52 protein-coding genes, 8 tRNA genes, 2 pseudogenes and 1 riboswitch (1 of these 63 running past the window's edge) are annotated in these 53,990 nt (G+C 71.3%); of the genes and pseudogenes, 30 read left to right on the top strand and 32 right to left on the bottom strand.

What is annotated here, in order from left to right; translation table 11 throughout:
• Positions 1 to 100: 100 nt before the first annotated feature.
• The 8 genes from ACWGJ2_RS29625 to ACWGJ2_RS29660 form a co-directional block, all read right to left on the bottom strand.
• Positions 101 to 173, bottom strand: a tRNA-Gly gene (locus ACWGJ2_RS29625).
• A gap of 55 nt (positions 174 to 228) precedes the next feature.
• A complete protein-coding gene (locus ACWGJ2_RS29630) occupies positions 229 to 885 on the bottom strand; it encodes a response regulator transcription factor (protein ID WP_453349346.1) in 657 nt (218 codons plus the stop codon).
• The gene (locus ACWGJ2_RS29635) at positions 882 to 2,348 is read right to left on the bottom strand and encodes a sensor histidine kinase (protein ID WP_453349347.1); all 1,467 of its coding nucleotides are present in this window, start codon (positions 2,346 to 2,348) and stop codon (positions 882 to 884) included. The genes ACWGJ2_RS29630 and ACWGJ2_RS29635 overlap by 4 nt, the downstream gene beginning before the upstream one ends.
• A 44-nt stretch (positions 2,349 to 2,392) precedes the next feature.
• Complete coding sequence (locus ACWGJ2_RS29640) at positions 2,393 to 3,232, bottom strand: ABC transporter permease (protein ID WP_453349348.1); 840 nt, start codon at positions 3,230 to 3,232, stop codon at positions 2,393 to 2,395.
• A complete protein-coding gene (locus ACWGJ2_RS29645; RefSeq protein WP_453349349.1) occupies positions 3,229 to 4,218 on the bottom strand; it encodes an ABC transporter ATP-binding protein in 990 nt (329 codons plus the stop codon). Before ACWGJ2_RS29645 ends, ACWGJ2_RS29640 begins: the two co-directional genes overlap by 4 nt.
• Positions 4,219 to 4,373: 155 nt before the next feature.
• A tRNA-Gly gene (locus ACWGJ2_RS29650) sits at positions 4,374 to 4,446 on the bottom strand.
• Between the two features lie 77 nt (positions 4,447 to 4,523).
• A tRNA-Gly gene (locus tag ACWGJ2_RS29655) sits at positions 4,524 to 4,595 on the bottom strand.
• A 143-nt stretch (positions 4,596 to 4,738) separates the two neighbouring features.
• Positions 4,739 to 5,068 carry a histone-like nucleoid-structuring protein Lsr2 gene (locus ACWGJ2_RS29660; protein ID WP_453349350.1) on the bottom strand — a complete coding sequence of 110 codons (330 nt, stop codon included), beginning with the start codon at positions 5,066 to 5,068 and terminating at the stop codon, positions 4,739 to 4,741.
• 362 nt (positions 5,069 to 5,430) lie between these two features.
• Between ACWGJ2_RS29660 and purS the strand changes: the two genes are divergently transcribed.
• The 7 genes from purS (at position 5,431) to purM (ending at position 13,891) form a co-directional block, all read left to right on the top strand.
• A complete protein-coding gene (gene purS, locus ACWGJ2_RS29665; protein ID WP_453349351.1) occupies positions 5,431 to 5,733 on the top strand; it encodes a phosphoribosylformylglycinamidine synthase subunit PurS in 303 nt (100 codons plus the stop codon).
• On the top strand, positions 5,730 to 6,407 hold the full coding sequence (purQ, locus tag ACWGJ2_RS29670; protein ID WP_453349352.1) for a phosphoribosylformylglycinamidine synthase subunit PurQ: 678 nt from the start codon (positions 5,730 to 5,732) through the stop codon (positions 6,405 to 6,407). The genes purS and purQ overlap by 4 nt, the downstream gene beginning before the upstream one ends.
• Positions 6,407 to 8,668 (top strand): phosphoribosylformylglycinamidine synthase subunit PurL, encoded by a 2,262-nt coding sequence (purL, locus tag ACWGJ2_RS29675; protein ID WP_453349353.1) that lies wholly within the window; start codon positions 6,407 to 6,409, stop codon positions 8,666 to 8,668. Before purQ ends, purL begins: the two co-directional genes overlap by 1 nt.
• A gap of 185 nt (positions 8,669 to 8,853) precedes the next feature.
• Complete coding sequence (locus ACWGJ2_RS29680) at positions 8,854 to 9,864, top strand: LacI family DNA-binding transcriptional regulator (RefSeq protein ID WP_453349354.1); 1,011 nt, start codon at positions 8,854 to 8,856, stop codon at positions 9,862 to 9,864.
• Between the two features lie 119 nt (positions 9,865 to 9,983).
• A complete protein-coding gene (locus ACWGJ2_RS29685) occupies positions 9,984 to 10,808 on the top strand; it encodes a sterol carrier family protein (RefSeq protein WP_453349355.1) in 825 nt (274 codons plus the stop codon).
• A 276-nt stretch (positions 10,809 to 11,084) separates the two neighbouring features.
• The gene (gene purF, locus ACWGJ2_RS29690) at positions 11,085 to 12,647 is read left to right on the top strand and encodes an amidophosphoribosyltransferase (protein ID WP_453349356.1); all 1,563 of its coding nucleotides are present in this window, start codon (positions 11,085 to 11,087) and stop codon (positions 12,645 to 12,647) included.
• A gap of 149 nt (positions 12,648 to 12,796) precedes the next feature.
• Entirely contained in the window at positions 12,797 to 13,891 is a 1,095-nt protein-coding gene (purM, locus tag ACWGJ2_RS29695) for a phosphoribosylformylglycinamidine cyclo-ligase (RefSeq protein WP_453349357.1), read from the top strand.
• A gap of 89 nt (positions 13,892 to 13,980) precedes the next feature.
• On the opposite strand, the gene ACWGJ2_RS29700 is transcribed toward purM, so the two are convergent.
• Both ACWGJ2_RS29700 and ACWGJ2_RS29705 read right to left on the bottom strand, forming a co-directional pair.
• Complete coding sequence (locus tag ACWGJ2_RS29700; RefSeq protein WP_453349358.1) at positions 13,981 to 14,238, bottom strand: DUF3073 domain-containing protein; 258 nt, start codon at positions 14,236 to 14,238, stop codon at positions 13,981 to 13,983.
• A gap of 202 nt (positions 14,239 to 14,440) precedes the next feature.
• Positions 14,441 to 15,643: a Leu/Phe/Val dehydrogenase gene (locus ACWGJ2_RS29705; protein ID WP_453349359.1), complete on the bottom strand. Its 1,203-nt coding sequence runs from the start codon at positions 15,641 to 15,643 to the stop codon at positions 14,441 to 14,443.
• Between the two features lie 220 nt (positions 15,644 to 15,863).
• Between ACWGJ2_RS29705 and ACWGJ2_RS29710 the strand changes: the two genes are divergently transcribed.
• Positions 15,864 to 16,739 carry a hypothetical protein gene (locus ACWGJ2_RS29710; RefSeq protein WP_453349360.1) on the top strand — a complete coding sequence of 292 codons (876 nt, stop codon included), beginning with the start codon at positions 15,864 to 15,866 and terminating at the stop codon, positions 16,737 to 16,739.
• A gap of 478 nt (positions 16,740 to 17,217) precedes the next feature.
• Positions 17,218 to 17,424, top strand: a complete 207-nt coding sequence (gene bldC / locus ACWGJ2_RS29715; RefSeq protein WP_003949541.1) for a developmental transcriptional regulator BldC — start codon at positions 17,218 to 17,220, stop codon at positions 17,422 to 17,424.
• 476 nt (positions 17,425 to 17,900) lie between these two features.
• On the opposite strand, the gene ACWGJ2_RS29720 is transcribed toward bldC, so the two are convergent.
• The 3 genes from ACWGJ2_RS29720 to hrpA all read right to left on the bottom strand — a co-directional run bounded on the left by ACWGJ2_RS29720 (position 17,901) and on the right by hrpA (position 22,611).
• Entirely contained in the window at positions 17,901 to 18,110 is a 210-nt protein-coding gene (locus ACWGJ2_RS29720) for a DUF6274 family protein (RefSeq protein WP_453349361.1), read from the bottom strand.
• Positions 18,111 to 18,224: 114 nt separating this feature from the next.
• Positions 18,225 to 18,299 (bottom strand) — tRNA-Asp (locus ACWGJ2_RS29725).
• Positions 18,300 to 18,468: 169 nt separating this feature from the next.
• A complete protein-coding gene (hrpA, locus tag ACWGJ2_RS29730; RefSeq protein ID WP_453349362.1) occupies positions 18,469 to 22,611 on the bottom strand; it encodes an ATP-dependent RNA helicase HrpA in 4,143 nt (1,380 codons plus the stop codon).
• A gap of 251 nt (positions 22,612 to 22,862) precedes the next feature.
• On the opposite strand from hrpA, the gene ACWGJ2_RS29735 reads away from it, so the two are divergent.
• The 6 genes from ACWGJ2_RS29735 to ACWGJ2_RS29760 all read left to right on the top strand — a co-directional run bounded on the left by ACWGJ2_RS29735 (position 22,863) and on the right by ACWGJ2_RS29760 (position 27,485).
• Positions 22,863 to 23,318, top strand: coding sequence for a hypothetical protein (locus tag ACWGJ2_RS29735; protein ID WP_453349363.1), 456 nt, complete (start codon positions 22,863 to 22,865; stop codon positions 23,316 to 23,318).
• A 144-nt stretch (positions 23,319 to 23,462) separates the two neighbouring features.
• On the top strand, positions 23,463 to 24,359 hold the full coding sequence (locus ACWGJ2_RS29740; RefSeq protein WP_453349364.1) for a DsbA family protein: 897 nt from the start codon (positions 23,463 to 23,465) through the stop codon (positions 24,357 to 24,359).
• A complete protein-coding gene (locus ACWGJ2_RS29745; protein WP_453349365.1) occupies positions 24,356 to 25,201 on the top strand; it encodes a cytochrome c biogenesis CcdA family protein in 846 nt (281 codons plus the stop codon). Before ACWGJ2_RS29740 ends, ACWGJ2_RS29745 begins: the two co-directional genes overlap by 4 nt.
• Positions 25,202 to 25,274: 73 nt before the next feature.
• Complete coding sequence (locus ACWGJ2_RS29750) at positions 25,275 to 26,345, top strand: ABC transporter permease (RefSeq protein WP_453349366.1); 1,071 nt, start codon at positions 25,275 to 25,277, stop codon at positions 26,343 to 26,345.
• Positions 26,346 to 26,459: 114 nt separating this feature from the next.
• The gene (locus ACWGJ2_RS29755) at positions 26,460 to 26,921 is read left to right on the top strand and encodes a helix-turn-helix domain-containing protein (protein ID WP_453349367.1); all 462 of its coding nucleotides are present in this window, start codon (positions 26,460 to 26,462) and stop codon (positions 26,919 to 26,921) included.
• Positions 26,922 to 26,924: 3 nt separating this feature from the next.
• Positions 26,925 to 27,485 carry a PIN domain-containing protein gene (locus ACWGJ2_RS29760; RefSeq protein ID WP_453349368.1) on the top strand — a complete coding sequence of 187 codons (561 nt, stop codon included), beginning with the start codon at positions 26,925 to 26,927 and terminating at the stop codon, positions 27,483 to 27,485.
• A gap of 94 nt (positions 27,486 to 27,579) precedes the next feature.
• On the opposite strand, the gene ACWGJ2_RS29765 is transcribed toward ACWGJ2_RS29760, so the two are convergent.
• The 4 genes from ACWGJ2_RS29765 to ACWGJ2_RS29780 all read right to left on the bottom strand — a co-directional run bounded on the left by ACWGJ2_RS29765 (position 27,580) and on the right by ACWGJ2_RS29780 (position 29,690).
• Positions 27,580 to 27,653 (bottom strand) — tRNA-Phe (locus ACWGJ2_RS29765).
• 4 nt (positions 27,654 to 27,657) lie between these two features.
• A tRNA-Asp gene (locus ACWGJ2_RS29770) sits at positions 27,658 to 27,732 on the bottom strand.
• 38 nt (positions 27,733 to 27,770) lie between these two features.
• Positions 27,771 to 27,843 (bottom strand) — tRNA-Glu (locus ACWGJ2_RS29775).
• A gap of 92 nt (positions 27,844 to 27,935) precedes the next feature.
• Positions 27,936 to 29,690, bottom strand: coding sequence for a metallophosphoesterase family protein (locus ACWGJ2_RS29780; protein WP_453349369.1), 1,755 nt, complete (start codon positions 29,688 to 29,690; stop codon positions 27,936 to 27,938).
• 122 nt (positions 29,691 to 29,812) lie between these two features.
• Here ACWGJ2_RS29780 and ACWGJ2_RS29785 point away from each other — a divergent pair, with 122 nt between their 5' ends.
• From ACWGJ2_RS29785 to ACWGJ2_RS29810, 6 genes are all read left to right on the top strand, one after another.
• Positions 29,813 to 30,175, top strand: a complete 363-nt coding sequence (locus ACWGJ2_RS29785) for a metallopeptidase family protein (protein ID WP_453349409.1) — start codon at positions 29,813 to 29,815, stop codon at positions 30,173 to 30,175.
• A 116-nt stretch (positions 30,176 to 30,291) separates the two neighbouring features.
• Entirely contained in the window at positions 30,292 to 30,831 is a 540-nt protein-coding gene (gene crcB / locus ACWGJ2_RS29790) for a fluoride efflux transporter CrcB (protein WP_453349410.1), read from the top strand.
• Positions 30,828 to 31,202 carry a fluoride efflux transporter CrcB gene (gene crcB / locus ACWGJ2_RS29795; protein ID WP_453349370.1) on the top strand — a complete coding sequence of 125 codons (375 nt, stop codon included), beginning with the start codon at positions 30,828 to 30,830 and terminating at the stop codon, positions 31,200 to 31,202. Before crcB (ACWGJ2_RS29790) ends, crcB (ACWGJ2_RS29795) begins: the two co-directional genes overlap by 4 nt.
• A 58-nt stretch (positions 31,203 to 31,260) precedes the next feature.
• Positions 31,261 to 31,875 carry a hypothetical protein gene (locus ACWGJ2_RS29800; RefSeq protein ID WP_453349371.1) on the top strand — a complete coding sequence of 205 codons (615 nt, stop codon included), beginning with the start codon at positions 31,261 to 31,263 and terminating at the stop codon, positions 31,873 to 31,875.
• 271 nt (positions 31,876 to 32,146) lie between these two features.
• The gene (locus ACWGJ2_RS29805) at positions 32,147 to 34,042 is read left to right on the top strand and encodes a DEAD/DEAH box helicase (RefSeq protein WP_453349372.1); all 1,896 of its coding nucleotides are present in this window, start codon (positions 32,147 to 32,149) and stop codon (positions 34,040 to 34,042) included.
• Positions 34,043 to 34,105: 63 nt separating this feature from the next.
• Positions 34,106 to 34,178: transfer RNA gene (locus ACWGJ2_RS29810), tRNA-Lys, on the top strand.
• A 96-nt stretch (positions 34,179 to 34,274) separates the two neighbouring features.
• Here ACWGJ2_RS29810 and ACWGJ2_RS29815 read toward each other — a convergent pair.
• From ACWGJ2_RS29815 to ACWGJ2_RS29830, 4 genes are all read right to left on the bottom strand, one after another.
• Positions 34,275 to 34,691: a Dabb family protein gene (locus ACWGJ2_RS29815; RefSeq protein WP_453349373.1), complete on the bottom strand. Its 417-nt coding sequence runs from the start codon at positions 34,689 to 34,691 to the stop codon at positions 34,275 to 34,277.
• Positions 34,691 to 36,016 carry an MFS transporter gene (locus ACWGJ2_RS29820; protein WP_453349374.1) on the bottom strand — a complete coding sequence of 442 codons (1,326 nt, stop codon included), beginning with the start codon at positions 36,014 to 36,016 and terminating at the stop codon, positions 34,691 to 34,693. Before ACWGJ2_RS29820 ends, ACWGJ2_RS29815 begins: the two co-directional genes overlap by 1 nt.
• Before the next feature lie 113 nt (positions 36,017 to 36,129).
• Positions 36,130 to 36,699 carry a TetR/AcrR family transcriptional regulator gene (locus tag ACWGJ2_RS29825; RefSeq protein WP_453349375.1) on the bottom strand — a complete coding sequence of 190 codons (570 nt, stop codon included), beginning with the start codon at positions 36,697 to 36,699 and terminating at the stop codon, positions 36,130 to 36,132.
• Between the two features lie 70 nt (positions 36,700 to 36,769).
• Positions 36,770 to 37,660 (bottom strand): helix-turn-helix transcriptional regulator, encoded by an 891-nt coding sequence (locus ACWGJ2_RS29830; protein ID WP_453349376.1) that lies wholly within the window; start codon positions 37,658 to 37,660, stop codon positions 36,770 to 36,772.
• 129 nt (positions 37,661 to 37,789) lie between these two features.
• Between ACWGJ2_RS29830 and ACWGJ2_RS29835 the strand changes: the two are divergent.
• Positions 37,790 to 37,957, top strand: a pseudogene (locus ACWGJ2_RS29835) (aldehyde dehydrogenase family protein); the annotation flags it as partial.
• Positions 37,958 to 37,975: 18 nt separating this feature from the next.
• Here ACWGJ2_RS29835 and ACWGJ2_RS29840 read toward each other — a convergent pair.
• The 3 genes and pseudogenes from ACWGJ2_RS29840 to ACWGJ2_RS29850 all read right to left on the bottom strand — a co-directional run.
• Positions 37,976 to 38,383: pseudogene (locus ACWGJ2_RS29840) on the bottom strand (alpha/beta fold hydrolase); the annotation flags it as partial.
• Positions 38,383 to 38,769: a hypothetical protein gene (locus ACWGJ2_RS29845; protein WP_453349377.1), complete on the bottom strand. Its 387-nt coding sequence runs from the start codon at positions 38,767 to 38,769 to the stop codon at positions 38,383 to 38,385. The gene ACWGJ2_RS29845 and the pseudogene ACWGJ2_RS29840, both read right to left, overlap by 1 nt.
• On the bottom strand, positions 38,759 to 39,556 hold the full coding sequence (locus ACWGJ2_RS29850; RefSeq protein ID WP_453349378.1) for a Rid family hydrolase: 798 nt from the start codon (positions 39,554 to 39,556) through the stop codon (positions 38,759 to 38,761). The genes ACWGJ2_RS29845 and ACWGJ2_RS29850 overlap by 11 nt, the downstream gene beginning before the upstream one ends.
• A 110-nt stretch (positions 39,557 to 39,666) precedes the next feature.
• On the opposite strand from ACWGJ2_RS29850, the gene ACWGJ2_RS29855 reads away from it, so the two are divergent.
• Entirely contained in the window at positions 39,667 to 40,335 is a 669-nt protein-coding gene (locus tag ACWGJ2_RS29855) for a TetR/AcrR family transcriptional regulator (RefSeq protein WP_453349379.1), read from the top strand.
• Positions 40,336 to 40,417: 82 nt separating this feature from the next.
• On the opposite strand, the gene ACWGJ2_RS29860 is transcribed toward ACWGJ2_RS29855, so the two are convergent.
• Positions 40,418 to 41,050 carry an FMN-dependent NADH-azoreductase gene (locus ACWGJ2_RS29860; protein WP_453349380.1) on the bottom strand — a complete coding sequence of 211 codons (633 nt, stop codon included), beginning with the start codon at positions 41,048 to 41,050 and terminating at the stop codon, positions 40,418 to 40,420.
• 171 nt (positions 41,051 to 41,221) lie between these two features.
• Between ACWGJ2_RS29860 and ACWGJ2_RS29865 the strand changes: the two genes are divergently transcribed.
• Together ACWGJ2_RS29865 and ACWGJ2_RS29870 are read left to right on the top strand one after the other, a co-directional pair.
• Positions 41,222 to 41,830: a TetR/AcrR family transcriptional regulator gene (locus tag ACWGJ2_RS29865; protein WP_453349381.1), complete on the top strand. Its 609-nt coding sequence runs from the start codon at positions 41,222 to 41,224 to the stop codon at positions 41,828 to 41,830.
• 210 nt (positions 41,831 to 42,040) lie between these two features.
• Positions 42,041 to 42,397, top strand: coding sequence for a hypothetical protein (locus ACWGJ2_RS29870; protein ID WP_453349382.1), 357 nt, complete (start codon positions 42,041 to 42,043; stop codon positions 42,395 to 42,397).
• Between the two features lie 108 nt (positions 42,398 to 42,505).
• Here the strand turns inward: ACWGJ2_RS29870 and ACWGJ2_RS29875 are convergent, their stop codons facing one another.
• From ACWGJ2_RS29875 to ACWGJ2_RS29885, 3 genes are all read right to left on the bottom strand, one after another.
• Entirely contained in the window at positions 42,506 to 42,817 is a 312-nt protein-coding gene (locus ACWGJ2_RS29875) for an SCO5918 family protein (protein ID WP_453349383.1), read from the bottom strand.
• Positions 42,818 to 43,014: 197 nt separating this feature from the next.
• Entirely contained in the window at positions 43,015 to 44,547 is a 1,533-nt protein-coding gene (locus tag ACWGJ2_RS29880; RefSeq protein ID WP_453349384.1) for a DEAD/DEAH box helicase, read from the bottom strand.
• A gap of 247 nt (positions 44,548 to 44,794) precedes the next feature.
• A complete protein-coding gene (locus tag ACWGJ2_RS29885) occupies positions 44,795 to 44,998 on the bottom strand; it encodes a cold-shock protein (RefSeq protein ID WP_453349385.1) in 204 nt (67 codons plus the stop codon).
• Positions 44,999 to 45,378: 380 nt separating this feature from the next.
• Here ACWGJ2_RS29885 and ACWGJ2_RS29890 point away from each other — a divergent pair, with 380 nt between their 5' ends.
• Together ACWGJ2_RS29890 and ACWGJ2_RS29895 are read left to right on the top strand one after the other, a co-directional pair.
• Positions 45,379 to 45,870, top strand: a complete 492-nt coding sequence (locus tag ACWGJ2_RS29890) for a DUF3662 domain-containing protein (RefSeq protein WP_453349386.1) — start codon at positions 45,379 to 45,381, stop codon at positions 45,868 to 45,870.
• Positions 45,871 to 46,116: 246 nt separating this feature from the next.
• The gene (locus ACWGJ2_RS29895; RefSeq protein WP_453349387.1) at positions 46,117 to 46,455 is read left to right on the top strand and encodes a helix-turn-helix domain-containing protein; all 339 of its coding nucleotides are present in this window, start codon (positions 46,117 to 46,119) and stop codon (positions 46,453 to 46,455) included.
• Between the two features lie 27 nt (positions 46,456 to 46,482).
• Here ACWGJ2_RS29895 and ACWGJ2_RS29900 read toward each other — a convergent pair whose 3' ends face one another.
• Both ACWGJ2_RS29900 and ACWGJ2_RS29905 read right to left on the bottom strand, forming a co-directional pair.
• Positions 46,483 to 46,668, bottom strand: coding sequence for a hypothetical protein (locus ACWGJ2_RS29900; RefSeq protein ID WP_453349388.1), 186 nt, complete (start codon positions 46,666 to 46,668; stop codon positions 46,483 to 46,485).
• 180 nt (positions 46,669 to 46,848) lie between these two features.
• A complete protein-coding gene (locus tag ACWGJ2_RS29905; RefSeq protein WP_453349389.1) occupies positions 46,849 to 48,108 on the bottom strand; it encodes a PP2C family protein-serine/threonine phosphatase in 1,260 nt (419 codons plus the stop codon).
• 338 nt (positions 48,109 to 48,446) lie between these two features.
• Between ACWGJ2_RS29905 and ACWGJ2_RS29910 the strand changes: the two genes are divergently transcribed.
• The 3 genes from ACWGJ2_RS29910 (at position 48,447) to ACWGJ2_RS29920 (ending at position 52,924) form a co-directional block, all read left to right on the top strand.
• Positions 48,447 to 49,553, top strand: a complete 1,107-nt coding sequence (locus ACWGJ2_RS29910) for a PP2C family protein-serine/threonine phosphatase (protein ID WP_453349390.1) — start codon at positions 48,447 to 48,449, stop codon at positions 49,551 to 49,553.
• Positions 49,554 to 49,879: 326 nt separating this feature from the next.
• A riboswitch (cyclic di-AMP (ydaO/yuaA leader) is annotated at positions 49,880 to 50,107 on the top strand.
• Between the two features lie 361 nt (positions 50,108 to 50,468).
• A complete protein-coding gene (locus ACWGJ2_RS29915) occupies positions 50,469 to 51,497 on the top strand; it encodes a M23 family metallopeptidase (protein ID WP_453349411.1) in 1,029 nt (342 codons plus the stop codon).
• 470 nt (positions 51,498 to 51,967) lie between these two features.
• The gene (locus ACWGJ2_RS29920; protein WP_453349412.1) at positions 51,968 to 52,924 is read left to right on the top strand and encodes an aldo/keto reductase; all 957 of its coding nucleotides are present in this window, start codon (positions 51,968 to 51,970) and stop codon (positions 52,922 to 52,924) included.
• A gap of 22 nt (positions 52,925 to 52,946) precedes the next feature.
• Here the strand turns inward: ACWGJ2_RS29920 and ACWGJ2_RS29925 are convergent, their stop codons facing one another.
• Positions 52,947 to 53,381 (bottom strand): PPOX class F420-dependent oxidoreductase, encoded by a 435-nt coding sequence (locus ACWGJ2_RS29925; protein ID WP_453349391.1) that lies wholly within the window; start codon positions 53,379 to 53,381, stop codon positions 52,947 to 52,949.
• A 37-nt stretch (positions 53,382 to 53,418) separates the two neighbouring features.
• Positions 53,419 to 53,990, bottom strand: partial view of a hypothetical protein gene (locus ACWGJ2_RS29930; protein WP_453349392.1) — the 3' portion only. 262 nt of this gene lie beyond the right edge of the window; 572 of the gene's 834 nt are visible here — the last part of the coding sequence; its start codon lies beyond the right edge, outside the window; its stop codon occupies positions 53,419 to 53,421.

The raw sequence follows: 53,990 nt of genomic DNA on the forward strand, positions 1-53,990 counted from the left end.
AGCGTCAGATGGTTATAAGAGACAGACCGCGCACAGCGCGCAGCGCACGAGAGCGCACGGAAAAGGGCCCCGGTCCGAAGACCGGGGCCCTGATTCACCGAGCGGACGACGAGGCTCGAACTCGCGACCTCAACCTTGGCAAGGTTGCGCTCTACCAACTGAGCTACGTCCGCACATCCACACGTTTCCGAGCGGTGCGTGCACCAGTATAGCCGGACTCCCGGACGGTCAGAGCCAGCCTCGTCCGCGGGCGATACGGACGGCCGTGTGCCGGTTCTCCGCGCCCAGCTTGGCGGCAGCGGCGGAGAGATAGTTCCGTACGGTGCCCGCCGTCAGCGAGGCGCGCTCGGCGATCTCCGCGACGGGTGCGCCGTCGGCCGCCAGCTCCAGCAGTTCCGCCTCGCGGGCCGTCAGCGGGGAGTCGCCCGCGCTGATCGCGTCGGCCGCCAACTCGGGGTCCACATAGCGGTTTCCGCCGTGCACCGTGCGGATGATCTCCGCGAGCTGCTGCGCCGAGGCGGTCTTCGGTACAAACCCGCGCACCCCGGCGGCCAGCGCGCGCTTCAGATGCCCCGGCCTGCCGTGACTCGTCACGATCATGGACCGGCATCCCGGCAGCAGATCGCGGAGCTGTGTGGCGACCTTCACACCGTCGGCGCCCGGCATCTGGAGGTCCAGTACGGCCACGTCGGGCCGGTGCGCCCGCGCCATGGCGACGGCCTCGGGGCCCGAGGCGGCCTCCGCGACGATCTCCAGATCGTCCTCCAGCGCGAGCAGCGCGGCCAGCGCCCCGCGGATCAAGTGCTCGTCGTCGGCGAGCAGTACGCGGACGACGGTGCGCGCCGCGGGCTCCTCCGCCTCCCCGGTACCTGTGTGCTCGGTCACTGTCCTCCTCCGACGGCTCCGCCGCGCACGGGCCGCTGCTCCTCTTGCTGCTCCGTGCCTTCGCCTTCCACGGTGCCGTTCTGGTCCACGGTGCCGATTCCGTCCATGGCGCCGTTCCCGTTCCCGGCGACGGGCTCGTCCACCGGGACCTCGGCGGTCAGCCGGAACGTGCCCGCGCCGGTGCCGCCCCCCTGAGTCTCCACCGTCAGCGTGCCGCCGAGCACGGCGAGGCGTTCGCGCAGCCCGGCCAGCCCATGGCCGCCGGAGTCGCCGGGGGCGCCGGAGCCGCGCGGGAACCCGGGGCGCGGGGTCTCCTTGACCCCGTCGTTCTCCATCACGAGCACCACTCGCGACCCACCCCCGGGCCCCTCCTCGACCCCGACCCGCACCGCGCACCGCGTCGCGTCCGCGTGCCGCAGCACGTTCGTCGCGCCCTCGCGGACCACCCAGCCCAGCGCCGCCTGCACCGGTATGGGCAGCCCGGCCACCACCCCCGTCTCCTCGACCCGGCAGTCGGTGCCCGCGGCCCGCAGGATGCTCCGTGCCCCGGCGAGTTCGGTGGCCAGGCCCGCCTCCCGGTAGCCGCGCACCACGTCGCGTACCTCCGTGTGGGACTCCCGGGCCAGCCGCTGGACCTCGTTCATCTGGTCGACGGCCGCGGGCGAACCGCGCTGCGCGAGCTGCACCGCCAGCTCGCTCTTGAGCGCGATGGCCGAGAGGTTGCGCCCCATCACGTCGTGCAGGTCCCGCCCGAAGCGCAGCCGCTCCTCGGCCACGGCCAGCCTCGCCTGTACGTCGCGGGCCTCGTCCAGCTCCCGCATCACCGCGAGGTACCAGGCGGAGCAGCGCCCCGTGAACACTCCGGTCAGCGCTCCGATGGTCAGCATGACCACAGTGGCCACCAGGAGCGGCGCCTCAGCCCCCGCCATCGCGAGTGCGACGGTGGCGACCACGGTGAACACCCCGAAGACGAGCGTGGAGACCCGCTTGCGCGCCGCCATCCCCAGCGTCATCGACAGCGGGGCCAGCGCCGAGAACAGGGCCAGGCCCGCGCTCGACGGGTCCCGCACCGCGTCCAGCTTCGTCAGCGCCGTCACCAGCCCGAGGATCGCCGTCAGCAGCACGCCCAGCGCCGTCAGATGGAAGCGCGGAAGGGCCGTCCCGGCCGCCCCCGCCCCTGCCGCCCCCGCCGACGTCCCGGCACCGGCGTAACGCTCGATGCACGGCCGCATGAGCCGGGTCGACACGACGCACTGGACCAGGCCCAGCCCGAAGACGCTCCAGGCCAGCGCCTTCGGCAGGGAATCCGGCGCCGTCCGTGTGACGAGCTGGGTACCGCAGCCGATGAGCATGAACCACGGATAGCCGACGAGCAGCCACCGCGTCGTGACCTCGACCTGCTCGTGTCTGCTGCGCCGCCGCCAGGCGCGGCGCCCGCGCCCGGCGGGTCCCCAGTCACGCATGCCCCGCACTCCTCACGTCTCCGGTGCCGAACCAGCCCGTACCGTCACCGGCGCGGCTCCCAGCGGAACCACCGTCGCACAGCGAACCCCGCCAGCGCGGTCCACACCACGGCGACCCCCACGGAGCGCAGCATTCCGGCTCCGTCCAGGCCTCCCGACCAGCCCTCGCGCACCAGCTCCATCAGCGGCGAGACGGGCAGGTAGGCGCACACGTCGGCCACCGTGTCGGGCAGGACGCTCAGCGGCACCAGGACCCCGGAGGCGGCGAAGGAGACCAGCAGCAGCGGCATCGCCGAGAGCTGCGCCGACTCCGTCGTCCGCGTGATGACCGTGGTCGCCGCCGCCATGGCCACCATCATGGCCATGCCCAGCAGCACCCCGAGGGCGACGGCGAGCGGGTTCTCCGGCGCCTTCATCCCCAGCACGGCCGCACCGCCCGCGAGCAGGAGCACGCACTGCGTCGCGCCGATCAGCACCATGGGCAGCGCGGCCCCGGCGAGTATCTCCCCGTCCCGCAGCTCGCCGGTGCGCAGTCGCTTGAGCACCAGTTCCTCGCGCCGCGTCACGAAGCTGCCGACGAGGGTGGAGTAGACGGCGAAGAGCAGCACGTAGCCGATCCCCGCCGGCAGGAGCACCGTTCCCGCCGAGAGCCCGGTGCCGCCCAGGTCCATGCCGTCCACCGTCGGCTTCATCGCGAAGGTGATCAGTACGGGCAGCGCCAAGGCCGTGAACAGCGCCGACTTGTTGCGTACGAGCAGGGTCAGCTCCGCCCTGGCCAGCGCCCTCATACGCGCGACGGTGCCGCCGCCCGCGCCACGCCTCGTGGGCCTCGTCGGCCGCGTCCGTTCCGTCGGACCCGTCGGCCTCGCGTCCACCGTGCTCATACCGTCCCCACCTTGTTCTCGTCCCGGTCCATGTCCTCGTGCGCCGCGTCCGCGGGCGCCCCCGAACCGCCGTCCGCGCTGCCCGTGTCCTCCGTCTCGCGCGCGATCTCCAGGAACGCCTCCTCCAGCGAGGCGGCCCGCGCCTGGAGCCCTTCCAGCGCGACGGCCTGCTCGCGCGCCCAGAGCAGCAGCGTGGTCAGCGCCCCCTGGAGGTCACGGGTACGGATCTCCACGCGCTGCCCGTCGACCGCCGCCGGTACGGACAGGGGCAGCCGCTCGTGGCCGACGCCCCGGGGGAGGGTGAAGCGGATCGTGGACGGGCGGGCCGCCACGACCTGTTCGGGTGTGCCCGAGGTCACGATCCGCCCCGCCCGCATGATCGCGAGGCGGTCGGCGAGCTGCTCGGCCTCCTCCAGATAGTGGGTGGTCAGCAGCACGGTCGTCCCCTCATCCCGCAGCGTGCGCACCAGTTCCCAGGTGGCACGGCGGCCCTCCGGATCCATGCCGGTCGTCGGCTCGTCGAGGAAGAGCACCTCGGGCCTGCCCATGAGCGCCAGCGCCAGGTCGAGCCGCCGCCGTTCACCGCCCGAGAGCTGCTTGACGCGGACGTCGGCCCGCCGTCCCGACAGCCCGACCCGCTCCAGCACCTCGCCGACGGGCAGCGCCTCCGTCGTGCACCCCGCCCACATCCGCGCCGTCTCGGCCGCCGTCAGCTCGGAGGGGAAGCCGCCCTCCTGGAGCATCACGCCCGTGCGGGGCCGCACCACGGCGCGGTCGGCCAGCGGGTCGAACCCCAGCACCCGCACCGTCCCCGCGCTCGGCCGTGCCAGCCCCTCCAGCAGCTCGACGGTGGAGGTCTTGCCCGCGCCGTTGGTGCCCAGCAGGGCGAAGATCTCCCCTTCCCGTACGGAGAAGGAGACATCGCGCACCGCCTCGAAGCCCTGCGCGTAGCGCCGTTTCAGTCCCTCGGTCTCGATCGCGTCCATGGCTCAAGGCTCGCGTGCCGGGGAGAGAAGGGGCGGTGCGAGCTGTCACGAGTCCGGATGACGAATGTCATGGGCCGGTGATGTCATAGGCCCCCGGCTTCTCCGGCTTCACGCAAATAGGGCCCCGGTCCGAAGACCGGGGCCCTATTTCACTGAGCGGACGACGAGGCTCGAACTCGCGACCTCAACCTTGGCAAGGTTGCGCTCTACCAACTGAGCTACGTCCGCACGCATCCACCCAGCTTTCACTGAGCGGCGCGACCAATACTGTACCTGATCGTTTCGGATCGGAGGTCCAGCGTGAGAGCGGGTGACAGGAATCGCACACTGCGCCTCCCTCTTGGAAAGAGGGCGCTCTACTACTGAGCTACACCCGCGCGCTCCGGGGTTCAGGCCGTTTCCGGCCCGCCCTGCGGCGTGTGCCTGACTCTAGCCGATCAACCGGGGTGGATGGCAAGTCGACTGGTTCCAGGGCCGCCGGGCACTCCGCGGGGTGTCCGCGGGAACCCCCTCAGCGGGCTCAGGAGCCGTTGGGGCGCGAGGCGTTGAAGGCGTCGTAGACCTTCTTGGGGATGCGTCCCCGCGCCGGTACTTCAAAGCCGTTGGACTCCGCCCAGGCACGCACGGCGCGCGGGTCGGGGTCGACGGAGGTGCGGTGGTAGGTCTTGCCCGACTTCGCGCGCTTGCGACCCGCCTCCACAAAGGGGGCCAGCTCTCCACGCAATTTCTTCGCGTTGTCGGTGTTCAGATCGATCTCGTACGACTTCCCGTCGAGTCCGAAGGAAACCGTCTCCGACGCTTCCCCGCCGTCGATGTCGTCGGAGAGTGTCACCACTACGCGCTGCGCCACGGATATCGGTCCTTCCATCAGGATCACGAAAGTGATCACTCCATATTCCCGTGCTGACGTGGGGGGATACAGGTGATCCAGTTGATCGGGATCAGTGCCTTTTCATTTGTGCGTCGACGGGCATTGTATTGCGACGCGACGGATATTTTGGGCCGCGTCTCATCCCGCAATCGGGACCTTACGTTTTTCCTCGCCGTTTTCCCAGTGCCGCGTGTCGCCGATGTAGGGGTACGGGCGATATCAACGCGCGTAGATTCTGTGGGCAGGTACGCTGGCGAACGCGGCGTCCGCCGTACAGGCAGGCAGCACGCGTCAGCGGTCGCAACAGCGGTCAAGCACCACCCACATCACCGGGAGTACCTGTGGCTCGCGTCGTAGTCGACGTCATGCTGAAGCCGGAGATCCTCGATCCGCAGGGGCAGGCGGTGCAGCGTGCACTGCCCCGTCTCGGGTACGAGGGCATCTCCGACGTCCGTCAGGGCAAGCGCTTTGAACTGGAGGTCGACGGCCCCGTCGATGACTCGGCGCTCGCCCGTATCCGGGAATTGGCCGAGTCCTTCCTCGCCAACACCGTGATCGAGGACTTCACCGTCCGCGTCGAGGAAGCCGGGGAGCCCGCCGGGAACGGTGGCGGTACCGCGAAGACCGAGGGAGCCGTGGCGTGACCGCGCGTATCGGCGTCGTCACTTTTCCCGGTTCGCTGGACGACATCGACGCGCGGCGCGCGGTCCGGCTCGCGGGCGCCGAGCCCGTCGAGCTGTGGCACCGCGACAAGGACCTGCACCAGGTCGACGCGGTAGTGCTCCCCGGCGGTTTCTCCTACGGCGACTATCTGCGCTGCGGCGCCATCGCGCGTTTCTCCCCCGTCATGGAGACGCTCGTCGAGCAGGCCAGGGCCGGAATGCCCGTCCTCGGGATCTGCAACGGCTTCCAGGTGCTGTGCGAGTCCCATCTGCTGCCCGGCGCGCTGACGCGCAACGACCACCTGCACTTCATCTGCCGGGACCAGCGCCTGCGCGTGGAGAACGCGGACACCGCGTGGACGGTGGACTACGCGGCGGGCCAGGAGATCACCGTCCCGCTCAAGAACGGCGAGGGCGGCTACGTCGCCGACGAGCGCACCCTCGACGCGCTGGAGGCCGAGGGCCGGGTCGTCTTCCGCTACCTGGACCGCAACCCCAACGGCTCGCGCCGCGACATCGCCGGTATCACCAACGAGGCCGGGAACGTGGTCGGCCTCATGCCCCACCCCGAGCACGCCGTCGAGGAGCTGACGGGGCCGACGACCGACGGTCTCGGCTTCTTCACCTCGGTACTCAAGAAGCTGGTCAACGCCTGATGACGCCTCGCACGACTCTGGACACCGTCAAGCACGCGGCTGAGACTCCCGAGACCGAACAGCCCTGGGCCGATCTTGGTCTGAAGCAGGACGAGTACGCGCGCATCCGCGAGATCCTCGGCCGCCGCCCGACCGGCGCCGAGCTGGCCATGTACTCGGTGATGTGGTCGGAGCACTGCTCGTACAAGAGCAGCAAGGCGCACCTGAAGCAGTTCGGCGAGAAGGCGCCCGAGACGGACGCGCTGCTCGTCGGCATCGGCGAGAACGCCGGTGTCGTGGACGTCGGCCAGGGCTACGCGGTCACCTTCAAGGTCGAGTCGCACAACCACCCCTCCTACATCGAGCCCTACCAGGGCGCGGCCACCGGCATCGGCGGCATCGTCCGCGACATCCTCGCGATGGGCGCCCGCCCCGTGGCCGTCATGGACCCGCTGCGCTTCGGCGCCGCAGACCACCCCGACACCAAGCGGGTGCTGCCCGGCGTCGTCGCGGGCATCGGCGGCTACGGCAACTGCCTGGGCCTGCCCAACATCGGCGGCGAGGTCGTCTTCGACGACTGCTACCAGGGCAACCCGCTCGTCAACGCCCTGTGCGTCGGCGTGATGAAGCACGAGGACATCCACCTCGCGCAGGCGTCGGGCACCGGCAACAAGGTCATCCTCTACGGCGCCCGCACCGGCGGCGACGGCATCGGCGGCGTCTCCGTCCTCGCCTCCGAGACCTTCGACGCGGAAGGTCCGGCCAAGCGGCCCGCCGTCCAGGTCGGCGACCCCTTCCAGGAGAAGCTGCTCATCGAGTGCACCCTGGAGATCTTCAAGGAGGACCTGGTCGCGGGCATCCAGGACCTCGGCGGCGCGGGCCTGTCCTGCGCCACCAGCGAGCTGGCCTCCGCCGGTTCGGGCGGCATGCGCGTCGAGCTGGACACGGTGCCGCTGCGGGACTCCTCCCTCTCCCCGGAGGAGATCCTGATGAGCGAGTCCCAGGAGCGCATGTGCGCCGTGGTCGAGCCGGACAAGGTGGACCGCTTCCTGGAGATCTGCGAGAAGTGGGACGTCATCGCCACCGTCATCGGCGAGGTGACGGAGGGCGAGCGGCTGGAGATCTTCTGGCACGGCGAGCAGATCGTCGACGTGCCGCCGCGCACCGTCGCGCACGAGGGCCCCGTCTACCAGCGGCCCTACGCGCGCCCCGCCTGGCAGGACGCGCTCCAGGCCGACGACGCGGCGAAGCTGCCCCGCCCCGGCAGCGGCGACGAACTGCGGGCCGCCGCGCTGGCCCTGGTCTCCTCGCCGAACCAGGCGGCCAAGTCCTGGATCACCGACCAGTACGACCGCTACGTACTCGGCAACACCGTCCTCGCGCAGCCCGAGGACGGCGGCATGATCCGTATCGACGATGAGACGGGGCTCGGTGTCGCCGTCGCCACGGACGGCAACGGGCGCTACGCCAAGCTCGACCCCTACACGGGCGCGCAGTTGGCGCTGGCCGAGTCGTACCGCAACGTCGCCGCAACGGGCGCCAAGCCGCTCGCCGTCACGGACTGCCTCAACTTCGGCTCGCCCGAGGACCCGGCGGCCATGTGGCAGTTCGCGGAGGCGTGCCGGGGCCTGGCCGACGCCTGCAAGGAGCTGGGCACCCCGGTCACCGGCGGCAACGTCTCCCTCTACAACCAGACGGGCGACGTGGCCATCCACCCCACCCCGGTGGTCGGCGTGCTGGGCGTCATCGACGACGTCACGCGGCGCACGCCCGTCGCCTTCGCCGAAGAGGGCCAGCTCATCTACCTCCTGGGCGACACCAAGGAGGAGCTGGGCGGCTCCGCCTGGTCGCAGGTGGCGCACGGTCACCTGGGCGGACTGCCCCCGGCCGTCGACCTTGAGCGGGAGAAGCTGCTCGCCGAGATCCTGATCGCCGCCTCCCGCGACGGCATGGCCGACGCGGCGCACGACCTCAGCGACGGCGGCCTCGTCCAGGCCCTGGCCGAGTCCTGCCTCAAGGGCGGCAAGGGCGCGCGGATCGTCGTGCCGGACGGCATCGACCCGTTCGTCTTCCTCTTCTCCGAGTCGCAGGGCCGCGCGCTGGTCGCGATCCCGCGCAGCGAGGAGGTCAGGTTCAGCGAGATGTGCGCGGCACGCGGGCTGCCCGCGGCGCGCATCGGCGTCGTGGACGGCGACGAGATCGAGGTCCAGGGGCAGTTCAGCCTGCCGCTGGACGAACTGCGCGAGGCGCACACGCGGACGCTGCCGGAGCTGTTCGGCTGATTCGGCTGACGGGTCCTGCCCGGGGGCCGGGAGGCGGCGCGGTCCGCCTTTCCCGGCCCTTTCGCGTACGCGGGGCGTAGTCTTCCGTCACAGCACAGCGCGCACATGAACGGCCCCGTTCAGCCGGTGGTTTCCGCGGTGGTCTCCCGCGGCCGAGGGCCGTCGAAGGGGCCGGGGGGAGCGGCATGGGAGGGGCGAGGCTCAAGGACGTCGCCGAGCGCGCGGGCGTGTCGATCAAGACCGTCTCCAACGTCGTACGCGGCGAGATCCGCGTCGCCGAACCCACCCGGACGCGGGTGCTCCGTGCCATCGACGAGCTGGACTACCGCCCCAACGCCTCGGCCCGCCACCTGCGTACGGGACGCAGCGGCGTCATCGGCCTCGCCGTACCCGAACTGGTCCAGCCCTACTTCGCCGAGCTGGCCACAGCCGTCATCGAGGCGGCACGCGCGCACGGCGTCGCCGTCCTCGTCGAGGACACCGGAGGCGATCCGGAGGCCGAACTCCGCGTCGCGCGCGGCCTGTCGGACCCCCTCGTCGACGGCGTCCTGATCTCCCCCTCCCGCCTCGACCAGGCGGCCCTCGTCCGCGGCCCGCGCCGCGTGCCCCTGGTCCTGCTCGGCGAGCGGGACTTCGAGGTGCCCGCCGACCACGTCCTCATCGACAACGTCAGCGCGGCCCGGGAGGCGACCGAGCACCTGCTCGCCCGCGGCTGCCGCCGCATCGGGGCGCTCGGCTTCCAGACGAGCGCCCCGCCCCACACCACCTCGCAGCAGCGCGCCCGCGGCTATCTGACGGCGCTGCGCGCCGCAGGCCTGGCCCACGACCCCGTCCTCACCCCGCCCGTGCGGGGGTTCGCGCGGGCAGAGGGCCAGGCCGTGACGCGCGGCCTGCTCGCGCTGCCGGAGCCGCCCGACGCGGTGTTCTGCTTCTCCGACCTGCTGGCCTCCGGCGCCGTACGGGCCGCCTACGACGCGGGGGTACGGGTGCCCGGCGAACTGGCCGTGGTGGGGTTCGACGACATCGAGGAGACACGGTTCTGCGTGCCCTCGCTCACGACCGTCGCGCCCGACAAGGCCCAGCTCGCCCGCCTCGCCGTCGACGCGCTCCTGACCCGCGTCGCGGGCGACCCCGAGGCGCCCCACACCACGATCCACGCCTCCCACCGCCTGATCCCCCGCGAGAGCACGTCGTGAGGGGACGCCGCCGGTAACGGCCGTTCGCGCCTCGCGAGGCCGAACCGGAGCGGGACATGCCGCCACCGGCCCCCACCGCACCCGGGCGGATACGGACCGCACGGCGCTAACCTCACCGCATGCCGCCCGCCAAACCGAAACGTACGAAGCCCCGCGTCCACGACCCCGTCAGAGTCCGCAAGGCGCTGACCGCGCAGGTCGAGGCGGTCACGGAGGCTGCCCACGCGCTCAGCGCCGAGCAGCGCGCGCTCCCCTCGGGCCTGCCGGGCTGGGACGTGCACGCGCTGCTCGTCCACATCGCGCTCCAGATCGACGCGCTGCCCCGCGCCCTCGCCCGCCCCGAGGCGGCCTCGTCGGACCTCGCGGGCGCCCGGCCCCTGGACCTGCCCACCTGGGTGCGCACCACCTCAGACTTCGCCCACGACCTGGACGAGGAGACCCGCACCGAGGCGGCCCGTACGGACGATGCGGCGGCCCGTATCGACGAGGCCGTCGCGCAACTGGACCCGGTGCTGGAGTCGGCCGTAAGGGCCGACCTCCTCGTCCCGCACCCCGGCGGCGCGATGCGCGTGCTGGACTTCACGGTGACCCGGCTCGTCGAACTCGTCGCCCACAGCGACGACCTCGCCCGCGCCACGGGCGTCCCGGTCACACTGGACCGGACGGCGCTCGCGACCTCGGTCAGGCTGCTCGCCGACGCGCTCGCCGCGAAGGCGCCGGGCGGCTCGGTGGAGGTGCGGATCCCGCCGTTCGCGGTGACGCAGTGCGTCGAGGGCCCACGGCACACCCGGGGCACCCCGCCCAACGTGGTCGAGACGGACCCCCTCACCTGGCTGCGCCTCGCGACGGGCCGTGCGTCCTGGGCGGACGCGCTCGCCGACGGCACGGTCTCGGCCAGCGGCGACCGCGCCGACCTCGGCCCCCAGCTCCCGGTACTGGGCTGACAGCTCCCGGTACTGGGCCGAGTGACGGGTCGCACGGGGACCCCCTCACCTCCTCGCACCCCCGCCCCGCGACCCCTCTCGCGGGCCTCTCGCGGCCCCCGTACGCCGCCCGCACGGGGCCCCTCGCGCCCCCGCGCCCCAGGCCCGCGCGGAGGGCGCCGCAGGCGCGCACAGGGTCCTCACCAGGCGCGTCACTCCCCGTGGTGACTCCGTCACCACGGATTCGATCCCGTCCCCGATTCGGAGCAGCGCCCCACCTGTCCTAGACTCGATGGCGTGCCACGTGGTGACGGACGACTCAACCACGACCTCCTCCCCGGTGAGAAGGGTCCCCAGGACGCCTGCGGCGTCTTCGGTGTCTGGGCCCCGGGGGAAGAGGTCGCGAAGCTCACGTACTTCGGGCTGTACGCACTGCAACACCGTGGACAAGAGTCCGCGGGCATCGCGGTGAGCAACGGCTCCCAAATTCTCGTCTTCAAGGACATGGGCCTGGTTTCCCAGGTCTTCGACGAGACCTCTCTCGGCTCCCTCAGGGGCCACATCGCGGTCGGTCACGCCCGGTATTCGACGACCGGCGCTTCCGTCTGGGAAAACGCCCAGCCGACCTTCCGCGCGACGGCCCACGGCTCCATCGCCCTGGGCCACAACGGAAACCTGGTCAACACCGTCGAGCTGGCCGAGCTGGTAGCCCAGCAGGCGTCCGTGGGCAACGGACGCGCGACGCAGGTCGCGGCCACCAACGACACCGATCTCGTCACGGCCCTGCTCGCGGGCCAGACCGACGAGGACGACAAGCCCCTCACCGTCGAGGAGGCGGCACCCCGTGTGCTGCCGAAGGTGAAGGGCGCCTTCTCGTTCGTGTTCATGGACGAGCACACCCTCTACGCGGCGCGCGACGCACAGGGCATCAGGCCCCTGGTCCTCGGGCGCCTGGAGCGCGGCTGGGTCGTGGCGAGCGAGACCTCGGCCCTGGACATCGTCGGCGCCAGCTTCATCCGCGAGATCGAACCGGGCGAACTGGTCGCCATCGACGAGGACGGCCTCCGCTCCACGCGCTTCGCTGATGCGAAGCCGAAGGGCTGCGTCTTCGAGTACGTCTATCTCGCCCGCCCCGACACGGACATCGCCGGGCGAAACGTCTACCTCTCCCGTGTGGAGATGGGCCGCAAGCTGGCGGCCGAGGCCCCGGCGGACGCCGATCTCGTCATAGCGACTCCCGAGTCCGGCACGCCCGCTGCCGTGGGCTACGCCGAGGCGAGCGGTATCCCGTACGGCAGCGGACTGGTCAAGAACAGCTACGTCGGCCGGACCTTCATCCAGCCGAGCCAGACCATCCGCCAACTGGGCATCCGCCTCAAGCTCAACCCGCTCAAGGAAGTCATCCGCGGGAAGCGCCTGGTCGTCGTCGACGACTCGATCGTGCGCGGCAACACCCAGCGCGCCCTCGTCCGGATGCTCCGCGAGGCGGGCGCCGCCGAGGTGCACGTGCGGATCAGCTCCCCGCCCATCAAGTGGCCGTGCTTCTTCGGCATCGACTTCGCCACCCGCGCCGAGCTGATCGCCAACGGTCTCTCGGTCGAGGAGATCGGCAAGTCCCTGGGCGCCGATTCGCTGGCCTACATCTCCACCGACGGGATGATCGAGGCGACGACGATCGCCAAGCCCAACCTGTGCCGGGCCTGCTTCGACGGGGAGTACCCGATGGAGCTGCCCGACCCGGAGCTGCTGGGCAAGCACCTCCTGGAGGCGGAGACCGAAGGGCAGGCCAAGCCCGACGTCGACGGCGTCGGGACCCTGACCGCCGGCCTCGGCGGATCGGACGCGCTCAAGCGCCCGTAGCGGACCCTCCGCGACGGGCGGCAGCGACATGCGCCGAGTGACGAGTGACGAGCGAACAGCGCCGTTCAGCCGATTCGCCGATCCGCCCCGACGACGACCCGACCGACGACGACCTGTTGACCGACCGAACCCCGAAAGGGCTCACTGTCATGCCTGCTGAATCCTCTGAAGGTGCCCCGCACCAGGGCACCGGCGCCAGCTATGCGGAGGCGGGCGTCGACATCGAGGCGGGCGACCGCGCCGTCGATCTGATGAAGGAGTGGGTGCGCAAGGCCCAGCGCCCCGAGTCCGTCGGCTCGCTGGGCGGCTTCGCCGGGCTCTTCGACGCCGGCGTCCTGAAGCGGTACGAGCGCCCGCTGCTCGCCTCCGCGACGGACGGCGTCGGTACCAAGGTCGCCATCGCGCAGAAGATGGACATCCACGACACGATCGGCCACGACCTGGTCGCGATGGTCGTGGACGACCTCGTGGTCTGCGGCGCCGAGCCGCTGTTCATGACCGACTACATCTGCGTCGGCAAGGTCGTCCCCGAGCGGGTCTCGCAGATCGTCAAGGGCATCGCCGAGGGCTGCGTCCTCGCGGGCTGCGCCCTGGTCGGCGGCGAGACGGCCGAGCACCCGGGCCTGCTGGCCCCGGACGAGTACGACGTCGCGGGCGCCGGCACGGGCGTGGTGGAGGCGGACCGCCTGCTGGGCGCGGATCGCATCCGTACGGGGGACGCGGTGATCGCCATGGCGTCCTCGGGTCTTCACTCGAACGGGTACTCGCTGGTGAGGCATGTGCTCTTCGACCGCGCGGGCTGGGCCCTGGACCGGGACGTTCCGGAGTTCGGGCGCACCCTCGGCGAGGAGCTGCTGGAGCCCACCAAGATCTATTCGCTGGACTGCCTGGCCCTGAACCGCACCACCGAGGTGCACGCGTTCTCACACATCACCGGCGGTGGCCTCGCCAGCAACCTCGCCCGCGTGATCCCGGACGGCCTGCACGCGCGGGTGGACCGCACCACATGGGCGCCGGGCCCTGTCTTCGACCTGGTGGGCACGGCGGGTGACGTCGCACGCGCCGAGCTGGAGAAGACCCTGAACATGGGCGTCGGCATGATCGCCGTCGTCCCCCAGCAGTCCGTCGAGGCGGCCCTGAGCACCCTGACCGACCGAGGCGTGGACGCCTGGGTCGCGGGAGAGATCGACGAGCGGGGCGAGGGCGCGGAAGCGGTGACCCTCACCGGGGACTATGCGCGCTGAACCCGCTCCCGGAACCGGGCCCGCTCGCGGGACAGCACAGAACCCGGTCCGGCGGATGCCGGACCGGGCTGTGGTGTGTGGACGTCAGGTCAAGCGCGACGTCGATGCGAAGAAGAATCGGAGGACTCGTCCTCGTCCTCTTCCTCATCTTCGTTGTACAGCTCCGCGTACTGTGCGTACGGGTCGTCGTCCAGCTCATCGTCCTCGAACCGCTCACCGTTCGGTGGCTGGTTCGACGGCGATGCGCCCAGCTCCTCGGCCAGGCGGGATAGGTCCGTCCCACCGCTGTTGTACTTAAGCTGGCGGGCGACCTTCGTCTGCTTGGCCTTGGCCCGGCCGCGCCCCATGGCTCGACCCCCTCAACGACGGGGCTCGACGGCCCCAGAGTCTTGACACGCGTTCACAATTCAGAGCGGACTCTCGACAGAGAGACCGGTTCCGTAGGGCTTCAACGGTACCTGCTTCCGCGGCCGTACGGTACGTCGCCCGCACGACACGGCTGCCGCCCGACGCGCCCCATGACCATCCCTTTGCTGGTCAGCCGTGATTTTACCTTCCTGCCGCGGATCGACCCGCCGAGGGGTCGTGAGAAGGCTCTCGTCCCGCGATCCGCTGCTCCGCGATGCGGTCCGCTGCGGCTGCCGGGGGCACTCCGTCGGCGTCGGCGCGGCGGAAAATCTCCGCCGTCGTGTCGAAGATTTTCCCCGCCTTTGCTTTCGCACGTGCGAAGTCGAAGCCCTGCAACTCGTCGGCGACCTGGATGACGCCGCCCGCGTTGACGACGTAGTCGGGCGCGTAGAGGATCCCGCGGTCGGCGAGGTCCTTCTCCACTCCCGGGTGGGCGAGCTGGTTGTTGGCGGCCCCGCAGACCGCCTTCGCGGTGAGCGCCGGCACGGTGTCGTCGTCCAGCGCGCCGCCCAGGGCGCACGGCGCGTACATGTCCATGCCCTCGGTGCGGATCAGCGCGGCGGTGTCGGGCGCCACGAGGACCTCGGGGTGCGCCGCCCGCACCCGCGCCACGGACTCGGGCCGCACGTCGGTGATCACGACCCGCGCCCCGTCCTCCAGCAGGTGCCCCACGAGCAGGTGCCCGACCTTCCCGACGCCCGCGATGCCGACCGTGCGGCCCCGCAGCGTGGGGGCTCCCCACAGGTGCTGTGCGCTGGCCCGCATGCCCTGGAAGACGCCGTAAGCGGTGAGCACGGACGAGTCGCCCGCGCCGCCGTTCGCGGGCGAGCGGCCTGTGGTCCAGCGGCACTCGCGCGAGATGACGTCCATGTCCTGCACGTAGGTGCCGACGTCGCACGCGGTCACATAGCGGCCACCGAGCGAGGCGACGGCGCGCCCGTAGGCGAGCAGCAGCTCCTCGCTCTTGGCCTTCTCCGGGTCCCCGATGATCACGGCCTTGCCGCCGCCGTGGTCCAGCCCCGCGAGGGCGTTCTTGTACGTCATGCCCCGCGCGAGGTTGAGCGCGTCGAGAACGGCGGCCTCCTCGGGGCGCTGGTGGTGCTCGACGGCGTCCGCGTAGGGGTGGAAGCGGGTGCCGCCCAGGGCCGGGCCCAGTGCGGTGGAGTGGATGGCGATCACTGCCTTGAGGCCGCTCTCGCGGTCCTGGCACAGCACGACCTGCTCGTGCCCGCCCTGCTCGGAGTGGAACAGGGTCCGCAGAACTCCCGCGTCGGCCGGTCCGTCGACATCGGCCTGGTGCACTCCTGGTGAGGACTGCCGGGAGAGGGGACGTACATCAGTCACGGTGGTGACTCCTGTGTCGCGTTGGACGCCCTCCTGTGGGTGGGGAGGGCCGGACGACAGCAGCGTACGACCTGCGCGTGACCGCATCGTTGCGGTGCCACGATCGGGGTAGTCAACTGTCCTGCGGGACGCCTTCGCGAGTTCATGCCTTCGCCGGAGAAGCGTCCGCACGGATGGTTCCGCCATCCGGCGTCCGACAGAGGTCCTGGAGGGGAAGCGCGTGGCTCAGCAGGCGGCGGTCATCGTCCCGTACACGGCGTATCTGCGGGTGTACGAGCCACTGGCCGCGTTCCCCGAGCCGGAGCGCTCCCACTGGGTGCGGTACGCCAAGCGGGAGCACTTCCCCACGGCACAGGACGAGCTGCGCAGGGCCCTGTCCGACCTGCTGGCGGTGCCGCCCGTCGCGGTGCCGGTGGCCGAGAGCGCCGACGCCTTCGTCGCGGAGGTGGACGGTGTGACGTGCGTCTGCCCCTGGCGGACCCGGCTGCGGGGCTGGCAGGCGCTCTCGGCGCTCTCCCAGGCCGCGGGGGAGCAGGAGGTGGCGCTGCCCGCGCCCGTGCTGGACGCGGCCGTCCCGCCCGTCGTGCGGCGCGAGGCCGCGGCGGACTACGAGCGCTGGCTGACGCGCAACCCCGACGCGCGGCCCTGGATCCGCACCGCGCTGTGGCATGTGCCCGTGCGCTGGTTCGTTCTCTTCTCCGATGAAGAAAAGGAGTTTGCGAAGCCCGGAACGGGTGAGGAGAGCGGACAGCAGTTCGTACTCCGCTACCGCACTCCCATGGTTCAGGCGAGGCGCCGCCTCGCTCGCGGCCTGAAGGTGCTCCGCGAGGAGCTGGAGGAAGGGCCGCTCGTCGATGGCCTGGTGGACGTGGGCCGGTGGCTGGAGGAATTCCATCCCCGCTCCCTCGTCGAGCTGGACTACGGCGGTCTGGCGCATGCGATCCCCGAGGACCGGCTCGCCGACGACCACTCCGCGGCCGATGTGGCGGAGGGGATCGCGGCGCTCCGCGAGGGGGACGGAGAGCGGGCCGGTGTGGCGTACGAGCGGCTGACGGACCGCTGGCGGGCGGTACGGGAGCTTCAGTTCGCCAACTGAGCCCCCGTTCACTCACCGACCACTCAGGTCACTCAGGACCTTTGCCCCGAACCGGGCCAATGGTTCAAGCGTGATGGATAGCACTTACCAGGGCCTTGCTCTCAGACCTGCCCCTCGTGTCAAAATAGGACAAGGAGCTCGCAGAGGGCTCCTTCCGTCCAACTATGGGCGGATAGATCGGTATTGCGCTCCTTGGTAGGGCTGGTGACATCTGGTCACGCTGTGACTGATCGTCACGGTCGCGTGACTGTCCGCTATGGCACGGTCCATCGGCTTCCGCCGAGGTTGAACACCTGAGAGGGCAATTCCATCGGTTTGGCCGACGTGGCTGGACAGATGGTGTAGTTGTAGTGCCGAGGACAAGCCGTTCGTCCTATAACCGACTCGGCTCGCGTGCGCCATTTCGGGCAACGCGGGTCAAGGTGCAGAATTTAGAGGAAAGAACCGTGATGGTTCGGTTCTCCCGAGGAGGCCGCTCATGACCGCTCGCACCCCTGATGCCGAGCCGCTGCTGACCCCGGCTGAGGTTGCCACGATGTTCCGCGTGGACCCGAAGACGGTCACGCGCTGGGCCAAGGCAGGCAAGCTCACGTCCATCCGCACGCTCGGTGGGCACCGCCGCTACCGCGAGGCGGAGGTGCGTGCGCTGCTGGCGGGCATTCCGCAGCAGCGCAGTGAGGCCTGATCAGGCGAAATAACTGGATATCCGGGCGTTTTCGAGGCCCCCACCTCGTCTTTGCGCCCATGTCGCACCATGCGTCAGGTCACTGTCCCCAACAGTGCTTGGTCGTTTGATCGCGCTGGACTCCGCCGGGTCCAGCGCGATCTTTTTATGTCCAGGGGGCCAGGAGCCCAGGGCGCCGCGCGGGCCCGACTGGGCCTGGCGGAGGGGGACTTGGGGCTTCTCGGCCACCTCGGACGGGGTCTGTGCGAGGGGGTGCCGCGTGGCCTGGAACGGGCAGTGCAATTGCACATATTAAATTGACCGGGTGCGGGGAGCCCGTGAGTTCCCTACTCACCGGGTGGGATTCGGTGACTCCCGTCACAGCATCGGGGTCTTGTCCCGTATGTCGGCGCTGCTGTAATGGGGATCTTGAGTGGGCCCGTGCTCGTTCCGCGTCCAGCGTGACACCCGGGGCCGGGCCGAGGGGCCTGCTTCGGTCACTTCGCCGGGGGGCTTTGGTCCTCGCTCGCGCCGTCGTCCGGCTCGGCGGGCGCACAGGCCGGGCCCGACTCCATCGCCAGCCGCAGGAGCCGGTGGCATATGGGGCAGTGGCGGGTCACATGGCGGTAGCGCGTCGCAGCCGCCAGATGGGCGCGCAGAAGTGCCCTGGTCTCATGCCGCCCCGGTGTGCTCGCAGCCCTTGTCATCGGCGCTCCACCTCCTCCAGCAGAGGTACCCCCGGCCCGTACGGCCGTCAAGGGAGCGGGGAAACGGCAGAAGGGCCCGCCCCCTCGCGGGGGACGGGCCCTTCTCATCTCGTGCGGTCCTGACGGGATTTGAACCCGCGGCCTCCACCTTGACAGGGTGGCGAGCACTCCAAACTGCTCCACAGGACCTTGCTCTGCGCGCTCGGCGCGAGACGAGACTCTACAGCAGGTCAGAGGGCGAAGCGAACTCACGTTGCGCGACGAGGGCGTTACGCGTCCGGGAGCCGCCTCCCGCGCCTCTCCCGTGCCCCTCCGGAACCCCCTCGGCGCCGCCTCCCGCGCCTCTCCCGGCCCGTCCTCACGCTCCTGGAGGGGCCGCCGCGTCCACGGCCTTCATGATGCGTTTGTCCGAGACGGGATACGCCGTGCCCAGCGCGTGCGCGAAGTAGCTGACCCGCAGTTCCTCGATCATCCAGCGGATGTCCCGCGCCGCCTTGGGCACCGGCCGCCCCCTGGGGAACTGCTCCAGCAGCCACAGGTACTCGTCGCGCATCTCGTGCACCTTCGCCATCCGGGTGCGGTCGCGCTCGGCGTTGGAGGGGAGCTGCTGGAGGCGGCGGTCGGCCGCGACGAGATAGCGCAGCAGGTCCGGCAGCCTGGAGGCCCCGTGCAGGGTCACGAACCCCGGGCAGATCAGGGCCGCGAGCTGCTCCTTGACGTCCGTGAGGGACGGCAGCAGCACCGCGCTCTTGATGCCGCGCAGCCGCTGCTCGCACGAGTGCCAAGCCGCCAGCACCTCCTGGACCTGCTTCACCGTCCGCAGGGTGGCGTCGACGAGATCGGCCCGTACCGCGTCGAACAGCTTCTGGTGCGACTCCTCGTCCCAGGCGGGCCCGCCGTGCGCCGCGATGAGGCGGTCCGTCGAAGCCGTGACGCAGTCCTCGAAGAGGGCCTGGACGCTGCCGTGCGGGGAGCGGGAGAGGGCGAGCTTCTGCGGGTTGGACAGCTTGGAGGCGGCGAACTTCGCGGGGTCCGACGGGATGTTGAGCAGGATCAGCCTGCGCGTTCCGGGCCACATGGCCTGACGCTGTTCGGCCTCGGTGTCGAAGAGGCGCACGGACACCGAGTCGCCGTCGTCCACCAGCGCCGGATACGCCTTGACGGGGTGTCCGGCGCGGCGCGTCTCGAAGGTGCGCGGGAGGGTGCCCAGGGTCCAGGTGGTGAGGCCTGTGCGCTGCGAGAGCGGGGACGGCGCGGGGCCCGCGCTCCCGTCGCCCTGAGCGCCCTCTGCGGTCTCCTCGGCCCCCGGAGTGCCCGACGGGCCGCCGGGCGCTCCCGCGGCGTCCTGGGCGCCGCTGCGGCCCCTCCCGCCCCGTTTCTTGCCCTTGCGTGCCTGCTCCCTGGTGGAGGACTCGAAGGCGCGGGTGATGGCGGCCTGGGTCTGGTCCTTGAGCTTGAGCTGGAGCTCCTCCAGATCCTTGGACTCGGCCAGCTTCTTGCGGCGCTCGTCGACGACCCGGAAGGTGATCCGCAGATGGTCGGGCACCTTGCCGAGGTCGAAGTCCTCGGCGGAGACGGGGACGCCGACCATGCGCCTCAGCTCGCGGGCCAGCGTGACCGTCACGGGCTCCTGGAAGGGCGGCGCGCCCTCGCCCGAGGCGGCGGGGAAGGCGGCCAGGAAGCGCTTGGCGAAGTTGGGCGCCGGGACGTAGTGGCGGCGTACGGGCTTGGGCAGGGAGCGGATCAGCTCGGTGACCAGGTCCTCGCGCAGGCCCGGGATCTGCCAGTCGAAGCCCTCGGCCGTGACCTGGTTGAGGACCTGGAGCGGGACGTGGACGGTGACGCCGTCCGCGTCGGCGCCCGGCTCGAACTGGTAGGTGACCTTGAACCGCAGCTCGCCCTGCCACCACACGTCCGGGTAGTCGTCCTTGGAGACCTCGCCGGCCCGCTCGTTGATGAGCATGGACTTCTCGAAGTTGAGCAGGTCCGGGTCCTCGCGGCGCTGCTTCTTCCACCACGCGTCGAAGTGAGCGCCGGAGACGATGTCCTCGGGGACGCGCTGGTCGTAGAAGTCGTAGAGCGTCTCGTCGTCCACGAGGATGTCGCGGCGGCGGGCGCGGTGCTCCAGTTCCTCGACCTCGCCGAGGAGTTTGCGATTGTCATGGAAGAACTGGTGGTGTGTGCGCCAGTCGCCCTCGACCAGCGCGTTGCGGATGAACAGGTCGCGGGAGGTCTCCGGGTCGATCCGCCCGTAGTTGACCTTGCGCTGCGCGACGACGGGGACGCCGTAGAGGGTCACCCGCTCGTACGCCATCACGGCCGCCTGCTTCTGCTCCCAGTGCGGCTCGCTGTACGTGCGCTTGATCAGGTGCTCGGCGAGGGGCTCGATCCACTCGGGCTCGACCTTCGCGTTGACGCGGGCCCACAGCCGCGACGTCTCGACCAGCTCGGCCGACATGATCCAGCGCGGTGCCTTCTTGAAGAGGGCCGAGCCGGGGAAGACCGCGAACTTCGTGCCGCGGGCGCCCAGATACTCGTTCTTCTCGCCCTCCTTGAGCCCGATGTGCGAGAGCAGCCCTGCCATCAGCGACTGGTGGACGCGGTCCGGGTCAGCGTCCTGCTCGTTCAGGGCGATGCCCATGGTCTTGGCGACCTGGCGCAACTGCGTGTAGATGTCCTGCCATTCGCGTATGCGCAGGTAGTTCAGGAACTCGGACTTGCAGGCGCGGCGGAAGGCCGAGGAGGACAGCGCCTTCTGCTGCTCGCGCACGTACCGCCACAGGTTCAGCAGCGCGAGGAAGTCGCTCGTCTCGTCCCTGAACCTGGCGTGCTGCTGGTCCGCCTGCTGCTGCTTGTCCGAGGGCCGCTCGCGCGGGTCCTGGATGGACAGCGCAGCGGCGATGACCATGACCTCGCGGGCACAGCCGTTGCGGTCGGCCTCCAGGACCATACGGGCCAGCCGGGGGTCGACGGGGAGCTGCGCGAGCTTCCTGCCCGTCGGCGTCAGGCGGGCCTTGGGGTCCTTCTGCTTGCCGTCGAGCGCGTGCAGTTCCTCCAGCAACTGGACGCCCGCCTTGATGCTGCGGTGCTCCGGCGGGTCGATGAAGGGGAACTTCTCGATGTCGCCGAGCCCGGCGGCGGCCATCTGGAGGATGACGGAGGCGAGGTTCGTACGGAGAATCTCCGCGTCCGTGAACTCGGGGCGCGAGAGGAAGTCCTCCTCCGAGTACAGCCGGACGCAGATGCCGTCCGACGTACGCCCGCAGCGGCCCTTGCGCTGGTTGGCGCTGGCCTGGCTGACGGGCTCGATGGGGAGGCGCTGGACCTTGGTGCGGTGGCTGTAGCGCGAGATGCGGGCCGTGCCCGGATCGATCACGTACTTGATGCCGGGGACCGTCAGCGAGGTCTCGGCCACGTTCGTGGCCAGCACGATGCGACGGCTCGAGTGGCGCTGGAACACGCGGTGCTGCTCGGCGTGCGAGAGGCGCGCGTACAGGGGCAGGACCTCGGTCCCGGGGAGCTGTTTCTTCTGGAGGGCGTCCGCCGTGTCGCGGATCTCGCGCTCTCCGGAGAGGAACACCAGGATGTCGCCGGGGGCCTCGCGGCGCAGCTCGTCGACGGCGTCGCAGATCGCGGTGACCTGATCGCGGTCGGGGGACTCGCTGTCCTCTTCGAGGAGGGGGCGGTAGCGCACCTCTACGGGATACGTACGGCCCGAAACCTCCACGATCGGGGCATCCCCGAAGTGGCGCGAGAAGCGCTCGGGGTCGATCGTCGCCGAGGTGATGATCACCTTCAGCTCGGGCCGTCTCGGCAGGAGTTGCGCGAGATAGCCGAGCAGGAAGTCGATGTTGAGGCTGCGCTCGTGCGCCTCGTCGATGATGATCGTGTCGTACTGGAGCAGCTCGCGGTCCTGCTGGATCTCGGCGAGCAGGATGCCGTCCGTCATCAGCTTGACCAGGGTGTGCCCCTTGACCTGGTCGGTGAAGCGGACCTTCCAGCCGACGGTCTCGCCCAGCGGCGAGTTCAGCTCGTCGGCGACGCGCTCGGCGACCGTGCGGGCCGCGATGCGGCGCGGCTGGGTGTGGCCGATGACGCCGTGGATGCCACGGCCCAGCTCCATGCAGATCTTGGGGATCTGCGTCGTCTTCCCCGAGCCCGTCTCGCCCGCGACGATCACGACCTGGTTGTCGCGTATCGCCTCCAGGATCTCGTCCTTCTTCTGGCTGACGGGCAACTGCTCGGGATACGTGATCCGGGGCACGGCCTCGCGCCGCGACTCGACCCGCAGCTCGGACTCGTCCATCGCGGCGGCGATCTCGGACAGCACGGCGGCCCGTGCCTCGGGCTTGCGGATCCTCCGCGCGCCGTCGAGACGGCGGCCCAGCCGCTGCCGGTCGCGCAGCATCAGCTCGGGCAGGCGCTCGCGCAGGGCGCCGGGAGCACCGGGAGCACCGGGAGCACCTTGAGCGTCGGGGGAAGGAGGCGTGGAAGTCGACATACCTGATCCAGGATCGCACCTCCCCGAATCGACTGGCGAACGAATTGCCCGGCGACGGGGGGACGGGCGGGGTTGTACGGGTGCGCTGCGGGGGGTTGCGGGGCGGGGGTGGGGCGGGCCCGGAGCGATGCGGGGGCGTCCCCTGGGTGCGGGGTGGCGGGGTGCCTGGCAGCACGGCCTGGCCTCTTCTGCGTAGGCTGGCCCGTAAACCCAGCACAGCCAGCGCGAGAGGTTCCGGAGGTTTCGCCGTCATGACCCGCAGCAGCACGCGGAGCCGCTCGACGGCCGTCGTGCTCGTGGGGCTGCTGGTGGCGCTGTGCGCCCTGTTGACGCCGAAGGCGTCGGCCACGGGGTCCTCCGGACAGGGCGCGTCCGGTGCCGTCGCCTCTGGTGCGGTCACCTCTGGCGCCGTCGCATCCGAAACCTCCGGCGCCGCTGGATCCGCCGGAACCGCTGTCCTGGCCGACGGCGCTGACAAGGCGCCCCACGACCCCGGCGCCCCGGGGTGCCACCGCTCGCAGGGCGGCGACGGCTCCCTCCCCGCGACCCGTGGCGGCGCCCCGCAGAGCCAGCCGCTGGTGCTCAGCGAGTGCCCGCTGCCCGCGTCGCACAGCGCGCTCGACGCGGCCCACGCCCGCCCGCCCGTGCGCGGGCCCTCTCCGCTGGCGCCGCCCACTCCCGTCGGCCTCTCCGTCCTGCGCGTGTAGAAGCGCCGGGGGGCTCGTGACGCATGCCCGTACGCGGGTCACGTCGCCCTGTCCTCCCCGGATCCGTCAGCCGTCAGCGCAGCTCAGCGCGGCTCAGCGCGGCTTTCCTCGCCTCTCTCCGCTTCTCACGCTCAGGAGACCCGTATGTCCAAGTCCTCCTCTCCTTCCCCCTCGCCCTCCCCTTCCCGTACGCCGTCCCGTCCCGGCTCCCGCAAGGGCGTCGTCATCGGCGTGATCGTCGCCGTGGTCGCGCTGCTGGCCGGGTGGCTGTCGCAGTTCGCCGTCCAGGGCGGTGGCGGAGCCTCGGGCAACGGCGGCAACGCCACCGTCGAGTCGGACGACTCCGCCTCCGGCGGCTCGCCCGAGCTGATGGCGCTCGCCAGGCGGGCCGACGGCGACCCGTTGGCGATGGGGAAGAAGGACGCGCCGGTCGTGATGATCGAGTACGCGGACTTCGGCTGCTCCTTCTGCGGCAAGTTCGCCAGGGACACCGAGCCGAAGCTCGTGAAGGAGTACGTCGAGGCGGGCGTGCTGCGCATCGAGTGGCGCAACTTTCCCATCTTCGGCAAGGGCTCCGAAGAGGCGGCGCTCGCGGGGTGGGCCGCGGGCCAGCAGGGCCGCTTCTGGCAGTTCCACGAGGCCGTCTACGCGGACGAGAAGGCCAAGGAGAAGGGGTTCGGCGAGAAGCGGCTGCGGGCCTTCGCGAAGCAGGCGGGCGTGCCCGACCTGGACCGCTTCGACCGCGACCGCGAGAGCAGCGCGGCCCAGAAGGCGCTCGGCCGCGACCAGGAGGAGGGCTACGGGCTCGGCGCCAGCAGCACCCCCGCCTTCCTCGTCAACGGCGAGCCGATCGCCGGAGCCCAGCCCGACGAGGTGTTCACGGACGCGATCGAGCGCGCCGCGAAGGCGGCGAAGGAGAAGAAGGAGCCGAAGGAGTCGAAGGGCACGGACGCGAAGACCGGCGACGAGGACAAGGGCGAGGACAAGGGCGAGGACAAGGGCGAGGGCGAGGGCGGGAGCGATAAGGGGAAGGACCAGTGACCGACGTCGGCTACCTCGCCGCCTTCCTCGGCGGCCTGCTCGCCCTGCTCAGCCCGTGCAGCGCCCTGCTGCTCCCGGCCTTCTTCGCGTACTCCATCGACTCGACGGGCAGGCTCGTCGCCCGTACGGGTGTCTTCTACCTCGGCCTCGCCACCACCCTCGTCCCCCTTGGCGCCGCGGGCTCGTACGCCGGACGCCTCTTCTACGGGCACCGCGACATCCTCGTCTCCGTCGGCGGCTGGCTGATCATCGCGCTCGGCGTCCTCCAGATCCTGGGCATGGGCTTCGCGCCGCGGAAGCTGCGGGAGGTCTCGGGCCGTATCAGGCCCACCACGGCCCTCTCCGTCTACGCGCTCGGCGCGGTCTACGGCCTCGCCGGGTTCTGCGCCGGGCCCATCCTCGGCAGCGTGCTGACGGTGGCCGCCGTGAGCGGCAACCCCTTCTACGGGGGGCTGCTGCTGGCGGTGTACGCGCTGGGCATGGCAGTGCCCCTGTTCCTGCTCGCGCTGCTGTGGGACCGGCTCGACCTGGGCCGCAGGCGCTGGCTGCGGGGCAGGGAACTGCACGCGGGACGGTTGCGGCTGCACACCACCTCGCTGCTGTCCGGGGGCTTCTTCATCCTGCTCGGCGCCCTGTTCCTCGCCTACGACGGCACGTCGGCGCTGCCGGGGCTGCTCGACGTGGACAGCGCGTTCGCGGCCGAGCGCTGGGCGGAACGCGCCGGGAACGCGGTGCCCGACGCCCTCCTGCTGGCCGGTATCGGAGTGGGCGTGGCGGCGGTGGCGCTCGGCCGCTGGGGCTGGCGGCGGCGACGGAGCGGGGCCGCCCGCACGGACCCGTAACCCCTCACCTGTCATCCGCCATCCGCACCGCTTCCATGAGAAAAGGTGCGAAGCCGGACTTAATGTGACGTTCATGAGCGAGCAGCACCACCCTCCCCACGGAGCACATGGACGCCGGCCCGCCAGGGGCGCCGCATGGCGGACGTTCAAGGAGTCGCCGTTCTTCCCCGCGACGGTGCTGGTGCTGATCGTCGCGGCGGCGGCGGGCCTCTTCGCCGGTTCGTACACCTACGCCATGGCCGACCCGACCCCGCACCACATCCCCATGGCCGTGGTCGGCACCGTGGACAGCCAGCGGGAGGCCCGCGCCTTCACCGCAGGGATGGAGAAGGCGCTGGGCTCCTCGCTGGAGGTGCGCCGCTATCCGACGGACGAGAAGGCCGAGCAGGCCGTCGAGGCGCAGGAGGTCTTCACCGTCCTCCGGGTGGAGAAGAAGGGGCGCGTGGAGATGGACATCTCCAGCGCCTCGGGCGCCTCCGTCGCGCAACTGCTGGAGAAGGCCGGCCCGAAGGTGGGCAAGGCCGTGGGCGTGGACGTGACGGTGAAGGACCTCAAACCGCTGGCCAAGGGCGACCCGCGCGGCCTGGCGATCTTCTACATCTCCCTCGCGGCCGTGATCATCGGCTTCGTCGGCGCCATCCAGCTCAGCGTCCACGCCCGCGCCCTCAACCCGCCAGAACGCATCGCCTTCACCGTCGCCTACGCGCTGCTCGGCGGCTTCGTGATCGCCGCGATCGTGGACTGGGGGCTGGACGCGGTACAGCTCCCCTTCGTGCAGTCCTGGCTGATCCTGGCGCTGACGATGTTCACGTCGGGCATGGTTTTCACCATGTTCAACACGCTCTTCGGGCGCTGGGCGATGATCCCCACCTGGGGCCTGATGGTGCTGCTGGGCAACCCCTCGTCGGGCGGCGCGGTCTCCTGGCCCCTGCTCCCCTCGGTCCTGGGCACGATCGGCCGCTGGCTCCCCCCTGGCGCCTCGGTCAACGCCCAGCACACGGCCGTCTACTTCCCCGGCTACCAGCACATCCAGCCCTACCTGGTACTGGCCGCGTGGGCGGTGGCCTCCTGCACCGTCTTCTGGCTCTGGCGCCACCGCCACCCGGGCGGCCGCCCCAAGGGCGGGGTTCACGCGGAGGGGTGAGGGGGCGGGGCTGTTGCGGTTATTTCGAATATTGCGGATACTGCTACTAGTCGGGTAGTGCCGACCGTGACGAAGGGATCTCCCGCACCACCTACCGCACATAGGGGCGCGCATATGTCCAAGATCGGTGTTCGTCCGGTGAAGCTCCCGGACGATAAGCAGGAAACCGCGAACCATGCCTTCGTAAGGGTTCGGTCGTATCTGGCGGAACACCAGAGTGCGTCCCAGGTCAAGGTCAGCGTTCAGGACGCCGGTGATCGTGAACCCCTGACTCTCCCCCGCGAGGCCGTTGAACTCCTCGCCTCGCTCCTCGCTCACCTCGGCGCGGGCCGGGCCGTGTCCATCGTTCCATCCGATGCCGAACTCACCACTCAGCAGGCCGCTGACCTGCTCAATGTGTCCCGGCCCTTCCTCATCGGCCTGTTGGACGCAGGAGAGATCGAGTACCGGACCGTTGGCACGCACCGCAGAATCACCGCGTCGTCCCTGCTGGAGTATCAGCGCAAGGACGATCATCGTCGTCGGCTGGTGGCCGACGAACTCACGCAGCTCGGCCAGGAGATGGGACCGATCTAGGGCATGGCCTTCACTGCCGTCTACGATGCCAATGTCCTGTATCCGAGCACCCTGCGTGACGTTCTTATCCGCGTGGCACAGGTCGGCCTCGTGCAGGCGAAGTGGACGGACCAGATCCTCGACGAGACCTTCCGTAATCTCAAGAAGAACCGGCCCGACATCGACCCGCACAAGCTGGACCGGACGCGGGAGCTGATGTCGGGTGCGGTTCGGGATGTGCTGGTCAAAGGGCACGAGCCGCTGATCGAGGTGCTCGATCTGCCCGACCCTGATGACCGACACGTCCTTGCCGCCGCCATTCGGGCGAAAGCGCAGGTCATCGTCACATTCAATCTGAGCGACTTTCCAGCGGAGAAGTTATCGGTGTGGGACGTGCAGGCCGTCCACCCGGACGCGTTCATCGAAGCGCAAGTGGATCTCTCGCCCCAGTTGGTGTTCGTGGTGCTGACGCAGATTGCGGATGCCCGGAAGAGCCCGCCGAACGCCGTGGTCGCAGACGTGATCGCCTCGCTGGAGAGGGAAGGGCTGGTCGGGTCAGCCGCGGCGCTGCGGGCCCTGGCCTGAGCTCCCGTGTGCATGGCGTCGATGTCGCGTGTCGCGCACAGCAAGAAGCCCCGGACGGGGATCCCGTCCGGGGCTTTCTGCTGTCCACGCGGTGTGGCTGGGGCCGGGGTCGAACCGGCGACCTTCCGCTTTTCAGGCGGACGCTCGTACCAACTGAGCTACCCAGCCGCAGCGGTCCTGACGGGATTTGAACCCGCGGCCTCCACCTTGACAGGGTGGCGAGCACTCCAAACTGCTCCACAGGACCTTGCGTTGTGCGAGACAAGTCTCGCACAGGATGGTGCGTGCCCCCAACGGGATTCGAACCCGTGCTACCGCCTTGAAAGGGCGGCGTCCTGGGCCACTAGACGATGAGGGCTGATGGCCCACCTGGGCGCTTCCTCTTCGCTCAGTCAGCGCCGTCGGGGACGTGAGAAGCATATGGGATACCGAGGGGGATCGCCAAAACGGTTAACGGGAGCCGCTGGGGGAGGGGGTCGGGGAGGAGCCGGGTTCGACGTCTTCGGGGAGGTGGCGGGAGACCTCGGCCGTCGAGAGGCCCAGGCCGCCCAGGGTGATCTCGTCCCACGCCTGGAGCCTGTCCTTGTCGCGGTCCAGGTAGAGGACGGACGCCTCGACCTGCTGCGGCTCGTCGCCCTCCACCGCGCGCAGCCCGCCGCCCCCCGTGGTGCCCTGGACCATCAGCCGGGTCCCCTGGGGCAGGACCTTGTTGTCGCGCTGGTGGGTGTGGCCCGCCAGGGCGAGAGGGACCAGCCCGTCGGCCTGCTCGGCGAGCACGGGGTTGTGGCCGACGGCGATGTCGACGGGCGTGCCTGCTGCCTTCTGGGCGCGCAGGCCGACCGCCAGGTCCTTGCCCGCCTTCTCCTCCGACGGGTCGCCCTCGGGCACCACCGAGCGGTCCGGGGTGAACTGCGGATCGCCCCAGCCCGCGAGGCGCAGCCCGGCGACATCGACCGGGACGCCGTTGTCGAGGACGTGGACCTCGTTGGCGTCGCCGCCCTTCTCGCGTGCGCGGCGGCTGTCGTCGGCCAGCTTCTCGAAGGCCTTCTGGGTGGTGGCCGAGTCGTGGTTGCCGCGCGCCCAGACGTACGGCGCTCCCAGGTCGGGGATCGGCTCCAGGAAGCCGTTCTCGGCGGCCGTGCCGTGGTCCATGGTGTCGCCGGAGTCGATGATCACGTCGATCTCGTACTGGTCCACCAGGGACTCGATGATGCGCCAGGCGGCCGGGTTCAGATGGATGTCCGAGACGTGCAGGACGCGGGTGGTGGTCGGGTCGGGCTGGTACGTGGGGAGGGTGGAGGTCGTCTCGTAGAGCTTGGAGACGTTGGTGACCAGGCGGGCCAGCTCCTGCTGGTAGACGTCGAAGTCGGTGACGATGCTGCGCGCGTTGCCGACGACGGACGGTGCGCTCGCCAGCAGCCCGGAGAACTTCGGCTCCAGGACGGACTTCGGGTTCCACGTCGCCAGCGCCGTACCGCCGGAGACCGCGAGCAGCGTCAGTGCGAGGCCGCCCGCGGCGAGGGCGCGGCGCGGGCGGCGGTAGACGGCGAGGCCGAGGGCCGTGGCCCCCAGGACGACGGCGACGGCCGAGCGCAGCGCGAGCCCGAGGGTGCCGGAGCGCACGTCGGAGGCGATCTCCTCCTGGAGGCCCTCTATCCGCTCCGGGTGGTCCACGAGGGCGGTGGCGCGCTCCTGGTCGAGCTGGTCGACGTCGACGTCGAGCCGGATGGGCGCGTAGTGGCTGCGCAGCTCCAGGGCGCCGAGCGGCGAGACGTTGATCTTGGTGCCCCCGGTGAGGGAGGGGCGCAGGGTCATGGTGGTGTCCATGGGGCCCACGGGCGTGCGGACGTTGCCGACGATCAGCAGCCCGAGCCAGGCGCCCAGCAGCACGACGGCGACGAGGCCCAGCGAGCGCCAGTACGGGTGCGGGGTGTGGGCCAGTTGGGCGGTGGGCGCGATGTGGTGGGAGCGGTAGCGGCGGAGCAGGGGGTCCGCGAGCCGCCGCGAGCGGAGCGCGGCGGTCACGACGGGCGCTGCGGCGGCCCTGGCGGCGGCGGTCCTGGCGGCGGCAGCGGCGGCAGTGGCGGCGCGGCGCAGGTGGCGCGGGGTGCGGGGGCGTCGTGTGCGGGGGTGACGGGGGCGGCGAGGGTGGCGAGAGTGGAGCGGATTGCCCGGCTTGTTGTCTTCGCTGGCTTCGCTGGCCATGTGGCCCCGTATGCCCCTGGGGCGGTGCGACTATGCGCCGTGGCCGTACCGTCGCGGCTCTCCGGAGGCGGCGGTACGGGGTGCCCATGCGCGAGCGGGGTGCGGTGGCCGACAATGGCCGGGTGCAGGAGATGACGCGCGAGGAGTTCGAGGAACTGGTGGCGCAGGCGCTCGACCGGATTCCGCCCGAGCTGACGAGGCTCATGGACAACGTCGCGGTGTTCGTCGAGGACGAGCCCCCGGCCGAGGACCCCGAGCTGCTCGGCCTCTACGAGGGGACCCCGCTCACCGAGCGGGGCGAGTGGTACGCCGGTGTGCTGCCGGACCGGATCACGGTCTACCGCGGGCCGACCATGCGCATGGTCGAGGCCGAGGGAGGCGATCACGAGCTGGTGGTGGCCGAGGTCGAGGTGACCGTGGTCCACGAGATCGCCCACCACTTCGGCATCGACGACGAACGGCTGCACGCCCTGGGGTACGGGTGAGCTCGCGGGACGGCGGGGGCGGACGGGGCGGCGGGGGTGGCCGGTACACCCACGGCGCGGCGCGTGACGGGAAGGCGCTCGCCGAGACCGAGGAGGCGGTGGACGCCGACGTCGATCTGCACGTCCCCGCCCACCGCGCCGAGACCGCCAGGGGCCGCGTCCGGCCCGTGCTCGGTGTCATCGCGGCGGGCGGCGCGCTGGGCGCCGTCGCGCGCTACGCGGTGTCGCTGGCCCTCCCCGCCGGCGCGGGCGGCTTCCCGTGGGGGATCTTCCTGGTCAACGTCGTGGGCTGCGCCCTCATCGGGGTGCTGATGGTGCTGGTGAGCGAGCGCGACCGTGACGCGCGTACGCATCCGCTGGTCAGGCCGTTCCTCGGGGTGGGGGTGCTGGGCGGCTTCACGACGTTCTCGACGTACGCGGTCGACGCGGCCCGCCTGCTGGAGCGCGGCCCGCCGGCGGAGGGCCCCGCGCGGGCCGGGACGGCGCTCGCGTATCTGGCCGGGACGCTGGTGGCCGCGCTGGCCGCGGTGTGGCTGGCCGCCGTGGTCACGCGCACCGCGCTGGACCGGCGCGCGGGCCGTCGCGGACCGGCCTCTCCCGACGCGCCGCAGGGGCGTACGGAGCAGCGCGCCGCCAAGGGGGCGGCGGCACGGTGACCTGGCTGCTCATCGTCGTGGGGGGCGCGCTCGGCGCCCCGCTCCGCTACCTCGCCGACCGCGCCGTGCAGACGCGCCACGACTCCGTCTTCCCCTGGGGCACGTTCGCCGTCAACGCGGCGGGCAGCCTGGTGCTGGGCGGGCTGACGGGCGCGGCGAGCGTGGGCGGCGCCGGGTCGGGGACGATGGCGCTGCTGGGCACGGGGCTGTGCGGCGCGCTGACCACGTACTCGACCTTCTCGTACGAGACACTGCGGCTCGCCGAGCGCGGCTGGCGGTTCCTCGCGCTGGCGAACGCGGTCGCCTCCGTCCTCGTCGGACTGGGCGCGGTCTTCCTCGGACTGACCCTCGCGCGTGACCTGTTGGGGTGACGGGGAGTTGGGCACTGCGCCCACTCGGCCGAACGCCCGCGCCTGGAGGTCCCCCATCGTGCGCCGTTTCCGTCCTGTCCCCGCCGCCTCTGCCACCACCGCCGTGCTCAAGGCGACGGCGGGCGCCCTGATACTCGCGAGCGTGAGCGGCTGCATGACCGTCCACGGCTCCGGCGGGCACGGCCAGGACGGTGCGACGCCCGGCGGGCGCGGCGGAGGCACGAGCAGCGCGGGGGAGCCCGCGCCCGACGGCGGGGTCGCCGAGACCGGGCACGAGCGGTTCGACGACGGCAAGGGCGGGAAGCGCGGCAAGGGCGGCAAAGGCCGCTCGGGCAAGGGGCGCGGCAAGGGCGAACGCGACGGCTCGGGCAAGGACGGGGACGCCCGTGACGGCTCGGGCTCGCGGGGCGGCGCGGACGCGGGGGCGCGGCCCTCCTCCGAGGTCCCGCCCCGCGCCACCTACCCCAACAGGCCGCCGGACTCCGGCACTTCGGGCACCTCAGGCGGCGGCTCCGGCTCCGGGTCCGGCTCTGGCTCGGGTGGCGGATCGCCGACGGCCACGCCGACACGCGCGCCCGAGCCCCCGAGCCCGAGCCCCACGCGTACGGACGACCCGCCGCCCCCGGACTCCGGCGACAGGGCGGGCGGCGGCGGCTCCTCCTCCCCGGCCTGAGCGCGACGGGAGGGGCGTCGGAGACGAGCGGAGGCGGCAGCGACGGCGGAGGAGACGGAGCACACGGAGGACGGGGAGATCGTCATTTGCGCCTTGTGCCGTGGGGTGCGTATGCTGGTAGATCGTTTGATCCCATTTGCCCGGCGCCCACATCAGAGCGCGCCGTGTGGCGCGTTTCCTGCCTGACCGTGGCTGACCGCATTGAGGCGGTCGTTTGCGAATTCACGGAGTCTGGGCACGTGCCGATGACTCCGAGAGGTTCGTTTTTCGCATGTCTGTTGCCACCCCCGACGCCGTCCTGCCCGAGGACGAGGAGACCGTCACCTTCGGTGATCTGGGTCTCCCCGAGCAGGTCGTACGCAAGCTCGCCCAGAACGGCGTCACCACCCCCTTCCCCATCCAGGCCGCGACGATCCCGGACGCGCTGGCGGGCAAGGACATCCTCGGCCGCGGCCGTACCGGCTCCGGCAAGACCCTCTCCTTCGGTCTGCCGCTGCTGGAGCGCCTGACCAAGGGCCGTACGGAGCGCAAGCGCCCCCGCGGCGTCATCCTCACCCCCACCCGCGAGCTGGCGATGCAGGTCTCCGACGCGCTCCAGCCGTACGGTGACGTGCTCAGCCTCAAGCTCAAGGTCGTCTGCGGCGGCACGTCGATGGGCAACCAGATGTCGGCGCTGGAGCGCGGCGTCGACATCCTCGTCGCCACCCCGGGCCGCCTGCGCGACCTGATCAACCGCGGCGCCTGCTCCCTCGACGACGTCGAGGTCGCCATCCTCGACGAGGCCGACCAGATGGCCGACCTCGGCTTCATGCCCGAGGTCACCGAGCTGCTGGACCTGGTGCCCAAGGGCGGCCAGCGGATGCTCTTCTCCGCGACGATGGAGAAGGAGATCGACTCCCTGGTCAAGCGCTACCTCACCGAGCCGGTCGTCCACGAGGTCGACGCCGCACAGGGCGCCGTCACGACGATGACCCACCACGTGCTCGTCGTGAAGCCGCGCGACAAGGCCCCGGTGACCGCGGCCATCGCCGCGCGCAAGGGCCGCACGATCATCTTCGTCCGCACCCAGCTCGGCGCCGACCGCATCGCGGAGCAGCTGCGCGAGTCGGGCGTCCGCGCCGACGCGCTGCACGGCGGCATGACCCAGGGCGCGCGCACCCGCACCCTCGCCGACTTCAAGGAGGGCAAGGTCAACGCGCTGGTCGCGACGGACGTCGCCGCGCGCGGCATCCACGTCGACGGCATCGACCTCGTCCTGAACGTCGACCCGGCCGGGGACCACAAGGACTACCTGCACCGTTCGGGCCGTACAGCGCGCGCGGGCCAGTCCGGCACCGTCGTCTCGCTCGCGCTGCCGCACCAGCGCCGCCAGATCTTCCGGCTGATGGAGGACGCGGGCGTCGACGCCTCGCGCCACCTCATCGGCCGCGGCGACGTCTTCGACGAGGACGTGGCCCGCATCACCGGCGCCCGCTCGCTCACCGAGGTGCAGGCCGAGTCGGCCGCCAACTCGGCCAAGCAGGCGGAGCGCGAGGCGCTTCAGCTCACGCGTCAGCTGGAGCGTGCGCAGAAGCGCGCGACGGAACTGCGCGAGGAGTCGGAGCGCCTGACGGCGCGCGCGGCGCGCGAGCGCGGCGACGACCCCGAGACCGCCGTTGCCGAGGCCCAGGCGGCCCTGGCCGCCGAGGTCGAGGCGGAGGCCGAGGAGGAGCTGCGCCGCGAGCAGCGCAGGGAAGAGCGCGAGCGGCGCGAGGCGCAGCGCGGCGACCGCGGTGACCGTGGTGAGCGCGGCGGCGACCGTGGCGACCGTCGTGGCGACCGCCCGTCCTACAACCGCGACCGCGGCGGTGACCGCGGCGACCGCGGCGGGTACCGCCGTGACGACCGTCGCGACGGTGACCGTGGCGGCGACCGCGGCGGCTTCCGCCGTGACGACCGCCCGTCGTACAACCGCGACCGCCGCGACGGCGAGCGTGGCGGTGACCGCGGCGGCTTCCGTCGCGACGACCGCCCGTCGTACAACCGCGACCGCCGCGACAACAACCGCTCGCACGAGCAGCGCCGCCCGTCGGGCCGCCACGACGACCACCGGGGCGGCGACCACCGTGGCAGCGGACGCCCCCTTGAGCGCCGCACGGACAAGCCGCGCTGGAAGCGCAACGGCTGACACCCGTCCTCGAAGGTGAATGCCTTCGAGATGCGGCAGACCAGCGGGCTATGCTGCTGGGGCGGGCCGTTAGCTCAATTGGCAGAGCAGTGGACTTTTAATCCATTGGTTGTGGGTTCGAGTCCCACACGGCCTACGCCAAACCCCAGGTCAGACATCGTCTGACCTGGGGTTTTCCTGTGCGGCGGCGACCCGGGACGATGCGCCGCCGCGCCCGTCTCCCGGGTGGGTGTCAGGCGGCGTGGGGGCCGGGGGCGGCGCTGCCTTCGTACTGGTTGAGGTTGGAGACGAGTTCGGTGAGGCCGGGGTCGGCGTCGTAGCGGCGTTGGTGCAGGGCGGCGATCTTGTCGCCGGACGCGGGGTCGGGGTCGTCGGTGACGTCGAAGGAGACGAACTTGTCGACCAGCGGCAGCCCGATCTCGTCGGTGCGGCGGTGGGCGGGGTGGATGAGGTACTCCCAGTAGCCCTCCAGGTCGGCTATCTGGAAGGTGGCGCCCCACTCGTACTCGCCGCCGTGGTCGCGGCCGACGAGGAAGGAGCGTACGGACGGGATGACCTCGCCCTGGTTGCGCAGGCTGGCGAGGGCGTCTTCGAGCTGTTCCGGCGTCGTGCCGGGCTTGATGGTGAAGCGGATGCAGTGATGGATCATCAGAGTGCTCCCTTTCCGGAGTCTTCGGAGTTCATTGCTGTGATGGATGTGGTCGGTGCGTGACGGGACCCGTCGCGGACACGCCGGACATGGCGGACACGCTGGGCTTGGCGGGTCAGACCGGCTGTAAGGGCGGCCAGGGCCGCCCCGGCCGCCATCGCCCCTCCCGTCCACGCGAACGCGGCCGCGAGGCCGGTTTCGTGGACGAGGGGCTGGAGGGCCAGCGGCGAGAGGAACTGCCCGAGGAAGATCCCCGTGACGAGCCCGCTGAGGACGCGTCCACGCCGCCCGTCGGGGGCGAGTTCGCTCAGGCGCAGGTTGAGGTTGGGCACGACGAGCCCGGCACCCGTACCGCCGACGAGCATCCCGGCCAGGACGTGGCCGACCGTGCCGGCCGTCCCGACCAGCAGCCAGCCGGTGCCCAGCAGCGCGACGCTGACGGCGGTGACCGCGGTGGTGGCCAGCCGCCGCCGCAGGTAAGGGAAGGCCAGCGCGCCGAACGCCCCGGACAGCGTGCTCCCGGCGACCACCGCCCCGACGACGCCGGGACCGCTGCCGAAATCCCGTAGCAGGAACGGCAGTTGGGTGGGCCCCATGTAGAACGCGAGCGTCGCGACGAGCGCCAGCAGGTACACACCGGCGATGCGGCCCGTGACGCCGCGCCGCGGGGGCCGCCCCCGCGGCGCGGGCTCCCCGGCACCGGAACCCGTGCCGCGCCTGCCCCGCGGATCCTCCCGCAGGGCGACGAACGCCAGGACGGCGACGGCGGCCGAAACGGCGTACAGCCAGAACGGCGCACGCCAGCCGACCCCGGCCAGGACCCCGCCCAGCGGCAGGAAGACGACCCCGCCCAGGCTCGCGAACGCCTGCTGCAACCCGAGGAACGAGGCCCGTCGCGCCCCCTCGAACCAGTCGGTGACGGTCGCGCTGACCGCCGTCATGATCCCGCCCACCGCGACGCCGAGCAGCGCCCGCGTCGCGAGCAGCACGTACAGGTCGGTGGCGAAGAATCCCGCCGTGCCGCTGACGGCGTACAGCACGAGGCCGGACACCAGCAGCGAACGTCGCCCGACACGGTCGGCGATCAGCCCGGACACCGGCGCGCTGACGGCGATGGCGAGCGAGGTGATGGTCAGTACGAAGCGGACGAGGAGCCCTCCGCCGGGTGCTTCGGCGAACTCCTCGCTCATCGCGGGCAGTCCGGGGGCGATGATCGCCGCGGCCATGAGGGTCAGCGTGGCCGAGGCCAGTACGGCGGCGCGGGCCGCGCGCGTGGGTGGTGCCTCCCGCGCCGGGGCGGGCTGTGCCGTGGTGGTGAGGGTCATGGTCACCCTTCCAGTGCCTATGTGTGGTTGACCACTCACTCTCATGGCCGAAAAAAGGGCCGCGGAGAGCGCGGTGCGGTGTGTGAGGTCACCCCCTTCCTGCGGGGATCGGCTCAGGGGTGGCGTAGCCCCTCGGACAGGGTCCGGGCCCAGGGGGCGTCCAGTTCGTGGGCGCCGAGGGCGACCACGAGGTGGCAGAGCATGCCTACGGCGAAGAACCGCTGAACCTCCGCCTCCGGTGCGCCGGAGATTCCCCGTACGTACTCGACCAGGCGCGCGTAACCAGTGCGTACCGCCTCGCGGACGGCGGGTTCGGAGGCTGCCGCGCACTGTGCGTGGAGCTGGAGCAGCAGCAGGTCGCGGTCCGAGATGAGTTGGGCGTACGCGTTGCCCATCGCGTCCAGGACTTCTCGCGCGGAACTTCCCCGCGCGGCGGCGGCTCCGTCGCCCAGGCTCTCGCGGATCCGCGTGAAGCAGTGCTCCACCACCGCTACGAACAGTGCTTCCTTGTCGGGGAAGAGACGGTAGACGTACGCCTGTGAGATGCCGGCCCGCTGGGCCACGTCCGTGGTCCTCGTGCCGAAGTAGCCGCGGTCCGCGAACGCGCTGACCGCGGTCCGCAGAACTGTCCTGCGGCGTTCGTCGGCGGTCGAGAGCTGTCGGTGCGGGGTCGGCTTTGACATGTGAGTAATAAACCACTCACAGGTGGGGGTGTCAACCGAGCCGCCCCGCGCCGCCCCGTGCCGTGCCGCGTCAGTCGTTTTCCGGGGCTGTTTCGGTGCGGGCTGTTTCGGTGCCGGTGAGGGTCCACATGGCCAGGAGGTCGAGTGCCTGTCGGGAGGCCGAGCCGGGTTCCGCGGTGTAGACGAAGAGGGTGGTGTCGGGGTCTCCGGGCAGGGTGAGCGTCTCGTACTGCACTGTCAGTTCCCCCACCAGGGCGTGGTGGAGGCGTTTGGAGCCGTGGGTGCGCTGGTGGACCCGGTGCTCTTCCCACCAGTGCGCGAATTCGGGGCTCTTCTCGCCCAGTTCCGCGATGAGGTCGTTGGTGGCCCGGTCCTCCGGGTCCCGTCCGGCCTCCAGGCGCAGGCTCTCTACGGCGGCCCGTGCCTGCTCCTCCCAGTCGAGGAACAGGGAGCGGGGTTCGTCGCCGAGGAACATCCAGCGTGCGTAGTTGCGGTGCCGGGCGGGCAGCTGGTCGAAGTCGGTGAACAGCGCCGTGGCCATGCGGGTGGCCGCCAGGACGTCGCTGCGGCGGCCGAGGACCAGGACCGGTTCGCCGTCGAACGTGTCGAGGAGCTGGCGCAGGCCGGGGCGGAGTCTCTGCACGCCGCGGCTGCGGCTGGGGCGCCGTGACGGTGTGGCCGTCACACCGAGGAGGGTGTGCAGGTAGGTGCGTCCCGCTTCGTCGAGGTTCAGGGCGCGGCAGAGCGCGTCCACGACGCCGGGCGACGGGGCGATGGGGCGTCCTTGTTCGAGCCGGGCGTAGTAGTCGCTGGAGACGCCTGCCAGGCGGGCGACCTCCTCGCGGCGCAGGCCCGGCACACGCCGCGTGCGGCTGTCCGGCGGAAGACCGGCCTGCTCGGGATCCACCTGGCCGCGCGCCTTGCGCAGAAAGCTTCCCAGCTCACGGTTGTTCTCAGCCATACCGGACAGCATCGCGCACGCACGCGAATCCCGCGTGGGTCCGCGAGTCCTAGTCAGCCCGGCCCCGCTGTCGCACAGGGCCCGCTACGGACCTCCACGGGGACCGGTGACGGGCCAGGCTGGACGTGCGTCCCCAGAACCCGGGCCGCCGCGGTCACCGAACCCCTCCTCCGGGACGGCAGACCGCGCAAACTGTCCTTCACCGGATCCACCTCCGTCGGGCGCCGCCTCCTCCTCGCGCAGGCCGCCGGCACCGTGCTGCGCACCTCGATGGAGCTGGGCGGCAACGCGCCGTTCCACCTCGTCCAGGCAGGCACGGACCCCGTCGTGGTCCGTGACGTCCAGGGTCCGCACCGTCAGATCCACGCCCTGGCGTGCGGCCTCGGCGCGCAGGACGGGCTGGAGGTCGAAGGCGGACTGGCCGGGCTCGGGGAAGAACGCGTCCAGATACACGAGTTGCCGGATGTGCCGCGGCCGCTCGTTTCCGGCACCGGCGATGACCATGCCTCCGTAGCTGTGGCCCACGAGGACCACGTCGGTGAGGTGGTGTCCGTCGATCAGCGCGACGATCTCGGCGATATGCGTGCGCAGTCCGACGCCGGGTCCGGCCGGGGCGAGCGAGGGGCACAGGACGGTGTGGCCGGACGTGCGCAGCCGGGGGGCGGCCCGGTCCCACGCCCAGCCTCCGAGCCAGGAACCGTGCACGAGAACGAAGGTGGCCATCACGCCTCGGCCTCCGCCTCCGCCTCCGCTTTGGCCTCCGCCTCGGCCTTGGCCGCCCAGGAGGAGCGGATGTCCCGCAGAACCCACTTCAGGCGGTCGTCGGGGATCAGGAACCCGCCGACTCCGGACGAGAACAGCACGTCGTACACGCGCGGGGACACCTCGCTGAGCCGCTCTCCGAAGTCCTCGTCGTCCTCCGGTCTCGCGGGGAGCAGGATGACGATGGTGTCGTCCCGCTGTTCCACCGCTTCGACGGCGAAGTCCTCGCTCGGGCTGTGGCCCGACTCCTCGCACAGCACTGCTTTCGGGTCGGCGACGAGCCTTTCCCGGTAGCCGCTGTCGTTGACGAGCCGGAGTGCGTGGACGGTGCCCGCGTCATGCTTCATGGTCGCTCCGTTCCGCGTCGGTGCCGGTGCCGGTGCCGGTCCGGGCCTCGTGGAAACTCCGGCGCATGGCCAGCAGTCCGGTCTTGAGCCGTTCGGGCAGCATCCAGACGAAGTTGTCCCCGCTGCGCCATAGGTCCATCAGGTTCACGGGCTCGTGGCGGTCGGGCTCGTCCGGCCGCTTCGCGGGTGGGACGACGTAGTACAGCGTGTCGCGCTTCTGTAGCCTGACCTGCACTTTGACCCCTGGGGGCACGTGCACGCCCATGGATGCCAGGGCGTTCAGGGGCTCGCGCTCCAGCCGCTCGGCGAGGCCCGGGTCCTCCCAGGCGCGGCGGGTGAGCGCCGCTTCGAGATCCTGGTCCTCGCTCCGGGCGGGTGCCTCGCGCCCTCTCGTGGGGAGCGCGGCGACCACCTCGACCTCCAGCAGGTATGGCGGTGCGAAGAGTGAGGACACGCCCACCAGCGTGCTCGCGGGTGCTTCCGACACACCGGCCCGCAGCGGTCCGAAGATCGCGGGCAGCAGCTCCGGGGTGTAGTCGACGACGTAGACGGTCTCTCTGACGATGTCGTTCCGGGTGGCGCCGACCGCGGCGAGCGCGGCGTCGAGGTTGCGGGCGATCTGTGCCGCCTGGGCCTCGTGGTCGCCGGGCCCCACGACCTGTCCTTCCGCGTCCCAGGCGACCTGCCCGGAGAGATGCGCGAGTCGTGTTCCGTCGACGGTGACGACCTGGGTGATCTGGTCGGAGGGGTTGTGCACGGACGGTGGATAGACGCGGCTCACGGGCATGGTCCGCTCCTACGGGCCTGGCCCGCCCCCACGACGATCACATCGGTGCCCATAGGAGTGGTCCTCTCCTAATTAATGAACATTGTTCAGTAATTACTATACTCAGACCCATGAACTCTCCGTCAAGCCCGACCAGAGGCCGCCCTCCGCGGCTCGACCGGGCCCGTACCCTCCAGACCGCGCTCGACCTGCTGAACGAGTCCGGCCTGGACACACTGACCATGCGCCGGCTCGCCGACGCGGTGGGCGCCCAGGCGGGCGCGCTGTACCGCTACTTCGCGACCAAGCAGGACCTGCTCACCGCGATGGCCGAGCGCATGGTCGAAGGCGTCGGGGCCGCCGCCGGGCCGACGGGGGACGGCGACTGGAGCGAGGGGGTGGCGCACATGGCCCGCGCGCTGCGTGCGGCCCTGCTCGCCCATCGCGACGGCGCACGCGTCTACGCCGGTACGCACTCGACCGGCCCGAACACCCTGGGCTTCGCCGACAGCCTCGTCGGCGTACTGCGAGAGGCGGGCTTCGACGACGGCGAAGCGGCGCGGGCGCTCTACGCGGTGGTCAACTTCACCGTCGGCCACACGCTGGAGGAACAGGCCGCCCTCCAGCCGGAGGGCGAAGGACCCCCCGCTGATGCGGGGGGTCTCCACGACGCGGTGGTGGCAGGGGCCTATCCACACCTCTCCGCCACCCTGCCGGTGCTCACCAGTACGGACTTCACGGCGCACTTCGAGTTCGGACTGCGGCTGCTCCTGGACGGGCTGCGCGCTGTGCGGCAGTGAGCCCACGGGTGGCTGCTCGCGGGGCGTGGGCCTGACGACGGCGCGTTCCGCCGTGGGGAGTGGGGAGTGGGGGTGGGGGTTGTCAGCGCCCGGCGAGCGCCCGGCCGGCGTCGCGCGCTGCGGTGAGCGCCCCGGTGTGCTGCTGCTGGGCGAGGTCGCGCAGGTCCTCCATGCCGGGGGTGGTGGCGGCGAGGGTGAGTTCGCGCTTGATCACGGTCAGCTCCGCCTGCCAGAGGTCGGCGAGGATCCGCTCCAGGTAGGGGGTGGAGTGGTCCCAGCCCTCGCGCGGGGTGCCGGGGCCGTAGCCGCCGCCCAGGGTGGTGGCCAGCACGGTGGGGGTGCCCTTGAGCAGCGGGGTGGTGGCGCCCGCGCCCGCGATGACGAGGTCCACCCAGGTCTTGAAGTGCTGGGAGACGCCGTAGTTGTAGAGCGGTACGGCCAGGATCGCGGCGTCCGCGCTCTGCACCTCCTCGGCCAGGACCGCGCTCAGGGCCAGCGCCTCGCGCTGGGCCGGGGTGCGCTCGGCTTCGGGAGTGAAGCCCGCGGTGGTGGCGAGCGTCCAGGCGTCGGCGGGCAGCGCGTCGGTGCCGAGGTGGCGCCTGGTCACCGTGCCCTCGGGGTGGGCCGAGGTCCACTCGGCCTCGGAGGCGTCGGCGATCTCGGCGCCGGCGGAGGCGCCGGGCAGGATGCTGGCGTCCAAACGGAACAGGTTCATGGTCGTGGTCCTCCGGAAGGGAGCGGTCGTGAGTGGGTGGGGCCGTGCTGTGCTGCGTCGTGTCCTGGGGCGGTGACGAACCGGAGGTGCCGCATACCGGTCGCGGCGCCGTCCACGAGAGCATAAACGGACTTTACCCCGCTTCGTATTCCTGCCTGTAGATTGACGTCCGTGGACCGCCCCGTAGTGCCCTTCGGAAAGCCGCGCGCCGAGCGCGCCGATGCGGTGCGCAACCGTGAGCACCTGCTGCGAGCCGCCCGCGAGATGCTCGCGGAGCAGGGCGTGGACAAGGTCACGATGGACGGCCTCGCCGAGCGTGCCGGGCTCGGCAAGGGCACCGTCTTCCGCCGCTTCGGCACCCGCGCCGGCATCTTCCGGGCGCTGCTCGACGCGGACGAGCGGCGCTTCCAGGAGCAGGTGATGTCAGGGCCCCCGCCGCTGGGCCCCGGCGCCGAGCCCGCCGAACGCCTGATCGCCTACGGCCGCGCCCGCATCGCCTTCCTGCTGGACCACCAGGCCATCGCGCGGGCCGCCATCGACCGCAACCGGCCGGCGCCGGTCGGCGACGCGTCGGTCACCCAGCTCCACATCCGCATGCTGCTCCCCAAGGCAGCCCCGATGCCGGACCTGGACGGTGTCGCGGTCCAGCTCACCGCCGCCCTTGAGGGCCCCCTGCTGCTCTACCTGTCGCGCCCCGGCACCGACACGGGCCTGACGGCCGAGGCCGACGACTTCCTCGGCGACGCCTGGCAGACCCTGATCGAACGCCTGGTGCGCTGACCTGGACCGGTGGCCTTGGTCGTGAGTTCGAGCCCCACACGGCCTACCGGCAAGATGCTCTATACAGGGCGTAGAACGGCGATGCCGGGGCCCGGCCACTTACCCTGGCCGGGCCCCGTCGCTGTCAGGAAGCCTCTTGCGTGTCCGATATGAGCGCGATCGTCGAGTGGCGCAGTGCCGGCTTCACACGCGGTATTAGGATCGGTTCTCATGCCGAAGTCTGACGCACTGCTTGTCGACATTGCCACTCTGGTGGAGTCCGGGCACAGCAATCAGATGTCTCTGACCGTGGTCGCCGGTGGCGCTGTCATCACGGGGCGGCTGGCTCCCCAAGCCGTCTGGCGGCAGCGGGTGTCGGAGGTTCTGGCGGACTCGGCCAGCTTGGGTGACTTCTCCGCCGTTTTCGCTGCGATGCGCGACGAGGGCCCGCCCGAGCATCTGCATTTCCATGTGGCGCGAATTCTGCAGGGCACGGTGGGGATTCCGGAGACGGGCGGGATGTACCGCGTGGCGATCGAGGACATCAGTGCCTGGACCATGGGCGACTTCAGCTACTCCGACCACTGATCCGCTGCCGCGCCGGGAAACCTGCCGTGCACGTGGTGAGGGGCCGACCGGAATACTCCGGTCGGCCCCTCACCGCTGTGTGGACGGCGCCACGCGCCTGCCTGCCGGTCAGACGGCCGCAGGGGTGCCGAGCATGGCGGAAGCCTCTTGCCAGGGGGTGAGCACACGCGTGGGCGCGGTGGCCCGGGGAAGGTCGCGGCAGGTGAAGCCGAGCCGGTTCATGGCCCGGAGCACTTCGGCGGCACTGAAATCGCGGCGGTCCTGGCGTGTGACGACCTCGCCGACCTGTTTGACGGGGTAGGTGCGGCGCCCGATGATCACGGACTCGCCGAGGACTTCCTCAGGCTTGACGCCCTTCATCGATTGCAGAACGCCGGCCTTGGTGAGGTCGAAAGGGAAGCGGGCGATGACACAGCGCATGGTGATGCCTCACGGGGAGAAGGACGAAGGGGGTGGTGCGGCCGTGGCTGAGGCTGTTCAGCGGGCGAGGGCGAGAGCGAGGGCGGGGACGCCCGGAGCGCTGCCGAGTTCATCGACCACGGGCAGGGCGTCGAGCCGTCGGTAGCGCATCGCGCGCCGGGCTCTGCTCATGGCCGTCGCGGGAGAGGCGGACGGGCCTATGCCGCCGCGTCGAAGGAGGACCGCCGTGCCGCGGCGCGCCGGGCGCCCGAGGCGGGGCTGCGTCGGCCACGTGAGCCCGAGCTGCGCTTGCGCCGCTCGGCCGCCACCGGTGCGGTGATCGTCACGGGGACGCCGGAGGGCGTTCGGGCGCCGGTGATCCGGCTGAGCGCCTCTTCGCCGGAGCGGACCTGGGTGGTCTGGGAGACGATGCCGGCGGCCGCCATGAGGCGGGTCACGTCGCGGCGCTGGTGGGGGGTGACCAGGGTGACGACGCTGCCGGATTCGCCGGCGCGCGCGGTACGGCCGCTGCGATGGAGGTAGTCCTTGTGGTCGGTCGGCGGGTCGATGTTGACGACGAGGTCGAGGTTGTCCACGTGGATGCCGCGGGCGGCGACGTTCGTGGCCACCAGCACGGAGACGTGCCCGGTCTTGAACTGGGCCAGGGTCCGGGTGCGCTGCGGCTGTGACTTCCCGCCGTGCAGCGCCGCGGCCCTTACTCCGCTGTTCAGCAGGTCCTGCGTCAGCCGGTCGACGGCGTGCTTGGTGTCCAAGAACATGATCACCCGGCCCTCGCGCGCTGCGATCTCCGTCGTCGTCCGGTGCTTGTCGGCGCCGTGGACGTGCAGCACGTGATGCTCCATCGTGGTCACCGCACCTGCGGACGGGTCGACGGAGTGGACGACCGGGTCGGTGAGGTAGCGGCGGACCAAGAGGTCGACGTTGCGGTCGAGGGTGGCGGAGAACAGCATCCGCTGGCCCTCGGGGCGCACCTGGTCCAGGAGCGCGGTGACCTGGGGCATGAAGCCCATGTCGGCCATCTGGTCGGCCTCGTCCAGGACGGTGATCGCGACCTGGCCGAGACGGCAGTCCCCGCGCTCGATGAGGTCCTTGAGCCGTCCCGGCGTCGCGACGACGACCTCGGCGCCACCGCGCAGCGCATTGGCCTGCTTGCCGATCGACATGCCGCCGACGACGGTGGCCAGGCGCAGCTTCACCGAGCGGGCGTAGGGGGTGAGTGCGTCGGTCACCTGCTGGGCCAGCTCACGCGTCGGCACGAGGACCAGGGCCAGCGGCTGGCGGGGCTCGGCGCGCTGTCCGGCGGTGCGGGCCAGCAGAGCCAGTCCGAAAGCGAGAGTCTTGCCCGAACCGGTGCGCCCGCGCCCCAGGGCATCACGGCCCGCGAGGGTATTGGGCAGCGTCGCGCCCTGGATCGGGAACGGAACGCTCATCCCTTGGGCGGTCAGCGTCGCGCTGAGCTGCTCGGGCATGTCGAGGTCGGCGAACGCCTCCACCGCGGGCAGAGCGGGAGTGACCGTCTCCGGCAGGGCGAACTCGCCCTGAACCGCCGCGGGCCGCCTGCCCTGACCACCGGAGCGACCCTGACCCCTGGGGCGGCTCGGCCCCCCTGAACGGCTCGGGGCGGGGGAGCCGAAGCGGTCGCCCCGCTTCGGACCGGCGCCGGAGCCGAAGGCGGGGCCGTTGCCCCGACGGGGGCGGGAGGAGCGGCTGTTCGTACGTGTGGGGTTCATTGGGAACCTTCCTTGATATGGCACGTATCAAGGAATTCCCGCGACGGAAGAGAAGTGCGGGGAACCACAAGAACGGGCCGAATGGAATGGGAAAAAAATCTGACGTGCAGCGCAGCGCTGCACTGCGCAGGAAACTGAATCGGTGACATTCCGTGGATGTCACATCCAGGACGTGACCGACGGAGCTGCGGAGAGGAGCGCATCCCGGGGAAATCCGCGGCGGGCTCCGTGGTCCCAGGTGGCAGCGTCAGGCCGGAACGATGTTCTCGGCTGCGGGACCCTTCTGGGTCGGTGTGATGTCGAAGGTGACCTTCTGGCCTTCGAGCAGCTCACGGAAGCCCTGGGCGGCGATGTTCGAGAAGTGGGCGAACACGTCGGCACCGCCGCCGTCCTGCTCGATGAAGCCAAAGCCCTTGGCTGCGTTGAACCATTTCACGGTTCCTGATGCCACGTCATATCTCCTTCAGGGCGGTACGCCGGGGCCCGCGATGAGCGGGTTCCTGGTCGCCGCGATGATGCCCTGTCCGGAAAAGTGACCGGCAATACAAAAACGCCTCCAGGGACCGAGAATTCCGGTGAAGGCGTCTGAAGCTTCGGGAACCACAACCGCAACTGACACCGACCGTAGCACGAGGTGAAGGCCCGCGTGCGGTAAATAATTCCGCTCTGTTGGATGCGGTAAAAACACTCCTCGCCAGGCGCGTTGAACCCTTTCCTCGCCGCTACAGGTATTGGCCTGCCCGGAGTGCAGCGTTCCAAGAAGAGCGGTCGCGCGAATGGTTCACCCGTATGGGGGGACATGGCCGGCCCGGGAGCGGGCAGCAGCGGTCGATGGGACGAATCACCAATATTGAACGTGCAATGGAGCGCTGGACATCCACGGCCTGGTCCGTGGTGCGCCGCCCGAAAAGGCAGAAGCCGATGGAGGTGGTGGCGATGCTGCGCCGGGAGTGCGATGTGAACGCCATGATCCTCGGCCGGGGCCGGACGCTGGTGCCCAACCACTTCACCATCGAGCTGCCGTCCTCAAGCCACCGTCGACTCTCCACCAGTGACGATGAGTTGCTTCCGCAGCTCGCTGCCCAGGTGCGCAGCTACGCCGCCGAGCAGCACTACCACTTCGCTGGGCCGGTCACCGTCGCCCTGCACTCGCACTCCGAGTCGGGGCCCGCCCGCTACCGGGTACGCAGTCACCTCACCCCGGCCCGCGCCCCGGCGCCGCCCGTCGACGACTCCACCAGGGCCCTCCCCGTCGTGTCACCCCCGACCACCCGCACCACCGGCCGCGCCTGGCCCCATCTCCGGCGTCCCGCGGGTGCCTGATGGCCCGCCAGGCCACGCCCCTGCCGTCGGCGGGGGCACCTATCTGTACCGGGTGGAGAACCCCGGATGCCCCCTCGGAGAAAATCTGTGATCACGAGAGTAGACATACGGCGGTGCAGGAGGTAGTGTTTCTCTCGTACTCGCAGAGATCGAAAGCGCGGGGCAGATGACGAACTGCCCCGCCCAGGGGCCCTGGTGCCGTAACGGCGCCAGGGCCCCTTGACGCGCGTTTCCCGAGAGGTGCCAGTGGCCGCAGACAACCCCACCCCGTCGAGCAACCTTGACGACGACGACTACCCCGCCTACACCATGGGCCGTGCCGCCGACATGCTCGGCACCACGCCCGCCTTCCTGCGTGCCCTCGGCGAAGCCAAGCTGATCGTGCCGCTGCGTTCGGAGGGCGGACACCGCCGCTACTCCCGCTATCAACTGCGGCTCGCCACCCGGGCCCGCGAACTGGTCGACCAGGGAACCTCCATCGAGGCCGCCTGCCGCATCATCATCCTCGAAGACCAGCTCGAAGAGGCAAAGCGCATCAACGTCGAATACCGCCGTGCCGCATCCCAGGACGCCACCGGAGACTGACCCGACGGTTCCCGGGGGGCGGGCGGCTCATGAGACCGCGCCGCCCGGGGACGCGGTGACCAGTCGCAGTGCCCGCCCGCCGACGAGGGGTGCGGTGAGGATGACGGTGCGGCCCTCGTGCTCCAGGGCCTTGCCGATACGGGCATGGCGGGCATGCCACCAGCGCCGGGGCGCGAGGAGTGCGGACGCGCAGTCGCGTGTCCCGCCGTCCACCGCGATCCGTTCGCCCTTCTCGCGCAGGCGCAGGGGGTGGCATGCGTGTGCGGTGAGGAGGATGGCGCACGACGGGGCCCGCGAGGTCGTCGAGGGGCACGCCCCCCGATCTGACCGGTCCCGGTACCGGCCGGTGACTTCGCACGATCCCTGACCGGGCTGACCGGGTGCGCGGCCCGCTCAGTAGGCGGCCGTCGGCCCGAGTGGCTCGGCTGGTCCGGGTGGCTCGGGTGACGGGAGGCGGCGGAGGACCACGACGACCATGTCGTCGCCGATCGTCGGCGCCCACCGGGCCACGTCGTCCTGGAGGAACGTGACGATCTCGGCCGGGACGGCGCCCCGCCCCTCGAAGCAGCCGGGGCCGCCGGGGCCGCCGGACCCGCCGGGCTCGTCGGCGGGGCGGCAGAAGTGGTCGTTCAGCCGTTGCCGCAGCGGATAGAACGCGCCGTCACGGCCGCGTGCCTCGGTCACCCCGTCGGAGTACGCCACCAGCATGTCGCCGACGGGCATCGGGAACCCCTCGGCGCGCTCCGTCCCCTCGGACAGGTCGCCGAGTCCCAGCGGCAGCCCTGGGGTGGCGGTCAGCGGGGTCGCGCCGTCGGGGGCGAGGCGCAGCAGGGGCGGGTGGCCGCGATCGAGCACCCGGACCTCCTCCGCGTCCCCGGGGAACTCCATCAGCACGGCGGTGGCGAACAGTTCGTCGTCCGGGCCCGTGTCCCCCGGCAGCGCGCCGTCCCCCGGCGGTCCCGCGCCGCCGGGCACCGTCGCGTCCTCGCGGTCCAGCGCCATCGCCATCTCGATACGGTCGGCGACCTCGGCCAGATCCTCGCAGGTCACGGCCGCCTCGCGGAAGGAGGCCATGATCGTGGCGACGGTGCCCGTCGCGCCGATGCCCTTGCCGCGTACGTCGCCGACGAGCACGCGTACGCCGTACGGGGTCTGCCGGACGCTGTAGAGGTCGCCGCCGATCAGGGCCTCGTCGTCGGCTGCCCGGTAGAAGCCCGCCACGCGGACGGGCCCGATCCGCTCGGGCAGGGGCCGCAGCAGCGCGAGCTGCGCCGCCTGGGCCACCGCGCGGACCTGGGTGAGTTGGCGCACCGTCCGCTCGCGCGCCACGGACAGCAGCGTGACGAGCCCCGCGACGACGAGCAGGGTGACGAGGGAGCCCACGATGTGCGGGTTGTAGGCGGAGCCCTGGCTGATGTCGAGCACGGCCAGCACCAGCACGCACAGGGCGCCCACCGCTGCGGTGCCGAGGGGGCGGTAGAGGAGCGCGGCCAGCAGGACTGCGGCGCTGAGCAGCGAGCCGAAGAAGTACTTCGGGGGCGCCGCCTCCTCCAGGGTCACGGCCAGCACGATCAGTACGGGCGGCAGCAGCCCGAACCAGGCGGGCGGCCACTTCGGGGCGCGGAGGTGCACGACGGCTCTGCCGGTTCCCACGCGCGCCGCTCCCTTCCGCCCCGTACCGCTCGCCGCTCGCCGTCCGCCTCGCGCGGGGCCCCGCCGCGAGCCCCGCCTCCAGTGGAACGTGCCGGGGCGCCGGGCGCTCACGGAGTGCGGCGAACGTGTGGCGGCGCCCTCAGCTGTCGACCCGGCCGGGGGGCCGCAAGGGGGGAGCGATTGGAGCAGGTCAAGTGGCCGAGCGCGTCATCACGAGTCAGATTGGGACAGTGGCGGACCAGAGAGCGGGCAGGGGCAGGGGCAGCGGAAAGGACGGGAGGCACGGGAGGCACGGGAAGGGCCGAAGGAGCAGGACCAGCGGCAGCCGCAGGGAGACCGTGCTCGCCGAAGGCCCCGTCGGCGGCTCCGGCAGGCGCTGCATCCCCTTCCTCCTGTTGCCCCTCCTGATGCTCGCCCTCGGCATCGTCCTGAGCGCCACCACCTTCTCCGAGATCACGGGCGCCCCCTTCTTCGCCGCCGCGCCGCTGGTGACAGCGCCCTTCTGCACTCGTCGGGCGACGATCGGCACGGGGCTCATAGCCACCGCCCTCTTCGCGGCGCTGCTCCTGCTGGACGGCTCGTCGGACCTTCTCGAAGTCTCGATGCGCACTCTCACTGTCGCCACCGTCTCCGCGCTCGCCGTCTTCATCAGCGGCATCGTGCGCCGTAGCGGCGCGGCCCTGGACTCCGCGCGGATCATCGCGGAGGCGGCCCAGCGCGCTGTGCTGCCGCTGCCGCCTCCGCGCATCGGACGGCTGGAGTTCGCGGCGCGCTACAAGGCCGCGCAGACCGGCGCCCGTATCGGCGGGGACCTCTACGCGGTCCAGGAGACCCCGCACGGGACCCGGATGCTCGTCGGGGACGTGCGGGGGAAGGGGCTCGGGGCCGTGGAGGCGGTCGTCATCGTCATCGGCGCGTTCCGTGAGGCGGCCGAGCAGGAGGACACGCTGGAGGCGGTCGCGGGCCGCCTGGAGGGCGCGCTGCGGCGCGAGGGGGACCGCAGGAGGGGGCTCGACCAGTACGAGGGGTTCACGACGGCCGTCCTCGTCGAGGTGCCCGCCGAGGACCCGGGCGTGCTCCGCGTCGTGAACCGCGGCCACCCGGCGCCGCTGCTGCTGAAGTCCGACGGGTTCCCCAGCTACATCGAGCCCAGGGTCCCCGCGCTGCCGCTGGGGATGCCCGAGCTGGGCGAGTGGCCCGACCGCGCGGACGAGGTGCCCTTCCCGCCCGGCGCGCATCTCCTGCTCTACACGGACGGCCTGTCCGAGGCGCGGGGCGAGGGGAGCGGCGTCTTCTACGAGCCCTCGCGCCGCCTGGCCGGGTGCGCCTTCGACGGTCCGGACGGGCTGCTGGACGCGCTGGTCGCGGACGTGGAGGCGTACACGGGCGGACGGATCACGGACGACATGGCGCTGCTGGTGGCGCGGCGCAGGGGGAGGACGTGACGCCGACGTGAAGACGGAGAAGGAGGGGAAGTGAAGACGAGGCGGGGACGGGAGGGGGGAGTTGTGGAGCGGTTCAAGACAGCTTTCCAGCCTGATGTTTCGTCACTCTCCGCGATCCGGCGCCCCAATTCGGGTAATTCCTGCCCCTGATTGCCCCTGTCTGCCCGGGAAAGTGCAGGGCAACGGCGACTACGAATTCACCGGAACAGCTTGGAATTCGGCCCGCGACTCTATTAACGTTCGATAACGCAGCGCGGTCGTCACAGCCGTCACGAGAGTCGGCACCGTGCGCCGTCGCCGAATCCCGTACGTGCGTCAACGCGAGTCACCACTCGACGCGAAGCGCACCGAGGGAACCGGGGAACCACCACTTCTCGGCCGTCGTCAGCCGTCGGCGAGGGGGGTCTCTCACCGGTCGGCCCACACCGGGGCCGCCCTCCGAGGGATGGGGTGAATCGGACTCTCCCGCCCATGTTCCATGTGCGGGCGCTTCCGTAGGAGACCTTCCTGCTCCGAACCCGTCAGCTAACCCGGTAGGCGAGAAGGAAGGAAAGGAGTGCGCCCCCCGTGGCGTCCAAGAGGCATGCCCCCGAGGCCTCGTACGAGCCGTCCTTCGGCGGTTCACCGTCGTACGGCGCGTCCTACGACAGCCGGCCGCCCCACGGCGGCGACCACTTCGGCCACGGCTACGGCTTTGGCCAAGACCACGGCACACCCGGCTACGGCCACGGCACATTCGACGCGTACGGCAACTACGACGCGCTGGGCCGTCCCGACGCGCTCGCCCCGTCCGGCTCCCATGTCCCGGCCGGTGCTCATGTCCCGCCCGGCACCCGGAACTTCGACACGCAGACCTTCGACACGCAGACGTTCGAGGCCCCGCCCTTCGAAGCCCCGGCCTTCGACGCCCAGGCGGTGCCCGTCCCGGACGTCTACGGCCCCGCGCGTGACGGTGGCGACGAGGACGGCGACGACGCGTTCGACGAGTGGAACCCCACCGAGGACTCCGTCCGTCCCGTCCGCGGTCGGCACCGCGTGGGCAAGCAGCGCGGCGGCGGCATGGCCCGCAGCGGCGCGGTGCTCGGCGTCGGCATGATCGCCGCCGTCGGCGCGGGCGGCATGGCCACCGCCAAGGACAAGGACCCGGCCGCGATATCCATGCCGGACCTGGCCTCCGCTGCCGACTCCGTGCAGGACCTCCCCGGCGTCGGCGGCCTCCTCGCGGGCGGCGCGGACGACGCGGAGGCCGTCGCCGCCGTCCAGGCGCCCCTGAGCCAGGCGGGCCTGTCCGAGGAGGACGCGGCGGCTGGCCGTACGGACGCGGGCGAGGCACTGCGCGCCCGCATCCTCGCGCAGGCCGAGTCCCAGCAGGCCGAGGCGGACGCGGCGGCGCGCGAGGCCGCCTCCCAGGCCGCCGCGGCCAAGGCGGCGACGGCAGCCGCCAAGGAGGCCAAGGAAGAGCGCAAGGAAGAGGCCGAGGCCAAGAAGAAGGCCGAGGAGGAGAAGCGCCGCAAGGCGGAGGCGGCCCGCCTCGCCAAGCTCGCCAAGAGCTACACGCTCCCGGTCTCCTCGTACCAGCTCTCCGCGGGCTTCGGCTCCTCCGGCGGCATGTGGCAGAACGACCACACGGGCCAGGACTTCGCGTCCCCCACCGGCACTCCGGTCAAGGCCATCCACACGGGCACCATCAAGGAAGCGGGCTGGGCCGGTTCGTACGGCTACCGCATCGTGCTGGAGCTGGACGACGGCACCGAGCTGTGGTTCTGCCACCTGTCCTCGATGACGAAGTCCGCAGGCGACAAGGTCAGCACCGGCGACGTCATCGGCCGCGTCGGCTCCACAGGCAACTCCTCGGGGCCGCATCTGCACGTCGAGGTCAGGCCCGGTGGCGGTGACCCGGTCGATCCGCTGGCGTGGCTGAGGGGCAAGGGCCTCAGCGTCTGACGGGGTGCCGCTGACGGGGTTCCGTTGACGCGGCTCTGCTGACGCCGTTCCGTCGACGTGGGTCCGGGTTGGGAGCCCGGACCAGTGGTACCCGGTCGCCTCGGGCGGGCGGCGCACCACACAGCACCCCGCGCACTCGGGTCGCCCCCGCCCACTCACGACCACGCCGCCGCCTCGCACCGCCGAGGCGGGCGCACGCACCACTCGCCCCTGGCCCCCGTGGCCCTCGGCACAGCACGAGGAGGGGACGAGGCGGCGGCGAACGGGGCCCTTCGGCCGGTCCTCCGGCCGGGCCCCCGCCCAGGACCCGGCGGCTCTGGTGGACCACCCCCCGACACCAGGGCCGTCGGCCTGCGCTTCCGTCCCGGCGGAGTTACGGTCCACGTATGGCTGACACACACAACTCGGACAACTCCGCGACCAGCGCGAACCCGAGCGGGGCGGCAGGCGGAACGGCGAGCGGGACGGCCATGCCTGACCTGACCCGCGAGCGCCGCCCCCTCGGCGGGCTCTCCGTCTCACCGCTCTGCCTCGGCGGCAACGTCTTCGGCTGGACGGCCGACGAACCCGGCTCCTTCGCCGTGCTCGACGCCTACACCGCGCACGGCGGCAACTTCATCGACACCGCCGACGTCTACTCGGCCTGGGTCGAGGGCAACTCGGGCGGCGAGTCCGAGACCGTCCTCGGCAACTGGCTGGCCGAGCGCGGCAGCCGCGTCCGCGACGAGATCGTCCTCGCCACCAAGGTGGGCGCCCACCCCGAGTACAAGGGCCTCGCGGCGCGCACGGTCAAGAGCGCGGTGGAGGAGTCGCTGCGCCGTCTCCGTACCGACCACATCGACCTCCTCTACACGCACTACGACGACGAGAGCGTCGAGGTCTCCGAGATCATCACGGCGCTGGACGACCTCGTCCGCTCCGGCAAGGTCCGCGAGATCGCCGCGTCGAACATCACGCCGGCCAGGCTGGACGCGTCGCTCGCCTTCAGCGAGGAGTTCGGCCTCGCGCGGTACGTGGGACTCCAGCCGCACTACAACCTCGTCTCGCGCGAGACGTACGAGGGCGAACTCCAGGACGTCGCGGCCCGCTACGGCCTCGGCGTCATGCCCTACTACTCCCTCGCCTCCGGCTTCCTCACCGGCAAGTACCGGCCCGGCGCCTCGCCCGAGAGCGCCCGCGCCGCGTCCGCTTCCCAGCATCTGGCGACGGAGCGCGGCCAGCGGGTGCTGCGGGCCCTGGACGAGATCGCACAGGCCCGCCACGTCTCACCGGCGACCGTGGCGCTGGCCTGGCTGCTGGCCCAGCCGACGGTCACGGCGCCCGTCGCCAGCGCGCGCACGCCCGAGCAGCTTCCGGCGCTGATGGCGGTGTCCGAGGTGACGCTGACGGAGGACGAGGCGGCGCGGCTGACGGAGGCGTCGGCGTAGTTCTTCGGTCCGGGGGCGCGGGTCAGCGGAGCGGCTGCCCGTACGCGTGCTCCACGGGGATACGCACGACCTGCCGCCCCTCCGCGAGCTGAGCGGCGCGGAACTCCTCCCAGTCCGGGTGCTCGCCCTGGACGTCGCGGTAGAGGCGCACCAGTTCCTCCGCGACGGGGTCGTACGGGTCGGCGACGACGGGCGTGACCTCCGCCGTGCCCTCGACCACCGTCCAGGCCCACCCGTCCTCGCTGGTGACGTGGAAGCTCGCGCGCGGGTCGCGGACGAGGTTGCGGGACTTGGCGCGGGTGGACGTGACGGAGACGCGGATGAGGCGGTCGTCGGGGTCGTAGGCGTAGAGCACGTTCGACAACTGCGGCCGTCCGTCGCGCTTCAGCGTGACCAGCACGCCGAGCTTGCGCTCCTTGAGGAGGGCGAGCAGGGCGGGCGGGGTCTCGTCGGCCATGGTGGGCTTCCTTTCGCTGGGGGACCTGGGGATGTGCCTACCCTGCCACCGCGTACCCGCTGAACCGGGTCTCCTGAAGCAGCCAGCCCTCTTCTTCGAAGACGGCGGTGCCTGCGGCGCACCGTCGCGGGTCGGCGGCGGCTCGCGCGACCCAGCTCTCGGGGTCGGGCCCCAGCAGGTCACGCAGGGGCGCGGACTCGCGCAGCAGCGCGCGCAGTACGTCCGGCTGCGGGGCGGTGGGGCGGGGCGTGCCGTCCGGGTGGGCGAGGAGGCCGCGCGTGTTGAAGTAGAGGTACGCGCCCTCCAGCCGCCAACCGTTCGGCAGCACCATGGGGAATCCGTCGCCGTCGCCGGGAAGCAGGGCGCGGCCGTAGTTGGGGAACTCCGTCGCGTCGACGGCCGCGAGCTGTGCCTCGTCCAGCCAGCTCACGACGAGGGTGACGGGGCGTGTGTCCGTCACGTAGGGCGACGCGGAGACGTAACCGGCGCGGCTGATGTGCGCCGACAGCCCGACACCGATGCCGTGGATCTCCACGGGCACCATGGGCACGGCGCGCGAGAGGCCGCCCGCGCGCTGGAGCTTGTAACTCACCTGCGCGGGGCTCGCGT

It is taken from the genome of Streptomyces sp. NPDC054796, assembly GCF_053611545.1.

What these genes read in the sequence shown, in the direction of transcription:
- ACWGJ2_RS29805 (WP_453349372.1), top strand. Translation starts at nt 32,147, where the DNA reads ATGTCTGTTGCCACCCCCGACGCCGTCCTGCCCGAGGACGAGGAGACC.
- ACWGJ2_RS29635 (WP_453349347.1), bottom strand. Translation starts at nt 2,348, where the DNA reads ATGCGTGACTGGGGACCCGCCGGGCGCGGGCGCCGCGCCTGGCGGCGG.
- ACWGJ2_RS29855 (WP_453349379.1), top strand. Translation starts at nt 39,667, where the DNA reads ATGAACTCTCCGTCAAGCCCGACCAGAGGCCGCCCTCCGCGGCTCGAC.
- ACWGJ2_RS29925 (WP_453349391.1), bottom strand. Translation starts at nt 53,381, where the DNA reads ATGGCCGACGAGACCCCGCCCGCCCTGCTCGCCCTCCTCAAGGAGCGC.
- purL (WP_453349353.1), top strand. Translation starts at nt 6,407, where the DNA reads ATGACGCCTCGCACGACTCTGGACACCGTCAAGCACGCGGCTGAGACT.
- ACWGJ2_RS29685 (WP_453349355.1), top strand. Translation starts at nt 9,984, where the DNA reads ATGCCGCCCGCCAAACCGAAACGTACGAAGCCCCGCGTCCACGACCCC.
- ACWGJ2_RS29735 (WP_453349363.1), top strand. Translation starts at nt 22,863, where the DNA reads ATGACCCGCAGCAGCACGCGGAGCCGCTCGACGGCCGTCGTGCTCGTG.
- ACWGJ2_RS29640 (WP_453349348.1), bottom strand. Translation starts at nt 3,232, where the DNA reads ATGAGCACGGTGGACGCGAGGCCGACGGGTCCGACGGAACGGACGCGG.
- ACWGJ2_RS29825 (WP_453349375.1), bottom strand. Translation starts at nt 36,699, where the DNA reads ATGTCAAAGCCGACCCCGCACCGACAGCTCTCGACCGCCGACGAACGC.
- ACWGJ2_RS29920 (WP_453349412.1), top strand. Translation starts at nt 51,968, where the DNA reads ATGCCTGACCTGACCCGCGAGCGCCGCCCCCTCGGCGGGCTCTCCGTC.
- ACWGJ2_RS29645 (WP_453349349.1), bottom strand. Translation starts at nt 4,218, where the DNA reads ATGGACGCGATCGAGACCGAGGGACTGAAACGGCGCTACGCGCAGGGC.
- ACWGJ2_RS29870 (WP_453349382.1), top strand. Translation starts at nt 42,041, where the DNA reads ATGCCGAAGTCTGACGCACTGCTTGTCGACATTGCCACTCTGGTGGAG.
- ACWGJ2_RS29850 (WP_453349378.1), bottom strand. Translation starts at nt 39,556, where the DNA reads ATGCCCGTGAGCCGCGTCTATCCACCGTCCGTGCACAACCCCTCCGAC.
- ACWGJ2_RS29830 (WP_453349376.1), bottom strand. Translation starts at nt 37,660, where the DNA reads ATGGCTGAGAACAACCGTGAGCTGGGAAGCTTTCTGCGCAAGGCGCGC.
- ACWGJ2_RS29860 (WP_453349380.1), bottom strand. Translation starts at nt 41,050, where the DNA reads ATGAACCTGTTCCGTTTGGACGCCAGCATCCTGCCCGGCGCCTCCGCC.
- ACWGJ2_RS29750 (WP_453349366.1), top strand. Translation starts at nt 25,275, where the DNA reads ATGAGCGAGCAGCACCACCCTCCCCACGGAGCACATGGACGCCGGCCC.
- ACWGJ2_RS29780 (WP_453349369.1), bottom strand. Translation starts at nt 29,690, where the DNA reads ATGGCCAGCGAAGCCAGCGAAGACAACAAGCCGGGCAATCCGCTCCAC.
- bldC (WP_003949541.1), top strand. Translation starts at nt 17,218, where the DNA reads ATGACCGCTCGCACCCCTGATGCCGAGCCGCTGCTGACCCCGGCTGAG.
- ACWGJ2_RS29845 (WP_453349377.1), bottom strand. Translation starts at nt 38,769, where the DNA reads ATGAAGCATGACGCGGGCACCGTCCACGCACTCCGGCTCGTCAACGAC.
- ACWGJ2_RS29755 (WP_453349367.1), top strand. Translation starts at nt 26,460, where the DNA reads ATGTCCAAGATCGGTGTTCGTCCGGTGAAGCTCCCGGACGATAAGCAG.
- ACWGJ2_RS29820 (WP_453349374.1), bottom strand. Translation starts at nt 36,016, where the DNA reads ATGACCCTCACCACCACGGCACAGCCCGCCCCGGCGCGGGAGGCACCA.
- ACWGJ2_RS29880 (WP_453349384.1), bottom strand. Translation starts at nt 44,547, where the DNA reads ATGAACCCCACACGTACGAACAGCCGCTCCTCCCGCCCCCGTCGGGGC.
- hrpA (WP_453349362.1), bottom strand. Translation starts at nt 22,611, where the DNA reads ATGTCGACTTCCACGCCTCCTTCCCCCGACGCTCAAGGTGCTCCCGGT.
- ACWGJ2_RS29760 (WP_453349368.1), top strand. Translation starts at nt 26,925, where the DNA reads ATGGCCTTCACTGCCGTCTACGATGCCAATGTCCTGTATCCGAGCACC.
- ACWGJ2_RS29815 (WP_453349373.1), bottom strand. Translation starts at nt 34,691, where the DNA reads ATGATCCATCACTGCATCCGCTTCACCATCAAGCCCGGCACGACGCCG.
- ACWGJ2_RS29890 (WP_453349386.1), top strand. Translation starts at nt 45,379, where the DNA reads ATGGGACGAATCACCAATATTGAACGTGCAATGGAGCGCTGGACATCC.
- purM (WP_453349357.1), top strand. Translation starts at nt 12,797, where the DNA reads ATGCCTGCTGAATCCTCTGAAGGTGCCCCGCACCAGGGCACCGGCGCC.
- ACWGJ2_RS29680 (WP_453349354.1), top strand. Translation starts at nt 8,854, where the DNA reads ATGGGAGGGGCGAGGCTCAAGGACGTCGCCGAGCGCGCGGGCGTGTCG.
- ACWGJ2_RS29875 (WP_453349383.1), bottom strand. Translation starts at nt 42,817, where the DNA reads ATGCGCTGTGTCATCGCCCGCTTCCCTTTCGACCTCACCAAGGCCGGC.
- ACWGJ2_RS29720 (WP_453349361.1), bottom strand. Translation starts at nt 18,110, where the DNA reads ATGACAAGGGCTGCGAGCACACCGGGGCGGCATGAGACCAGGGCACTT.
- ACWGJ2_RS29740 (WP_453349364.1), top strand. Translation starts at nt 23,463, where the DNA reads ATGTCCAAGTCCTCCTCTCCTTCCCCCTCGCCCTCCCCTTCCCGTACG.
- ACWGJ2_RS29700 (WP_453349358.1), bottom strand. Translation starts at nt 14,238, where the DNA reads ATGGGGCGCGGCCGGGCCAAGGCCAAGCAGACGAAGGTCGCCCGCCAG.